The 56,863-nt window shown below is 52.6% G+C and carries 58 protein-coding genes (1 of these 58 cut by a window edge); 32 read left to right on the forward strand and 26 right to left on the reverse strand.

The features are described 5' to 3' along the window. Window positions 1-302: 302 nt before the first annotated feature. Window positions 303-1,184: a quinoprotein dehydrogenase-associated putative ABC transporter substrate-binding protein gene (locus Q0X64_RS12925; RefSeq protein ID WP_297813890.1), complete on the forward strand. Its 882-nt coding sequence runs from the start codon at window positions 303-305 to the stop codon at window positions 1,182-1,184. 18 nt (window positions 1,185-1,202) lie between these two features. Here Q0X64_RS12925 and Q0X64_RS12930 read toward each other — a convergent pair whose 3' ends face one another. After that, window positions 1,203-1,664, reverse strand: a complete 462-nt coding sequence (locus Q0X64_RS12930) for a DUF302 domain-containing protein (RefSeq protein WP_297813893.1) — start codon at window positions 1,662-1,664, stop codon at window positions 1,203-1,205. A 68-nt stretch (window positions 1,665-1,732) separates the two neighbouring features. Between Q0X64_RS12930 and Q0X64_RS12935 the strand changes: the two genes are divergently transcribed. From Q0X64_RS12935 to Q0X64_RS12945, 3 genes are read left to right on the forward strand one after another with little or no spacing between them, the layout of a single operon-like run. After that, complete coding sequence (locus Q0X64_RS12935) at window positions 1,733-2,419, forward strand: hypothetical protein (protein ID WP_297813897.1); 687 nt, start codon at window positions 1,733-1,735, stop codon at window positions 2,417-2,419. A 56-nt stretch (window positions 2,420-2,475) separates the two neighbouring features. After that, entirely contained in the window at window positions 2,476-3,924 is a 1,449-nt protein-coding gene (locus Q0X64_RS12940; RefSeq protein WP_297813899.1) for an ATP-binding protein, read from the forward strand. A 22-nt stretch (window positions 3,925-3,946) separates the two neighbouring features. After that, complete coding sequence (locus Q0X64_RS12945) at window positions 3,947-5,323, forward strand: sigma-54 dependent transcriptional regulator (protein ID WP_297813903.1); 1,377 nt, start codon at window positions 3,947-3,949, stop codon at window positions 5,321-5,323. Window positions 5,324-5,378: 55 nt separating this feature from the next. On the opposite strand, the gene Q0X64_RS12950 is transcribed toward Q0X64_RS12945, so the two are convergent. From Q0X64_RS12950 to Q0X64_RS12975, 6 genes are all read right to left on the reverse strand, one after another. Beyond that, window positions 5,379-5,783, reverse strand: coding sequence for a ClpXP protease specificity-enhancing factor (locus Q0X64_RS12950; RefSeq protein WP_297813906.1), 405 nt, complete (start codon window positions 5,781-5,783; stop codon window positions 5,379-5,381). A gap of 3 nt (window positions 5,784-5,786) precedes the next feature. Then, a complete protein-coding gene (locus Q0X64_RS12955; RefSeq protein ID WP_297813909.1) occupies window positions 5,787-6,401 on the reverse strand; it encodes a glutathione S-transferase N-terminal domain-containing protein in 615 nt (204 codons plus the stop codon). Between the two features lie 29 nt (window positions 6,402-6,430). Continuing rightward, window positions 6,431-7,132 (reverse strand): cytochrome c1, encoded by a 702-nt coding sequence (locus tag Q0X64_RS12960; protein WP_297813911.1) that lies wholly within the window; start codon window positions 7,130-7,132, stop codon window positions 6,431-6,433. Beyond that, the gene (locus Q0X64_RS12965; RefSeq protein ID WP_297814086.1) at window positions 7,129-8,346 is read right to left on the reverse strand and encodes a cytochrome bc complex cytochrome b subunit; all 1,218 of its coding nucleotides are present in this window, start codon (window positions 8,344-8,346) and stop codon (window positions 7,129-7,131) included. The genes Q0X64_RS12960 and Q0X64_RS12965 overlap by 4 nt, the downstream gene beginning before the upstream one ends. Beyond that, window positions 8,343-8,939, reverse strand: coding sequence for a ubiquinol-cytochrome c reductase iron-sulfur subunit (gene petA / locus Q0X64_RS12970; protein WP_297813914.1), 597 nt, complete (start codon window positions 8,937-8,939; stop codon window positions 8,343-8,345). The genes Q0X64_RS12965 and petA overlap by 4 nt, the downstream gene beginning before the upstream one ends. A gap of 195 nt (window positions 8,940-9,134) precedes the next feature. Beyond that, entirely contained in the window at window positions 9,135-9,578 is a 444-nt protein-coding gene (locus Q0X64_RS12975) for a plastocyanin/azurin family copper-binding protein (protein WP_297813917.1), read from the reverse strand. Between the two features lie 386 nt (window positions 9,579-9,964). Here Q0X64_RS12975 and Q0X64_RS12980 point away from each other — a divergent pair, with 386 nt between their 5' ends. The 5 genes from Q0X64_RS12980 to mutT all read left to right on the forward strand — a co-directional run bounded on the left by Q0X64_RS12980 (window position 9,965) and on the right by mutT (window position 14,159). After that, entirely contained in the window at window positions 9,965-10,240 is a 276-nt protein-coding gene (locus Q0X64_RS12980; protein ID WP_297813920.1) for a zinc ribbon domain-containing protein, read from the forward strand. Between the two features lie 403 nt (window positions 10,241-10,643). Next, the gene (aspS, locus tag Q0X64_RS12985) at window positions 10,644-12,431 is read left to right on the forward strand and encodes an aspartate--tRNA ligase (RefSeq protein WP_297813923.1); all 1,788 of its coding nucleotides are present in this window, start codon (window positions 10,644-10,646) and stop codon (window positions 12,429-12,431) included. A gap of 13 nt (window positions 12,432-12,444) precedes the next feature. Further along, window positions 12,445-13,551: a quinolinate synthase NadA gene (gene nadA / locus Q0X64_RS12990; RefSeq protein WP_297813927.1), complete on the forward strand. Its 1,107-nt coding sequence runs from the start codon at window positions 12,445-12,447 to the stop codon at window positions 13,549-13,551. 15 nt (window positions 13,552-13,566) lie between these two features. Beyond that, window positions 13,567-13,761, forward strand: coding sequence for a zinc-finger domain-containing protein (locus Q0X64_RS12995; RefSeq protein ID WP_297813929.1), 195 nt, complete (start codon window positions 13,567-13,569; stop codon window positions 13,759-13,761). Continuing rightward, window positions 13,758-14,159, forward strand: a complete 402-nt coding sequence (mutT, locus tag Q0X64_RS13000) for an 8-oxo-dGTP diphosphatase MutT (protein ID WP_297813932.1) — start codon at window positions 13,758-13,760, stop codon at window positions 14,157-14,159. Before Q0X64_RS12995 ends, mutT begins: the two co-directional genes overlap by 4 nt. On the opposite strand, the gene yacG is transcribed toward mutT, so the two are convergent. The 6 genes from yacG to pilB form a co-directional block, all read right to left on the reverse strand. Further along, window positions 14,156-14,341: a DNA gyrase inhibitor YacG gene (gene yacG, locus Q0X64_RS13005; RefSeq protein WP_297813935.1), complete on the reverse strand. Its 186-nt coding sequence runs from the start codon at window positions 14,339-14,341 to the stop codon at window positions 14,156-14,158. The genes mutT and yacG overlap by 4 nt on opposite strands. Before the next feature lie 2 nt (window positions 14,342-14,343). After that, window positions 14,344-15,114: a cell division protein ZapD gene (gene zapD / locus Q0X64_RS13010; protein ID WP_297813937.1), complete on the reverse strand. Its 771-nt coding sequence runs from the start codon at window positions 15,112-15,114 to the stop codon at window positions 14,344-14,346. A gap of 66 nt (window positions 15,115-15,180) precedes the next feature. Next, entirely contained in the window at window positions 15,181-15,786 is a 606-nt protein-coding gene (gene coaE, locus Q0X64_RS13015) for a dephospho-CoA kinase (RefSeq protein WP_297813939.1), read from the reverse strand. Beyond that, window positions 15,786-16,658 (reverse strand): A24 family peptidase, encoded by an 873-nt coding sequence (locus Q0X64_RS13020; protein ID WP_297813942.1) that lies wholly within the window; start codon window positions 16,656-16,658, stop codon window positions 15,786-15,788. Before Q0X64_RS13020 ends, coaE begins: the two co-directional genes overlap by 1 nt. A 3-nt stretch (window positions 16,659-16,661) precedes the next feature. Beyond that, window positions 16,662-17,912: a type II secretion system F family protein gene (locus tag Q0X64_RS13025; protein ID WP_297813945.1), complete on the reverse strand. Its 1,251-nt coding sequence runs from the start codon at window positions 17,910-17,912 to the stop codon at window positions 16,662-16,664. Between the two features lie 3 nt (window positions 17,913-17,915). Then, window positions 17,916-19,631 carry a type IV-A pilus assembly ATPase PilB gene (pilB, locus tag Q0X64_RS13030; RefSeq protein WP_297813948.1) on the reverse strand — a complete coding sequence of 572 codons (1,716 nt, stop codon included), beginning with the start codon at window positions 19,629-19,631 and terminating at the stop codon, window positions 17,916-17,918. Between the two features lie 137 nt (window positions 19,632-19,768). Between pilB and Q0X64_RS13035 the strand changes: the two genes are divergently transcribed. The 7 genes from Q0X64_RS13035 (at window position 19,769) to Q0X64_RS13065 (ending at window position 27,575) form a co-directional block, all read left to right on the forward strand. Then, window positions 19,769-19,894, forward strand: a complete 126-nt coding sequence (locus Q0X64_RS13035; RefSeq protein WP_297813950.1) for a lipoprotein — start codon at window positions 19,769-19,771, stop codon at window positions 19,892-19,894. An 8-nt stretch (window positions 19,895-19,902) separates the two neighbouring features. Next, the gene (gene lysA / locus Q0X64_RS13040; protein WP_297813953.1) at window positions 19,903-21,153 is read left to right on the forward strand and encodes a diaminopimelate decarboxylase; all 1,251 of its coding nucleotides are present in this window, start codon (window positions 19,903-19,905) and stop codon (window positions 21,151-21,153) included. Next, the gene (gene dapF / locus Q0X64_RS13045) at window positions 21,150-22,004 is read left to right on the forward strand and encodes a diaminopimelate epimerase (protein WP_297813956.1); all 855 of its coding nucleotides are present in this window, start codon (window positions 21,150-21,152) and stop codon (window positions 22,002-22,004) included. Before lysA ends, dapF begins: the two co-directional genes overlap by 4 nt. Continuing rightward, window positions 21,980-22,678, forward strand: coding sequence for a DUF484 family protein (locus Q0X64_RS13050; RefSeq protein WP_297813959.1), 699 nt, complete (start codon window positions 21,980-21,982; stop codon window positions 22,676-22,678). Before dapF ends, Q0X64_RS13050 begins: the two co-directional genes overlap by 25 nt. Continuing rightward, a complete protein-coding gene (gene xerC / locus Q0X64_RS13055) occupies window positions 22,671-23,579 on the forward strand; it encodes a tyrosine recombinase XerC (protein WP_297813961.1) in 909 nt (302 codons plus the stop codon). The genes Q0X64_RS13050 and xerC overlap by 8 nt, the downstream gene beginning before the upstream one ends. A 67-nt stretch (window positions 23,580-23,646) precedes the next feature. Further along, entirely contained in the window at window positions 23,647-26,235 is a 2,589-nt protein-coding gene (locus Q0X64_RS13060; RefSeq protein WP_297813964.1) for a DUF2339 domain-containing protein, read from the forward strand. A 557-nt stretch (window positions 26,236-26,792) separates the two neighbouring features. After that, window positions 26,793-27,575 carry a hypothetical protein gene (locus Q0X64_RS13065; RefSeq protein WP_297813966.1) on the forward strand — a complete coding sequence of 261 codons (783 nt, stop codon included), beginning with the start codon at window positions 26,793-26,795 and terminating at the stop codon, window positions 27,573-27,575. A gap of 9 nt (window positions 27,576-27,584) precedes the next feature. On the opposite strand, the gene polA is transcribed toward Q0X64_RS13065, so the two are convergent. Then, window positions 27,585-30,335 carry a DNA polymerase I gene (gene polA / locus Q0X64_RS13070; RefSeq protein ID WP_297813970.1) on the reverse strand — a complete coding sequence of 917 codons (2,751 nt, stop codon included), beginning with the start codon at window positions 30,333-30,335 and terminating at the stop codon, window positions 27,585-27,587. A gap of 92 nt (window positions 30,336-30,427) precedes the next feature. On the opposite strand from polA, the gene Q0X64_RS13075 reads away from it, so the two are divergent. From Q0X64_RS13075 to hldE, 4 genes are read left to right on the forward strand one after another with little or no spacing between them, the layout of a single operon-like run. Further along, entirely contained in the window at window positions 30,428-30,766 is a 339-nt protein-coding gene (locus Q0X64_RS13075; protein ID WP_297813973.1) for a DUF2782 domain-containing protein, read from the forward strand. A gap of 28 nt (window positions 30,767-30,794) precedes the next feature. Next, complete coding sequence (locus tag Q0X64_RS13080; RefSeq protein WP_297813976.1) at window positions 30,795-31,742, forward strand: homoserine kinase; 948 nt, start codon at window positions 30,795-30,797, stop codon at window positions 31,740-31,742. Between the two features lie 7 nt (window positions 31,743-31,749). Next, a complete protein-coding gene (gene waaC, locus Q0X64_RS13085; protein WP_297813979.1) occupies window positions 31,750-32,808 on the forward strand; it encodes a lipopolysaccharide heptosyltransferase I in 1,059 nt (352 codons plus the stop codon). Between the two features lie 38 nt (window positions 32,809-32,846). Further along, a complete protein-coding gene (hldE, locus tag Q0X64_RS13090) occupies window positions 32,847-34,292 on the forward strand; it encodes a bifunctional D-glycero-beta-D-manno-heptose-7-phosphate kinase/D-glycero-beta-D-manno-heptose 1-phosphate adenylyltransferase HldE (RefSeq protein ID WP_297813982.1) in 1,446 nt (481 codons plus the stop codon). 158 nt (window positions 34,293-34,450) lie between these two features. Here the strand turns inward: hldE and Q0X64_RS13095 are convergent, their stop codons facing one another. From Q0X64_RS13095 to Q0X64_RS13105, 3 genes are read right to left on the reverse strand one after another with little or no spacing between them, the layout of a single operon-like run. After that, on the reverse strand, window positions 34,451-35,263 hold the full coding sequence (locus Q0X64_RS13095) for an aldo/keto reductase (protein ID WP_297813984.1): 813 nt from the start codon (window positions 35,261-35,263) through the stop codon (window positions 34,451-34,453). Continuing rightward, a complete protein-coding gene (locus tag Q0X64_RS13100; RefSeq protein ID WP_297813986.1) occupies window positions 35,260-36,456 on the reverse strand; it encodes an FAD-dependent oxidoreductase in 1,197 nt (398 codons plus the stop codon). The genes Q0X64_RS13095 and Q0X64_RS13100 overlap by 4 nt, the downstream gene beginning before the upstream one ends. Then, window positions 36,453-37,016 (reverse strand): D-sedoheptulose 7-phosphate isomerase, encoded by a 564-nt coding sequence (locus tag Q0X64_RS13105; protein WP_297813989.1) that lies wholly within the window; start codon window positions 37,014-37,016, stop codon window positions 36,453-36,455. Before Q0X64_RS13105 ends, Q0X64_RS13100 begins: the two co-directional genes overlap by 4 nt. Before the next feature lie 119 nt (window positions 37,017-37,135). On the opposite strand from Q0X64_RS13105, the gene rfaP reads away from it, so the two are divergent. The 4 genes from rfaP to galE are packed head-to-tail and all read left to right on the forward strand — an operon-like array spanning window position 37,136 to window position 41,531. After that, window positions 37,136-37,957 (forward strand): lipopolysaccharide core heptose(I) kinase RfaP, encoded by an 822-nt coding sequence (rfaP, locus tag Q0X64_RS13110; protein ID WP_297813992.1) that lies wholly within the window; start codon window positions 37,136-37,138, stop codon window positions 37,955-37,957. Beyond that, window positions 37,954-39,357, forward strand: a complete 1,404-nt coding sequence (locus tag Q0X64_RS13115) for a lipopolysaccharide kinase InaA family protein (protein ID WP_297813996.1) — start codon at window positions 37,954-37,956, stop codon at window positions 39,355-39,357. Before rfaP ends, Q0X64_RS13115 begins: the two co-directional genes overlap by 4 nt. Then, entirely contained in the window at window positions 39,358-40,500 is a 1,143-nt protein-coding gene (locus Q0X64_RS13120) for a glycosyltransferase family 4 protein (protein WP_297813997.1), read from the forward strand. It abuts the gene before it with no gap. After that, window positions 40,497-41,531, forward strand: a complete 1,035-nt coding sequence (gene galE, locus Q0X64_RS13125; protein ID WP_297814000.1) for a UDP-glucose 4-epimerase GalE — start codon at window positions 40,497-40,499, stop codon at window positions 41,529-41,531. Before Q0X64_RS13120 ends, galE begins: the two co-directional genes overlap by 4 nt. Window position 41,532: 1 nt before the next feature. On the opposite strand, the gene Q0X64_RS13130 is transcribed toward galE, so the two are convergent. Both Q0X64_RS13130 and Q0X64_RS13135 read right to left on the reverse strand, forming a co-directional pair. Continuing rightward, the gene (locus tag Q0X64_RS13130) at window positions 41,533-42,156 is read right to left on the reverse strand and encodes a YrbL family protein (protein WP_297814003.1); all 624 of its coding nucleotides are present in this window, start codon (window positions 42,154-42,156) and stop codon (window positions 41,533-41,535) included. Between the two features lie 2 nt (window positions 42,157-42,158). After that, window positions 42,159-43,880, reverse strand: coding sequence for a carbamoyltransferase (locus Q0X64_RS13135; protein WP_297814006.1), 1,722 nt, complete (start codon window positions 43,878-43,880; stop codon window positions 42,159-42,161). A gap of 213 nt (window positions 43,881-44,093) precedes the next feature. On the opposite strand from Q0X64_RS13135, the gene Q0X64_RS13140 reads away from it, so the two are divergent. Beyond that, window positions 44,094-45,314, forward strand: a complete 1,221-nt coding sequence (locus Q0X64_RS13140) for an O-antigen ligase family protein (protein ID WP_297814009.1) — start codon at window positions 44,094-44,096, stop codon at window positions 45,312-45,314. Here the strand turns inward: Q0X64_RS13140 and Q0X64_RS13145 are convergent. The 6 genes from Q0X64_RS13145 to Q0X64_RS13170 are packed head-to-tail and all read right to left on the reverse strand — an operon-like array spanning window position 45,306 to window position 50,721. Then, window positions 45,306-46,427, reverse strand: coding sequence for a glycosyltransferase (locus Q0X64_RS13145; protein ID WP_297814012.1), 1,122 nt, complete (start codon window positions 46,425-46,427; stop codon window positions 45,306-45,308). The genes Q0X64_RS13140 and Q0X64_RS13145 overlap by 9 nt on opposite strands. Window positions 46,428-46,475: 48 nt before the next feature. Continuing rightward, window positions 46,476-47,285, reverse strand: a complete 810-nt coding sequence (locus Q0X64_RS13150; RefSeq protein ID WP_297814015.1) for a glycosyltransferase — start codon at window positions 47,283-47,285, stop codon at window positions 46,476-46,478. Window positions 47,286-47,305: 20 nt separating this feature from the next. Continuing rightward, on the reverse strand, window positions 47,306-48,337 hold the full coding sequence (waaF, locus tag Q0X64_RS13155) for a lipopolysaccharide heptosyltransferase II (protein WP_297814017.1): 1,032 nt from the start codon (window positions 48,335-48,337) through the stop codon (window positions 47,306-47,308). A 1-nt stretch (window position 48,338) separates the two neighbouring features. Beyond that, complete coding sequence (locus tag Q0X64_RS13160; protein WP_297814020.1) at window positions 48,339-49,145, reverse strand: ZIP family metal transporter; 807 nt, start codon at window positions 49,143-49,145, stop codon at window positions 48,339-48,341. Window positions 49,146-49,183: 38 nt separating this feature from the next. Next, window positions 49,184-49,930, reverse strand: coding sequence for a peptidoglycan editing factor PgeF (pgeF, locus tag Q0X64_RS13165; RefSeq protein WP_297814023.1), 747 nt, complete (start codon window positions 49,928-49,930; stop codon window positions 49,184-49,186). Next, a complete protein-coding gene (locus tag Q0X64_RS13170; protein WP_297814026.1) occupies window positions 49,927-50,721 on the reverse strand; it encodes an inositol monophosphatase family protein in 795 nt (264 codons plus the stop codon). The genes pgeF and Q0X64_RS13170 overlap by 4 nt, the downstream gene beginning before the upstream one ends. Window positions 50,722-50,819: 98 nt before the next feature. Here Q0X64_RS13170 and Q0X64_RS13175 point away from each other — a divergent pair, with 98 nt between their 5' ends. Genes Q0X64_RS13175 through pmbA form a run of 7 tightly spaced genes read left to right on the forward strand, consistent with a single transcriptional unit; the run spans window position 50,820 to window position 56,306 of the window. Beyond that, the gene (locus Q0X64_RS13175) at window positions 50,820-51,548 is read left to right on the forward strand and encodes a 16S rRNA (uracil(1498)-N(3))-methyltransferase (protein ID WP_297814029.1); all 729 of its coding nucleotides are present in this window, start codon (window positions 50,820-50,822) and stop codon (window positions 51,546-51,548) included. Next, entirely contained in the window at window positions 51,545-51,856 is a 312-nt protein-coding gene (locus tag Q0X64_RS13180; protein ID WP_297814032.1) for a DUF3301 domain-containing protein, read from the forward strand. Before Q0X64_RS13175 ends, Q0X64_RS13180 begins: the two co-directional genes overlap by 4 nt. A gap of 20 nt (window positions 51,857-51,876) precedes the next feature. Continuing rightward, a complete protein-coding gene (locus Q0X64_RS13185; protein WP_297814034.1) occupies window positions 51,877-52,878 on the forward strand; it encodes a response regulator in 1,002 nt (333 codons plus the stop codon). 7 nt (window positions 52,879-52,885) lie between these two features. Further along, on the forward strand, window positions 52,886-53,722 hold the full coding sequence (prmC, locus tag Q0X64_RS13190; RefSeq protein WP_297814036.1) for a peptide chain release factor N(5)-glutamine methyltransferase: 837 nt from the start codon (window positions 52,886-52,888) through the stop codon (window positions 53,720-53,722). 42 nt (window positions 53,723-53,764) lie between these two features. Further along, window positions 53,765-54,514, forward strand: coding sequence for a molybdopterin-synthase adenylyltransferase MoeB (gene moeB / locus Q0X64_RS13195; RefSeq protein ID WP_297814038.1), 750 nt, complete (start codon window positions 53,765-53,767; stop codon window positions 54,512-54,514). Between the two features lie 53 nt (window positions 54,515-54,567). Then, entirely contained in the window at window positions 54,568-54,975 is a 408-nt protein-coding gene (locus tag Q0X64_RS13200; RefSeq protein ID WP_297814039.1) for a M67 family metallopeptidase, read from the forward strand. Further along, window positions 54,972-56,306: a metalloprotease PmbA gene (gene pmbA, locus Q0X64_RS13205; RefSeq protein ID WP_297814040.1), complete on the forward strand. Its 1,335-nt coding sequence runs from the start codon at window positions 54,972-54,974 to the stop codon at window positions 56,304-56,306. Before Q0X64_RS13200 ends, pmbA begins: the two co-directional genes overlap by 4 nt. A gap of 16 nt (window positions 56,307-56,322) precedes the next feature. On the opposite strand, the gene Q0X64_RS13210 is transcribed toward pmbA, so the two are convergent. After that, a protein-coding gene (locus tag Q0X64_RS13210; RefSeq protein WP_297814041.1) for a PilZ domain-containing protein crosses the window boundary here: on the reverse strand, window positions 56,323-56,863 show its 3' portion. It continues 1,643 nt past the right edge of the window; 541 of the gene's 2,184 nt are visible here — the last part of the coding sequence; the start codon falls outside the window, past its right edge — the gene reads right to left on this strand; the stop codon is at window positions 56,323-56,325.

Here is a 56,863-nt window from a genome sequence, read left to right on the forward strand (position 1 = left end):
AACCTGGGTGGTGTTCTGAGCGTATTTAGCCTGTAAGACCAAGACCCAAACAGATTAAGCGATTAATCTGATAAGTCTGACAAAAGGCCCGGCATCGCAAGATGTCGGGTCTTTTTTTATGAACTACCCGATAATCAAACCCGTAATGCCGGTGAAGCGCTTCATGGCAAGGTGTTGATGAATAAGGGGCAGCTGCTCTTGAAGCCAAGTAAAAACAGGGAGTTTTTCCCACAGGTATTTATGAAACAAATATGGTAGGTTAAGGGTCTGACGTTTTTTAAAAGCAATAAAAGGAAGAGAGAATGACGCATTTCCAGCGCTGGACAATATTACTATCCGGGTTGTTACTGAGTTCAGTCACCGCTCAGGCAGAAGATCTGAAACCCCTGCCCGGTCAGGAAGCCGTCAGAGTCTGTGCCGATGGCTATAACCTGCCTTACTCTAATAATAAAGGCGAAGGTTTCGACAACAGGATTGCCGAAATGCTGGGTGAGGAGCTGGGCTTACCTGTTGAGTACTACTATTTCCCACAGCGTATTGGTTTCTCCCGTAATACGATCAAAAAAACCGATCCACAAACTGGTCGCTTCCTTTGCGATCTGGCCATGAGTATTCCTCAGCATACTGACTTCCTGAAGCCAACCAAGCCCTATTGGAGCTCGATTGAAGCTGTGGTTTACCGCAAAGGCGAAGGCTACGAGCTGAACAATCTGGAAGATATTGCCAGAGTCAGTAAAGAGCAGGGTCCATTGCGTATTGGTATTTTCGATCGTGGTGTTACGACCAAAAAACTGCTTGAACTGGGACTGGCTGATCAAATCCAGTATTACCAGATGATGAGTGGTGACGTGCGTGAAAATGCTGGTCGTATCATTAAAGGTCCACTGGCAGAAGGTGAAATCGACGTAGCGCTGCTGTGGGGGCCGATTGCCGGTTACTATGCCAGTGTTTCAGATGTGCCGATGACCGTGAACCCGCTCAATGAGCTGGGTGAAGCGATGGTATTCAGCTTCAGTATGGGCACACGCTACCAGGATAAGAAATGGAATGAACTGCTGAACAAGTTCATCGACAAGCGCCGTGATGATATTAACGCCATCATTGCTGAATATCACTTCCCGTCGCTGGAAAATGTGAACCCTTATCCGAAGAAACGTCCTCGTAAAGAGGATGATGACGATTAATCATCAGTCAGATCGGGGCTACTCAATGGTGGCCCCGATTATGCCTTTAAGGTTTTGATTGATTTTTTTGGCGAATGCCTGCTGAGCGTTATCAGATACCTGTTCATTCATCAGTTTAGTGCCGATGATGACTTTACCGTCTTCGGTTTGTCTGACACCGATGTTACAGGGCATCTCATTAATCAGCAGCGGGTTGATTTCCATCATTTCCTTGGCATAGGTAATGTTGCAAAAGCTGGTAATGGTGGACAACGGAAAGTCTTTATCACCCCGATCCCGCACAGCCTGACCGATATGACTACGATGTATAATACGGTAGTTATATTCTGAGATAGCAATATCCAGATTTAATATCGTATCTTCGAAGCTGTAACGACTTTGCTTTTCGTAGATACGATTTTCTGTCTGAGGCTGGCAACTGATCAGCACCAGACTAGTCACAATAATAAGAAATGCTCTCAAGCGTTCAACAATAAACATAGATAAGCTTTAGTAAACCGGGAAGTGACCTAAGCATAACATCCCAGAAACGAGAGAATGAGGTAACCATGTTGAAACATTTAGGCATAACCCTTTTGACAAGCTGGATGCTGTTCGCTGTGGCGACAGTGTCGGCAGCGCCCGGCTTTTCCGAAATCAACAATGTACTGTTTGATGCTGCCCACCTGGACAATATTGAGAAACCGGGCGTTATCACCTACCAGTACTCAAAAGACAGCGTGGTCGATGACTCTCGCGAAGATACCATCAAGGTATCGGTCTCCAATATCCGCAATACCGGCCGCCGTGATTTAGCTTACGAATTTTTCACCGGTAAACATAACCGTCCCTATGAAGCGATGGAAAATCAGCGCGGTAATGGCGTGTTTGTGCTGTTCCTGGAGTTTGACGTTCATGAAATGAAACGACTGACTGGAGGTGAATGGCGCTATTTCCAGCGTAAGCTGCGTTGGGCCTTTGCGCAAGGTGCCGACAAAAAACAAGTCGACATTGATTACAACGGTGAAACCGTTAAAGGCACCCAGTATATTGTTCAGCCTTATATCAATGATCCCAAAAACAGCCGCTACAAGCTCTACGCCGGAAAATACTATATTTTCACTGTCTCAGAGGCGATTCCGGGCGAAATCTACCAGGTTCGCACCGTCGTGCCTGATGGTGAAGAATGGGAAGAAGGTGCGCCTACGCTGGTTGATGAATCCATCACCTTTGCGGGTTACAATGAAGGTCTCTGACCCCAAAGATAATTAATGGAAAGGAAAAACGGGCCTCAGAGCCCGTTTTTTTATGGATGAAAATTTTCCGACGCTTTCATAATATTCAGGGTGCGCTGCTATTGCATGAGCTGAGTTTCGTGCTGCTGATCCTGGTCACGGCAACGGCAGCGGTCGGCTGGGCTTATGCCTGGCAGAAGAGTTCAGCCGAATCATTGCGCCTGAGCGCGATGAACAGCCATGGCCAGAATGTCCGCGGCGAGCTCTACCGCCAGCTCAAAGAAGTGTTTGATGCCGCCTTTCTGCGCGACAAGTATGCGGCAGATGAGTATGCGCATTACCTTGAGCGTATTAATGGTTATCTGGCTGATCTCAACCAGCTTGCTGTCAATCAGCAGGAAACACAGGCGATTGAGCGGGTCAGCCAGGCCTATCAGGACTTCTACCAGCAAACACGCCAGTTACTGGGGCTGAAAAGTCTCAATGCCCAGCAAAGGAAGCTGCTGGATAAACAACTCGAACAACAGACTTTTTCCCGGCTTGAGACCGCCTTCAGCCGCTTTGACAGCTTGCTCAAAACTGAACAGCAGGCTTTGACAGAACGGCGTCAGCGTTGGCTGTCACAAATGACCATGCTGATACCGATACCGGTGTTGATAGCGATAGGCTTGCTATTGTTGTCACGGCGTTATGTACAAACAAATCTGTTAAAACCCCTGGCAAGGGTGATGCATGGTGCCAGACGTATCAGTAACGGCGATCTGGCTCACCAGATCCCGCATATGGGGCTTGATGAGCTGGTTCGTCTGGCCGGTGCCATCAACCAGATGGCTGCTGAACTGGCCAGCAACCGCGATAAGCTGGTTGAGGCTGAAAAGCAGGCTGCTATGGCAGAGCTGGTGCCGCTGGTCGCCCACAATATTCGTAACCCGCTGGCGGCAATCCGCGCTGCTGCGCAGGTCACGCTGGATGAGCAGCCGGAACCGGCGGTCAGTGATGCGCTGAAAGATATTATTATTTGTGTAGATCGACTGGAAAACTGGGTGACTTCTCTACTCAGTTACCTGCATCCCAGCCAGCCGCATTTCAGTCATCAGTCTTTGCGTCAACTGACAGATGATGTCATCGCGCTGATGCAGATTCAGTTCGATGATAAACACATCAGGCTGGAGAAGTCGGGCTGGCAGATATCGGCCAGTGAAGTGAGTCTGGATAATCACCTGATGGAGCAGGCCGTGTTCAACCTGCTGCAAAACGCCGTCGAAGCTTCCCCCCCGGGAGCGGTGATTGAATGTGTTTATCAGCAGGATGCGAAGCAGGTTGAACTGATGATTTGCGATGAAGGTGCTGGCATGCGTTTCGACCCGCTCACTGAACAGGTGACGGGTGGCGAAACCAAGCGTCTCAGCTATGGGCTGGGTATCCCGTTTGCACTCAAGGTTATCAAGCAGCATCATGGTCAGTTGCGCTATGATGCCGAACGCGGACGCGGCACCCGGGTTATCATATCGCTGCCACGCCAGTAGTCAGGCCCGGAGTTAAGAAAATATGCTCAATGTTCTGCTGATAGAAGATGAAACCCTGTTCGCCAAGTCTGTGTTGCGCCGGCTACAGCGAGAGGGGCACACAGGCACGGTCAGCGGTAGTCTGGCAGTCGCAAGAAACAGCCTGCAGGAGAGCCTGCCGGATATTATTCTGCTCGATGTGCGCCTGCCTGATGGTAGCGGCCTTGAGCTATTACGTGAAATACGCGCGGATGAACAGCGTCATCATCTGCCAGTGGTGATGATGACCGCCTACGGCGAGCTGGAAGATGCCGTCGCGGCCATGAAGCAGGGCGCCAATGATTACCTGAAAAAGCCGGTCGATCTGGAGGAACTGGTATTGATACTGGGCAAGGTCACGGCGACCAGCCAGCTCAAACGTCAGCTTGATTATTCACAGGTGAGAGAGAGTCACGCAAATGAACCAGTGACCATGATCGGTCAGACTGCATCAATGCTGCATCTGCGCCAGCAACTTGAACGGATAGTCACATTGGTCAATCAGAGCGAGGGCGAACCTCCCGTTATCCTCATCAATGGAGAAACCGGCACCGGAAAGGATGTGTTGGCAAGACTTTACCATGCTTCCGGTAGCTGGCGTCAGCAGCCTTATGTGCATGTTGACTGTGCTTCGTTGCCGGCAGAACTTATCGAAGCCGAATTATTCGGCTATGAACGCGGCGCCTTTACCAATGCGCATCAAAGCAAACCCGGACTGATTGAAGTGGCCGAAGGCGGCACCCTGTTTCTGGATGAAGTGGGGGAGTTGCCGCTGGCGCTGCAGTCCAAGCTGCTCAATGTGCTTGAACGGCGACAAGTTCGACGGCTCGGGTCGACTCGTGAGCACCGGGTCAATGCTCACTTTGTGGCTGCCAGTAACCGTGATTTGCAACAAATGGTCGCTGAGGGGCTGTTCCGTTCCGATCTCTATTTCAGACTCAAGGTCATCAATCTGGACCTGCCGCCGCTAAGGGAAAGAAAACCGGATATCAGCTTGCTGGCGACGCATTTTGCTGATGCTGTCGCCCGACGTTATCGACTGGCAACGCCCTCATTCAGCCCGCAGGCGTTAAGCCAACTGCAGCACTATCACTGGCCGGGTAATGTGCGCGAACTGCAGCATGTGATTGAGCGCTCGGTGATGCTCTCAAGCGGCAGACAAATTGATGAAACAATGCTGATGCTGCATGAATCGCCAGTTGCTGCCCGGCCCCAGACAGATGAGCTCAATGCTCTGGCTAGCATGACCATGGAACAGGTGGAAAAACTGTTGCTGGAAAAAGCGCTGGCAAGCACCGATGGCAATGTTTCCAAGGCAGCGCGGGAACTGGGACTGACGCGCATGGCGATGCGCTATCGGATGGAAAAGTATCAGCTCTAGCTTATTGATCTGTCCCGATCCCGGCGATTAGGCGCCGGAGGTGTTTAATCATCGGCTACTTGACCACTTTAAGGCTGGGGCGGCCCTTGTCCTTCTGACCATTGCCTGGGCCTTCATCATCAGGATCCGGTGTCGGAGGCGGGGTCTCTTCGTCGGGGAAGAACATGCCCTCATTGTTTTCCTTACCGTAAATGGCCTGTACCGAGACAATCGGAATAAACACATCCATGGCTTTACCGGCAAACCGCGCTGAGAAGCTGATCCATTCATTATCGATAAGCAGGTCACGTATCGCATCAGGCGCAATATTGAGCACGATGCGGCCGTCTTTGACGTAGTCCAGCGGCACCTGTACCCCTTCATGGTGGGTGTTGACCAGCACATAGGGCGTGCACTGGTTATCCAGCAGCCATTCATGAATGGCACGGATCAGATACGGTTTTTGCGATGACATGCTCATAAATTAACGCATTGTTTTTTCGGTATCACTGAGGCTGGCCTGGAAACTGTCGCGGGCGAAGATTCGCTCGGCATAGCGTTCTACAGCACGAGCCGACTCAGGCAATTTAATATTGAGTGAAGGTAAGCGCCACAATAAAGGAGCAAGGCTGCAGTCAAGCAATGAGAACTCTTCACTCATAAAATAGGGCGTGCTTTCAAACAAGGGCGCCAGCACGGTCAGATCTTCCTGAATGACTCTACGTGCTTTGCTGGCTTTGCCGCGTTCTTTACCGGACAGCGCATTCCATAAAGAATACCAGTCACGGTCGATACGGTGCAGCATTAAACGCGATTTGGCACGGGCTGCCGGATCAACCGGCATCAACGGCGGGTGGGGGAAGCGCTCATCAAAGTAATCAATAATCACCCGACTGTCGAACAACACCAGATCCCGTTCGAACAGCGTCGGGCCAGTACCATAAGGATTGGCTGCCGCCACCTCTTCAGGCCATTCCCCATTGAGTGTTTCAAGGTTGGCATCTATCGCCTTTTCCTGCATGACGATGCGCGTCTGATGACTGAACGGGCAGGCCGGATCAGAAAACACAGTCATCATTGAACGGCGATTGTTATTCATGTTTGTAACCCGCTGCTGTTTCCCTGCATTTAATGCACATCTTTCCAAAATGCTTTTTTCAGTGGATAAGCGACCAGGAAGAAAATGAACAGATAGAGCAGGACCCATTTGGCCAGGGCCATACGCTGTAGTTTTGACGGTTCACTGATATAAGCCAGGAAGTTGACCAGATCATAGGTCATCTGATCATATTGATGCGGCGTCATATCCCCTTTCTGGGCGACACTTAACTCGCCATGCTCATCCTTGGCCAGATAACCCTGCTGTTCCCACAAAACGTGAGGCATACCAACATCTTTGAAGGCCACGTTATTCGTACCCATAGGCCTTGAATCATCCAGGTAGAAGGTACGCAGATAGGTGTAGAGCCAGTCGGTACCCCGGGCGCGGGCAATGACAGACAGATCGGGCGGAGTCACACCAAACCATTTTTCAGCATCCTCGGCACGCATCGCCACCGTCATAGTGTCACCGATTTTGTCGGAAGCAAACATCAGGTTGTCTTTGACTTGATCATCGCTCAGCCCCAGATCTTTGGCCATGCGGTTGTAACGCATGAACGAGGCTGAGTGACAGCTCAGACAGTAATTGACGAAGGTTTGTGCACCACGCTGCAGGGAAGCCTGATCGGTAATATCAATATCAACATGATCAAGCTCGACACCGCCGGAAGCGGCCATCGCAGGTAGCGTGAAAAAAGCAAAAATAGCGGCAATAATGAATGATCTCATTGGAATGTCACCCTTTCTGGCACCGGTTTATCCTTGTCGAGCTTGGTGTAGATCGGCATAAAGATAAAGAAAGCAAAATAAATCACTGAGAACACCCGCGCTGCCATTGTATAAATGGTGGTCGCAGGCTGTGTGCCCAGATAGCCCAGAGCCAGGAAGCTGATAATAAACAGCACCAGTGCAATCTTGAACAGCGGACCACGGTAACGGATGGATCTCACCGGACTGCGATCCAGCCATGGCAGCAGGAACAGGAAGACAATGGCGCCGCCCATGGCGATAACGCCCATCAGTTTATCCGGTACTGCGCGCAAAATGGCGTAGAACGGTGTGAAGTACCACAGCGGCACGATATGCTCCGGTGTTTTCAGCGGATCGGCAGGGACGAAGTTGTCTTTCTCCAGGAACCAGCCACCGCCTTCCGGTGCGTAGAACAGCACCAGCGCGAAAATAAACAGGAACACGATAACGCCGACGATATCTTTCACTGTGTAGTAAGGGTGGAAAGGAATGCCATCAACCGGTTTGCCATTGGCATCCTTGTTTTTCTTGATTTCCACACCGTCCGGGTTATTGGAGCCGACCTCATGCAGGGCAATGATGTGGGCGACAACCAGACCCAGCAGCACCAGCGGCAGGGCAATAACGTGGAAAGCAAAGAAACGGTTCAGCGTGGCATCGGCAACGACGAAGTCACCCCGGATCCACAGGGCCAGTTGTTCACCGACCACCGGAATGGCGCCGAATAGCGAGATAATGACCTGAGCACCCCAGTAGGACATTTGCCCCCAGGGCAGCAGATAGCCCATGAAGGCTTCGGCCATCAGGGTCAGGTAAATCAGCATGCCGAAGATCCAGACCAGTTCGCGAGGCTGTTTATAAGAACCGTATATCAGGCCACGGAACATATGCAGATAAACCACCACGAAGAATGCCGAGGCGCCGGTTGAATGCAGGTAACGGATCAGCCAGCCCCACTCAACATCACGCATGATGTATTCCACCGAGGCAAAGGCGGTGGCGGCATCCGGTTTGTAGTTCATGGTCAGGAAGATACCGGTAACGATTTGCATTACCAGGATAAGCAGAGCGAGCGAACCGAAGAAATACCAGAAGTTGAAGTTCTTCGGTGCGTAATATTCGGAAAGATGTTCTTTCCACATCTTGGATGCCGGGAAACGGGCATCCAGCCAATTCATAAAGCTAGACATCAGGCGACTCCTTCGGCATCTTCGCCCACCACAACCAGGTTATCGCCCTGGAAGTGATAAGGTGGGACTTGCAGGTTTTTCGGTGCCGGAACACCCTGGAATACCCGGCCTGCCAGGTCAAAACGTGAACCGTGACAAGGGCAGAAAAAGCCGCCTTTCCAGTCTTCGCCCAGATCAGCAGGTGCCAGTTCCGGGCGATAAGTGGGTGAACAGCCCAGGTGAGTACAAATACCCACTAACACCATCAATTCTTCACGAATCGCACGGGTGTCATTCTGACAATATTCCGGTTGCTGGGTCGCCACTTCACTGGCGGGGTCGCGCAACGTGTCGTTGAGGCTTTCCAGGTTGGTGAGCGCTTCCGGGCTGCGGCGGAAGATCCACACCGGTTTGCCCCGCCACTCGACGGTCAGGAGCTGGCCTGACTCCAGTTTGCTGATATCCACTTCTACCGGCGCGCCAGCGGCTTCTGCCTTGGCACTGGGTAACATGGATGAGACGAAAGGTACGGCGACAGCAGCTGCACCGGCACCGCCGACAACGCTGGCGGCAGCCGTGAGGAAGCGCCGTTTGCCGGTATCGATAGACTGACTCATTGAAGGATTTCCCCCAGCATTCTTAAATAGCTTATTCCTTGTGATTTTATCTAAGGTAAATAATGTTTCACAAGGTGAATAATTGATAACCGAGTAAATAAACTCTTAAATTTTAGCATATCGCGGGGGCAATAGGATCAAAAAAGCCCGCCTGAAACCAGGCGGGCTTTCGATTAAACCGATTAAAGCGGTTTCTTATTTGAGTGCTTTATCTGTTTTTCTAACCAGACGGCCCAGCGCGCCTTTAGGATCGGTCGCTTTGATGGCTTCCAGGTTAGTCGGTTCGCCGACGACAATCGCGCCGCCCATACCAGCACCCCAGTGAGGGTCACATTTGTACAGGTAAACACCTTCAACGGTCAGCTCTGGTGTGGTGAAGTTTTCACCCATGGCAGAAGTCCAGCCCGTTGCACCTTCAGGAATGAACTCCACTTCGCCGTCTGCAGTAACAAACTTGGTGTTAGCAATGTGGCCGTTCATGTTTTCCCAGGAAACAGTGTCACCGGGTTGTGCAACTACAACCATTGGTTTGAATGCAGTGATTGAAGCAGAAACAACGTGGTTTTCAGCCATCGCTGCAGTAGACATCAGGGTAGCTGCGCCCATTGCGGCAGCAATAAGTGATTTACCGTATTTCATTATGGTTCCTCTCGTTTTTTAGGTTATTTGCCTCAGTGCGGTGCCAGTGTGGCATAGCCAAACTGAACCGAAACTGAACAGAACTAAATCAATATTTTCTTGTTGTTATTGACTTAGTTGAGTCCGAGACCGCGCGACATACTAACCTGACCCCGAGGGAAAAGTCCAAAAACGATCCGCTCCTGATTGTGGCATATGCCTCATTCCAAGCCAGTAAAAATAGTCATCAACACACTAGCAGCAGGATTTCGACATCCACTCAGGCATTGGCAGGCATGCGGCGGGTTGGAGATTTTTTGGTTATAATTATGCGCTTAAGTCTTGAAAAGCTGCTTGCGGGCCGCATTTAGACAAACTGTTAAATTGATGTATGTGAGGACAACAGCATGCCGCTCTATGAATATCGTTGTGATGCCTGTAACCATGAATTTGAGGCATTGCAGAAAATCAGTGATCAGCCGCTGGTTCACTGCCCTGCCTGTGAAGCGCCAGAATTACGTAAGCTGGTCTCGGCGGCCGGTTTCAGACTTAAAGGTCAGGGCTGGTATGAAACAGATTTTAAAACCGGCAGCAAACGTAATCTCGCTGAAACCGGGAAGGCGGCCGAAAGCGCAAAAAAGACTGAAGCAGCTGCCTGCGCAAGCGGATGTGGCTGCCACTGAACTTATTATATATCGTCTGTGATGCGTTATTACCCGACGGCCGGACATCATGCGGACAAGCCATTGAGGCGTGATGATATGGCCCCGGCATCTCGCTGGCGGTTGTGTTAGTGCTCGCAACCGGTATGATCGTGGGCAATTTGCGGAAGCGCTTTTCGGCAGTCTCGATCAAGCGCTGTTGTCTGAGAGGCGAGTCAGCAGCCTGGAATCAGGTCTCATTCCAATGACTTCCTGTCCTGGGAACGAAATAAAGAAAAACAACCGAGTCCCATCTGATGAAGACATGGCCGAGCTGGGTTTCAGCATCAGAAATACGATATAGAGACAACAAGCTCAATACATATAGGGTTCCGGTCACACCGGGGCAGTTTAGAAACAAGATATAACAAGATTGGAAAACTTTATGCGTAGCCATTATTGCGGCGAAGTTAACGAAACGTTGGAAGGGCAATCAGTCACGGTTGTCGGGTGGATGCATCGCCGTCGAGATCATGGTGGCGTGATCTTTATTGACCTGCGGGATCGTGACGGCCTGGTACAGGTGGTCTGCAATCCGGAAGATGCCGACAGTTTTGCCACTGCCGACCGGGTACGCAGTGAATATGTGTTGCAGATTGAAGGTAAGGTTCGTTTACGTCCCGCCGGTAGTGATAATCCGGAGTTGAAAAGCGGTAAAATCGAGATTATTGCCACCAAGCTGGATATTCTGAACACCTCGGAAACCCCGCCTTTCCCGCTGCATGAACTGCTCGATGTCAATGAAGATATCCGTCTGCGTCATCGTTATATCGATCTGCGCCGTCCGGAAATGCAACAGCGCCTGCGTCTGCGCTCACAAATCACCCGACATCTGCGTAACTTCCTTGATGATCACGGCTTCCTTGATATCGAAACGCCGATCCTGACCAAGGCCACCCCGGAAGGCGCCCGTGATTACCTGGTGCCCAGTCGTACCCATCCGGGCGAGTTCTTTGCCCTGCCGCAGTCACCACAGTTGTTCAAGCAGTTGCTGATGATGTCGGGCATGGATCGCTACTACCAGGTCGTGCGCTGCTTCCGTGATGAGGATCTGCGCGCTGACCGTCAGCCAGAATTTACTCAGCTTGACATCGAAACCTCGTTTGTCGAGGAAGAAGACTTTATGTCGCTGATGGAAGAGCTGATCCGCAGCCTGTTTGCCAATGTGCTTGAAGAAGCACTGCCCAACCCATTCCCGCGCATGACCTATGCCGAGGCCATGGCGCGCTATGGCAGTGACAAGCCCGATCTGCGCATTCCACTGGAACTGGTGGAAGTCAGCGATCTGATGAAAGAAGTCGACTTCAAGGTATTCTCCGGCCCGGCCAATGACGAGCGCGGCCGCGTTGCTGCCTTGCGTGTGCCGGGCGGTAATGAGCTGACCCGCAAGCAAATTGATGACTACACCAAATTTGTCGGCATCTACGGTGCCAAAGGGCTGGCCTATATTAAGGTCAACGATGTCGCTGCCGGCCGTGAAGGCTTGCAATCACCGATCCTGAAATTCCTGCCTGATGACGTTGTAGAAGCGATCATGCAGCGCGTGGGCGCTGAAAATGGCGATCTGGTGTTCTTCGGTGCGGATAAAACCACCGTGGTCAATGAATCGCTGGGCGCTTTGCGCGTCAAGCTGGGCCATGATCTGGATATGGTTGAGAAGGGATGGCGTCCGCTGTGGGTTGTAGCCTTCCCGATGTTTGAGTGGGATGACAAAACGGAACGCTGGTATGCATTGCATCATCCGTTCACCGCGCCGCGCGAGTCTGATATCGAGTTACTCGAATCAGATCCGGAAAAATGCCTGTCACGTGCCTACGATATGGTGTTGAATGGGACGGAACTGGGCGGTGGTTCGATTCGTATCCACAAGTCCGATGTGCAGAAGAAAGTCTTTGAACTTTTGGGCATTGGCGAAGAAGAAGCCAGAGATAAATTCGGCTTCCTGCTGGATGCACTGAAATATGGCTGTCCGCCGCATGGTGGCCTGGCATTTGGTCTGGATCGGCTGGTGATGCTGATGACCGGCTCAGCGTCGATTCGCGATGTAATGGCATTCCCTAAAACCCAGTCTGCCAGTTGTCTGCTGACCGATGCGCCCAGCCAGATTGGTGATGATCAGCTTCGCGAACTGAACATTCGCCTGCGTAAATTGCCTAACGCAGAGACCCAGTAATAGGGAGAAAAACATGATTGTGGCCAACAGAGAAATTCCGTTTGATGACTATTTTTCGCTGAGCGATGAAGTCTGCGAAGCCCGTATCGCTGCGGCCAAAGAAAAGCTTGGCGATGATCTGGTCATTCTCGGCCACCACTATCAGCGTAATGAAGTATTCCGTCACGCTGATTTTTCCGGTGACTCACTGAAACTGTCACGCAATGCCGCCAGCTCTGATGCCAAGTACATCGTGTTCTGTGGCGTGCACTTTATGGCAGAAGTGGCGGATATTCTGTCGCGCCCGGATCAGGTTGCGATCCTGCCGGATATGGCGGCAGGCTGTTCCATGGCCGATATGGCGAATCGCGTTAATGTCGACCGCGCCTGGGAAGAAATGAAGCAAGTGCTCGACCCGGACGAGATGGTCACGCCGATTACCTATATCAATTCAGCGGCCGATCTGAAGTCCTTCTGCGGCAAGCACGGCGGTATTGTCTGCACCTCGACCAATGCGCCGCATGTGCTGGACTGGGCGTTTTCCAATCGTGAAAAAGTGCTGTTCTTCCCGGATCAGCATCTGGGCCGTAATACCGGCTACAAGATGGGCATTCCGCTCGATGAAATGGTGGTCTGGGATTTTGATAAACCGATGGGCGGCCTGACCCCGGAAGAACTGAAAAACGCCAAAATGATCCTGTGGAAAGGCTATTGCTCAGTGCATCAGATGTTCCAGCCGGTGCAGATTGATAACTTCCTGGAAAAACATCCGGAAACCAAGGTGATTTCTCACCCCGAGTGCAGCTTTGAAGTCTGCCAGAAGTCGGATTACGTCGGCTCCACTGAGTATATCGTCAAAACCATTGCTGACAGTGAACCCGGCACCCGCTGGCTGGTGGGCACCGAATTAAACCTGGTGAACCGTTTGAACGAGCAGTTCCAGCCGGAAGGCAAATCGGTGCACTTTATGTCGCCGACTGTGTGCATGTGCTCCACCATGTTCCGCACCGATCCGCAGCATTTGTTGTGGGTGCTGGAGAATCTAGTTGAGGGTAATGTCGTCAACCAGGTGCTGGTTGATGAAACCACAGCAGCACAGGCCAAACTGGCTCTGGACAGGATGCTGGCGTTACCGATTTAATCGCAGGAGGGCAACATGGCTGAGCAAAGACCGGCCTGTACCGAGCAGGTATACCATGTGACACGCAAGGATTTACCTTTGTCCTGCCCTTTGCCTGATATGCCAGCCTGGAATGCCCACCCACGCGTTTATCTGCCACTTGAAGACAAGGGCGAAGTGCGCTGTCCTTATTGTGGTGCGCTGTTTTTGCTGAAAGACGAAGCATCATGAAGCAGGTGGAGGTCGCGGTCGCGATATTGCTCAATGGCGATAACAAAGTGCTGACCAGCTGGCGTCAGCCTCATCAACATCAGGGTGGTTTGTGGGAGTTTCCCGGCGGTAAACGCGAGGCCGATGAAACCATGCTTGATGCCCTGAAACGCGAAATCCATGAAGAACTCGGTGTTCAGGTCGAACACGCGGAACCGTTTGTCCGCATTGACCATGATTACGGTGATAAAAAAGTCAGTCTCAACGTCTGGCTGGTATCACAGTTTACGGGTGAGCCCAGTGGTCGTGAAGGTCAACCCTTACGCTGGCAGGCCGTGGACGAGATGCAGGCGGATGAGTTTCCGGCGGCGAATAGCGCCATTATCGACGCATTGAAACAGGCGTCGCTGCTGGCTTAGTGAAAGTCGTCCGGATCCTGCTCCGTATTAAATGCCGGTTCGCCCGGAATCTTGTGGCCCTCAGCGGCCCATTCTCCCAGATCGATCAGTTTGCAGCGTTCGCTGCAAAACGGTTTCCATTTCTGATCGTCCTGCCAAGGGACATTTTTGCCGCAGGTAGGGCAGTTAACAGTGGTGACCATAATTACATTGCACAGCAACTGAGCCCAAAAGCCACCGGCTCATGAACCTGTTGCGGTCGCTGATTGATATCAAATGCCATAAAACGCACAGTAAAGCGGTGTTTACCGCCACTGACTTCGGGGAAATAACTGACGCCGGAAGGGATCTGCACTCTGATCAACTGGTAAGGCTGATTGGTATCCAAACTGCGCTGAAAAAAGCCGTCATCGGCCGATTCCTGGCGGAACCCGACGCTGCCCCGGATCAGGCGCAGACTCATTTCAATCGCAGTACGCACCGAATCAAACTCGCTTAGCCACTGTAGACACTGGACACTGCGGGTCTCGGCATCAGTGTGCTGTAGCCAGAAGTGGTAGGCCGGCAAATCAAACTCACAGGTGCCACCAGGAATACTGGAACGTTGACGAATGCCATAGAGGAATTCATTTTCACGCAGGCCCTGACCGATGCCGGTTTTTTGCACATGCAGGGCATCAAGGTTCTGATCCAGATCGCCCAGCAGTGCCTCCAGCGCATGGCTATCCACACCCGGCGCGTTCTCCAGCGCACTGAGGTTGGCAGTCAGCCGCTCAATTTCTTTCATCAATTCCTGTTTGAGGTCGCTGCGTTCAAACACGCTGAGCATGTTGAGCATGGCATCCAGGGCATCGCGATGATGCATTTCGCTGTCACCGCTGAGGGCGTTATCGACACGTCTGAACAGGAATTCCAGCCGCAGAAAAGTCCGGATGCGTTCGTTCAGAGGTTGTTCAAAAGTAATCTTGTCTGACACGGAGTCTCATCAATTCTGACGGCTAATAATGGCCTTATTGTCCATGACTGTGCCCGGCCAAGCAACTCAGGCTTGGGTGGCGGCGAGTTTAAGGTATTGCTGGTGAAGCTGACTGACCAGAGGCGTAAGCGCCTCAGCACTGCCGTTATTATCAATCACATCGTCAGCGATAGCTAGCCTCTGTTCTGGCGTTGCCTGACCTGCCAGCATTTGTTGCGCCTGTGCATTGCTGATGCCATCACGGGCGGTTAAGCGCGCAATCTGGCGAGCGGGAGCCGTATCCACGACCAGGACGCGATCAACCAGATCCTGCATCGCGGCCTCAGTCAGCAGCGGGATGGATAAAATACAGTAGGGCTGGCGGCATTGTTCAGCCTGAGCCAGCATTTGTTGGCGTACCCGGGGATGAATAATGGCTTCCAGATCTTGCTTGGCTTTGGTATCAGTAAAAATCCGCTGCCGCAGCCAGGCGCGGTTGATGTTGTCATTATCCAAAAGCACCTGCTGGCCAAATAAAGCGAGTACTGACTGATAACAGTCGCTGCCTTTGTCCAGCAACTGGCGGGCAATAACATCGGCATCAATGATGGGCACACCCAAAGCCGAAAACAGCTCACTGACGGTGGTTTTGCCGCTGGCAACGCCGCCGGTGAGTCCCACCTTGAAAACCATCAGCCCAGTCCTGCGCTGCTCAGATAAGCCCGGTTCAGTGTTTCACCCCAGATCAGCGCAATCCAGCCTGCAGCCGCCAGATAGGGGCCAAAAGGAATAGGAATCTCACGCTGATGTTGTTTCAACAATACCAGCGTAATGCCGACCACGGCGCCTACCAAAGATGACAGCAACACTATCATCGGCAGATATTGCCAGCCCAGCCAGGCGCCCAAAGCAGCCAGCAGCTTGAAGTCGCCATAGCCCATGCCTTCCTTGCCTGTCACCAGCCGGAACAAGTGGTAAATGCTCCATAGCGACAGATAACCGGCAATTGCACCAATCACGCTGCTGCTGAGATCAGTAAAAACACCAAACAGATTGAACAGCAGCCCCAGCCAGACCAACGGCAAGGTAATTTTGTCAGGTAATAACTGCTGATCGACATCAATGAATGTCAGGGCAATCAATGACCAGGTCAAAAGCAGGGCACCGGCGCAGACCCAACTGACACCGAAATGCCAGGCAACCAGCGCCGACATAATGCCAGTCAAAGCCTCTATAAGCGGGTAGCGCAATGAAATGGGGGCGCGGCAGGCGCGGCATTTACCACCCAGAAACAGGTAACTCACAATCGGTATGTTTTCGACAGCAGTGATGGCGTGCTGGCAGTGCGGACAACGAGAGCGCGGTACTGAGAGGTTGAACCTATCGGCCTCAAAGGTAGCTTCTTCGCCATTGAGTGCGGCGCACTCGGCCTGCCATTCACGTTGCATCATCAGCGGTAAACGATAGATCACCACGTTGAGGAAACTGCCGACCATCAGGCCCAGCAACAGGATAACCGTCAGCCACGCCAAAGCTGACGATTGCAGGTATTGAATCAATTCCATGTTTTAAATAGCGGCGCCCAGCTTGAATATAGGCAGGTACATGGCGATAACCAGGGTACCGACGATACCACCCAGGAACACCATAATGATGGGCTCCATCAGCGCTGTCATATTGTCTACCGCGTCATCCACTTCACGCTCGTAGAAATCCGCCACTTTGGCCAGCATCGAGTCGAGTGAGCCCGATTCCTCACCAATCGCCGTCATCTGCACGACCATATTGGGAAAAAGCTCAGTATCGAGCATGGCTTTATTCAGCTGAGTACCGGTCGCGACATCATCACGCATTTCCAGCGTCGCTTCGCCGTAGACGATATTACCGGTGGCACCGGCCACAGAGGTCATCGCCTCTACCATGGGCACACCGGCCTTAAACATGGTGGAAAAAGTGCGTGAGAAGCGGGCAATCGCGGCCTTGGTCATTACGGCACCAATGACCGGCATTTTCAGCAACATGCGGTCAAGAAAATGCTGGACTTTTCTCGAGCGCTTTCTGGCCGCCATAAAGCCCATCACTACGCCGATAATGACGCCGAAAATCAGCCACCATTTTTCCTGGAATACTTCAGAAACTTTGATCACCAGTTTGGTCAACCCAGGCAGGTCGGCGCCAAAGCCCTGGAACAGAGACTGGAACTGCGGGATAACAAAAATCATCAGGATCGCGGTCACAATAAACGCCACTACGATTATTGCCGTCGGGTAGACCAGCGCTTTTTTGATCTTGGCTTTCAGCGCTTCGGTTTTTTCCTGGTAGGTGGCGATCTCATGCAGCAGTGTTTCCAATGTACCGGATTGCTCACCGGCATTGACCAGGTTGACGTATAGGTCATCAAAGTACAGTGGAAACTTGGCCAGTGAATCCGCTAGGCTGGTGCCTGACTCTACATCAGCTTTAATCGCCAGTACCATTTCCTGCATGCTGGCGTTTTCGTGACCCTCGCCGATAATTTGCAGCGCCTGCATCAGCGGCACACCGGATGACATCATGGTCGCCAGCTGGCGGCTGAATATAGCAATGTCGGTGGTTTTGATCTTGGGTTTGCGCGGGGCAAACAAATCTTTGGGTTTTTTCTTGACCTTCAATGGCGCCACACCCTGCTTGCGCAGCTCGGCTCGCACCTGGTTGACACTTTCACCGCTTAACTGGCCCTTTACCCGGCGACCCTGTTTGTTGGTGCCCTGCCAGAGATAAATGTTGGGGACTTTTGCCTTTTTGGGCTTACCTGCCTGCGCTTGAGCTGCTTGTGCCACCCTTTACTCCTTAATCACACGGTTGATTTCATCCAGGCTGGTAAGCCCGGCGGCGACCTTTTTCAAACCCGATTTACGCAAATCGTCAATGCCTTCTTTATCAGCCTGATCTTCAAGCTGGATAGAGTTACCACCTTCCATAATAATGCGTCCCATGGCATCGGACACCGGCATCACCTGGTAAATACCGACCCGACCTTTATAGCCTTCAGTACAACTATCACAACCTACGGCTTTGTAGGTGGTAATGCCGGCCTCAATCTGCTCCTGGCTGAACCCTTCTTCCTGCAATACATCGTTTGGCAGGTTTTCAGAGGCTTTACAGTTGCTGCAAAGACGGCGTGCCAGACGCTGGGCGATAATCAATGACACCGCCGAGGCGATATTGAAGGCCGGCACACCCATATTGGCGAGACGGGTCAGCGTCTGCGGGGCGTCATTGGTATGCAGGGTGGAGAACACCATATGACCGGTCTGCGCCGCCTTGATAGCGATTTCGGCGGTTTCCAGGTCACGAATCTCACCCACCATGATGATATCTGGATCCTGACGCAGGAATGCGCGCAACGCCGCAGAGAAGTCAAAGCCAATAGCGGGATGCACATTGACCTGGTTGACGCCGGGCAGGCTGATTTCAGCCGGGTCTTCGGCAGTGGAAATATTGCGGTCGCCGGTGTTGAGTATGTTCAGCGCGGTATACAGCGATACCGTCTTACCACTACCGGTGGGACCGGTCACCAGAATCATGCCATAAGGTTTGTGCATGGTTTCCAGGAAAGTGGCTTTCTGATCCTCTTCGTAGCCCAGTGCATCAATCCCCAACTGGGCACTGGTGGGATCGAGGATCCGCAGCACAATCTTTTCACCAAACAGGGTCGGACAGGTGTTCACACGAAAGTCGATGGCTTTGGTTTTCGACAATTTAAGTCGCATCCGGCCATCCTGGGGGATTCGGCGTTCGGCAATATTGAGCCGTGACAGCACTTTCAGTCGCGCGGCAATACGGCCGCCCAGCGCGACCGGGGCACCTTTCATTTCATGCAGAATGCCATCAATCCGCATCCTGACCCGGTATTTTTTCTCATAGGGTTCGAAGTGAATATCCGACGCCCCAGACTTGATGGCGGTGGTGAGAATGCCATTGATAAAGCGCACCACCGGCGTGTCATCAATATTGGTTTCGGTGATGTCGTCAGCGCGCTCGGTTTCATCCGGACCCAGATCGATATCATCAAGGTCGGCGTCACCGAAGTCATCCAGTTGTTCTTCGGCTTTGTCGAGGGCTTTTTCAATAACGCCCGACAGTTTCTGCTCATCAACCAGAACCGGGTAGGTATTCATCGCGGTATTGAACTGAAACTCGTCCAAAGCCTGCAGGTTGGTGGGGTCAGACAGGGCCACATAGAGTCGCTTGCCGCGCTTGAAAAGGGGCAGGGCATTATGCTGTCGGATCAGCTTTTCCTGGATTAGATCGGTCGCCGTCATATCCAGGTTCATGGCCTCGATATCAAACAGGGGGACACCAAATTCCTGCGAGGCAATAGCGGCGATGTCCGCGCTGCCGAGGATCTTGTGATTTACCAAGTAGGTAACAAAGGGTTGTTTGGCTTCCTTAGCGGCTGACTGGGCGGACAGCGCCTGCTCCTCGTTCAGCAGACCTTCGTTAACCAGACGTCTGGCCAGACCGCTCAGTCTCATGGGGGTTGCCATATTTGCCATGACTATTTGCGATTCCTTAACATAAGCAGAGCTCTTAAAGGCTAATAGTATGTAACTTATACAAGAAATTCTAGTTAATGTATCAAGACTTTGCCTTTGTGGCTGTATATACTGCCTTAACTTTTGGGGAATCAACTATGCAATTTTTGTCACGCCGGACCATGCTGGCGATGCTGTGTGCAGCCATGATGCTGACTGCCTGTGGTCAGAAAGGGGATCTCTACCTGCCCGAAGGTCAGGCTGAAACAGTGATGGTCGGGTAAGCAGCGTCATGAACCATTTTGATTATCACTCCGGCATTATGCATGCCGAACAGGTCTCACTTGCGGCCATTGCCGAGCAATATGGCACCCCCAGCTATATCTACTCCCGCGCAGCACTGGAAACACACTGGCAGGCCTTTGATCAGGCTTTTGAAGCTGTGCCCCACCTGGTCTGTTATGCCGTCAAAGCCAACTCCAACCTGGCCGTACTCAATGTGCTGGCCCGACTGGGCTCGGGCTTTGATATCGTTTCTGCCGGTGAGCTGGCACGGGTGCTGGCAGCCGGTGGTGAAGCGGCGAAAACCGTGTTTTCCGGTGTCGGTAAAACCGAGGCAGAAATCGATTACGCGCTGGCGCATGGCATTCGTTGTTTCAATGTTGAATCTATTCCCGAACTGAGCCGCATCAACAGCGTTGCCGAAAAAGCCGGCATTAAAGCCCCGGTCTCAATTCGGGTCAACCCGGATGTGGATGCGCAAACCCATCCTTACATTTCAACCGGGCTTAAAGAAAACAAATTCGGCATTTCCATTGATGAGGCACGTGCCGTATATCAGTCAGCGATGCGTCTGTCTCATCTCAATATTGTCGGCGTGGATTGTCATATCGGTTCGCAACTGACCACGGTATCGCCCTTTGTCGATGCGCTGCAGCGCGTATTGGCCATGATCGATGACTTGGCGACTGATGGCATCAACATTGAGCATTTGGATATCGGTGGTGGCTTGGGTATTCATTACCAGGATGAAACCCCGCCGACCCCTGCTGAGTATGCGGCGGCGCTGATGCCTTTGCTGCAGGACAGAAAGCTGGAAGTGCTGCTGGAGCCGGGCCGGGCCATTGCCGGTAACGCCGGTGTATTGCTGACCAGGGTTGAATTTATTAAGCCCACAGAAGCCAAGCAGTTTGCCATTGTCGATGCGGCAATGAACGATTTACTGCGGCCGGCGCTGTATCAATCCTGGCAGGCGATTGAGCCTGTGGTGCAGGAAAGCGGCGCTGCGCCCGCGGTCTATGATATTGTGGGACCTATCTGTGAAACCGGTGATTTTCTGGGTAAAGACCGTGAGTTGGCTATCAGTCAGGGCGATATCCTGGCCATACAATCCGCCGGCGCTTACGGCTTTACTATGAGTTCTAATTACAACTCCCGCCCCCGTGCCGCGGAAGTCATGGTGGACGGTAGTGAAACCCACTTGGTTCGCGAGCGTGAAAGTGTTGAAGCGCTGTTTGCCGGAGAGCATATTCTGCAGTCATGAACACACTTCGATTCAGCAAAATGCATGGTCTGGGCAATGACTTTATCGTCATTAACGCCATTGAACAGGCCGTGACTCTGAGCGAGAGCCAGATTCGCTTTCTGGCTGACCGCCGTTTTGGTGTGGGCTGTGACCAGGTTCTGCTGGTGGAAAAGCCGCAAAGCGCTGAGGCGGATTTTCGTTATCGCATTTTCAATGCCGACGGCGGTGAAGTGGCCCAGTGTGGTAATGGCGCCCGCTGTTTTGCCCGGTTTGTGCGCAATCATGGCCTGAGTGATAAAGATACGATTGCGGTGGAAACTGCGTCGGGTCTCATTTATCCCACTCTGCAAGCTGATGGCAGTGTGACCGTGGATATGGGCAAGCCGGTATTTGTGCCGTCACAGATCCCTTTCACGGCTGAAGAGCAGGCCAACACTTATATGCTGGCCTTGCCCGAGCACGGCAAAGTCGAAATCAGTGCTTTGTCGATGGGCAATCCACATGCGGTGATGCTGGTGGATGATGTCGACAGCGCGCCGGTGGCGGAAATCGGCCCGCTGGTCGAAGCACACGAGCGCTTCCCGGAAAGAGTTAATGCCGGCTTTATGCAACTATTGGATGCCGGGCATATTCGTCTGCGGGTCTTTGAGCGTGGCTCAGGTGAAACCTTTGCCTGTGGTACCGGCGCCTGTGCTGCCGTGGTTAGCGGTATCCACCGTGGTCTGTTATCCACCGAAGTCTCAGTGGCTTTGCCTGGCGGCCAATTGCAGATAAGCTGGCCTGATGAACAAAGCTCGGTGTGGATGACTGGTCCGGCCGAACAGGTATTTGATGGAGAGATTGCGTGGGCGACGCTACAAAACAAATAAGCCTTGCTGAACTGGAGCATTATCTGCAGGCGCACCCTGATGTGTTTATGCAGCACCCCGATTTGCTGGAAACAATAGAACTGCACAGCTCTCCCGAAGGCACGATCTCGCTGGCCCAGAAACAGCAACAACGGCTGCGCGAAAAAAATATGCAGCTCAATGAACAACTCCACGCATTGCTTGATAACGCCCACAGCAATGCGGCGTTGCAACAACGGGTGCATGCGCTGTGTCTGCAACTGCTGGACGCTACCGAGCTCGACAGCCTGTTCAGCATTTTGATGAAAGAGCTTCAGCACGAGTTTTCTGCTGACGAAGTGGCCCTGAGACTGTTTTACAGCGCCGATAAAAAGTTTGATCTGCCTGACACCGCGGCCAATGTCGCTCAGCTTCATGCTGATGACCAGCAACTACGCAGTTTTGACAACCTGCTCAGCAAACAGGAACCGGTGTGTGGCCGACTGACCCAGTCCCAGAAACAATTGCTGTTTAACGAGCGTGCGGAGGCAATCCAATCCGTCGCCTGTCTGCCACTGGGTCATGAGCCCTGCGCAGGCCTGTTGGCTATTGGCAGTGAAGATGCCAACCGTTTTCATGCCGATATGGCTACCGATTACCTGAGCTTCCTGGGCGAGGTATTCATGCGGGTGCTGCGCTACCACACTCATGGCTGACACACTCCAGCCCTGGGTTGATGACTACCTCGACTATCTGGCCCATCAACGGCGGCTTTCAGCGCACACCATCAATAATTACCGCCGTGATCTCAAACAAATCTGCGATTATTGTCAGCGGAATGAGATCGATACCTGGGCATCGCTGAATGCCAAGGGGTTACGTCAGTTCACCGCATTTTTGCATCGTAAAGGCCTGTCCAGCCGCAGTATTCAGCGCATGCTGTCTGCGATCCGTTCCTTTTTTCAGTACCTGATAAAAATGGAGCTGGTTGACAATAATCCAGCAAAAGCGGTGCAGGCGCCCAAGGCGGAAAAAAGACTGCCTTCGACACTGGATGTCGACCAGATGAATGCCTTGCTCGATCACACCACGCCCGACACCTTTGTTGCCACCCGCGACCGCGCCATTATGGAGTTGTTTTATTCATCCGGATTGCGTCTGGCCGAACTGGCTTCACTGGATCTGCGTGATATCGACTTCGGTGATCACCTGGTGCATGTCACCGGTAAAGGCAATAAAGACCGCGTCTGTCCGGTCGGTAGCAAGGCAATCAAGGCGCTGCAGGACTGGCTGGATAAACGCGACCAGACCGGCTTTTTCGATCAACCCGCGGTATTTATCACCCAGCAGGGCAGGCGGCTGGGCGTGCGCTCAATTCAGAAACGCCTTAGTTTCTGGGGTAAAAAGCAGGGTATTTCCGACCACGTGCACCCCCACCGTTTAAGACATGCCTTTGCCTCGCATATGCTGGAGTCCAGTGGCGATTTAAGGGCTGTGCAGGAATTGCTCGGGCATTCTGATATCAGTACCACGCAGATTTATACCCATGTGGATTTTCAGCACTTGGCGAAAGTTTATGATTCGGCGCATCCCCGAGCGAAAAAACGCTCCGACTGAGTATCTGCTCATCTCAGCTACTCGGCATTTATTTCCGTTATAGTGAGCAAAACACAAGGGAGTGAGCATGGACGGGGTGATCAGTTTACTGATGCTGTTTTTACTGGCAATGATTGTCGGTGCGGTATTGGGTTATATGGCCTTTGCACGGGTCAATACACTGCGTGAGCGGGTTGATGCACTGACTGATGAACTGGCTACATTAAAATCTGCCGCGCCCGGTTCTGACACTTCCCAACCAGAGCCGGATAAACCTCAAGCTGAGGATAGCGCCTGGTCACACCCCTTCCCCGAACCGGACATCGCACCAGAGCCTGTTGCGGCTTCAGTTTCAGAGCCTGACTTTATTCAGCGTTTTCGGCAGCACCTCATCGATAACTGGATGATCTGGTTGGGCGGCATCAGTGTCGCCCTTGCTGGGATCTTTATGGTCAAGTACAGCATCAATATGGGGTTGCTCGGCCCCAAAGCACAAATTTCAATGGCGATAGTGACGGGGCTCGCGTTACACGGCGTGGCTGACTGGTTACGGCGGCGACAGGGCAGTAGCGATCCCGTGTTTGCTGCTCTGGCTGGTGGTGCCAGTATCACGCTCTATGCCGCACTCCTGGCAGCGTTGCATATTTATCAACTGATTGAACCGGGCTGGACTTTTGCCTTGCTGGCTGTGGTTTCTTTGATGACCATGTTACTTGCACTTGTGCATGGACCGATGCTGGCAATGATAGGCCTGGTGGGGGCTTATGTGGTGCCCATCTTTGTCAGCACCGGCAGTGGCAATATTTTTGCTGCCATGGTCTACAGCCTGATTATCAGTGGTGCCGGATTATTACTGTTGCGCTATGTCAGAAAAAGTTGGTTATGGTGGAGTGTGCTGGCCGGTGTGCTTGGCTGGTGGCTGATTTCATTAACCTCCACGCAAGCCGAAGACTTCCGCGGTGTTTATCTCGCTATCGCGGGCTGGTTATTGTTGGCGGTGCCGAGTTTAGACTGGCTGTTGCAGCGTAAAGCTAACCATCCCTTGCTACTGGCAGACAATCCATCCATCAGCACCACGATCGGTCTGATTTCAATGAATCAGCTCGGCATGGTGTTACTGACCCTGGCCTGGGGCGCGTCCATCGTCTGGCAGGGCCAGTCCGCGGTGAATATCGTCTTGTGGGCCCCCATGGTGTTGCTGGCCTGTGTGGCCGGGGTAGGCAGAGAGCATTTAAAAGCATTAGCCTGGTTTAGTCTGCTGGTTCAATGGCTTGCCTGGTATCTGTTGGCTTCCGGTTCGGGGCAACAGGCTGCGGCTTTTCAACTGGCGCCGATGGCAGACACAGTACATACCCCATTTCTGATTTATGCGGTACTGATGGCTGTGCTGTATTCTGCCGCATCCGGCTGGCAGTGGTTTACTCAAGGCTTTTCGCACCTGACAGTCTCGCTGACAGTCTTGTCTCCACTGCTCTGGCTGGCACTGTCTTATCTGTTGGTTAACGGTCTGGGGCAGTCGCTCACGTGGAGCATTGTCACACTGATTGCTGGTTTGCTCTATGGTTTGGTCGCTGCCTGGCGTATTGAGCGGGATAATCGCGATCATGTGGGGTTATGGGCGATTCTGGCTGCTCACTTTGCCTATTCCCTGGCTGTGGCTTTGTATTTCCGGGAAGCCTCTCTGACACTAGCGTTAGCGGCACAGCTGCTGTCCTTATGCTGGCTCAAGCGTCGCTATGAATTGCCGTGGCTGGAATGGCTGGTTAAAGCCCTGTTAACCGTGGTGGTGATTCGGCTGACATTAAACCCGTGGCTTGCAGCGTATCCGGTCGATGTGCACTGGTCGTTGTGGGTCTATGGCGGCTCAACAGTCTTTGCCTGGCTGGCCAGTCGATACTGTGAGGCTGGTAGCAGTTTACGTGCCTGGCTGGAAGCTGCGACCTTACACCTGCTGGTCATGACTTTGGGCGCAGAGCTGCGATACTGGCTCTATGACGGCCGCATCTTTGTTGATCGTTATGACCTAGTTGAAGCTGCAATCAATGGCGCGCTGTGGACAGGGCTGGCTTTAACCTATTACCACCGTGCTCGCTTCAGTGCGTCCCTGGCAAGTTTGTACCGGGTCTGCTCACGAGTTCTGTTAACGATGGCCGTGGCGAGTTATGGCGTTGTCGCCCTGATTCATAATCCGTGGTGGAGTGGAGAACTGATAAGCGCCACTCCAGTTTTCAATATTTTGCTGCTGGCCTACGGCGTTCCCGTCCTGCTGGCGGTGCTGGTGGCCTATTATCACCAACCGGAATTACGTTCCTACGCCATGCGTTTTGCAGGTGCAGCAACCTTGCTGTTCGTGTCACTGGAAATTCGTCAGTTATGGCAAGGAGCGGATTTGTCTCTGGATAGGTTCACCCCTGATGGAGAGCTTTACACCTACTCGGTGGTGTGGATGCTGATGGCAATTGCCGGTGTGTTAGCGGGTACGCGCTGGCAGTATAAAGAACTCTATAAAGCCGGTATGGCGCTGTTGGCGGTCGTTATTGCCAAGATATTTCTTGTTGATATGTCAGGGTTGGATGGCCTCTGGCGGGTGGCGGCCTTTATGGGGTTGGGGCTCGCCATGCTGGCGTTGGCTTGGTTTTATAAGCGGATGCAGGCGGGGGTTAAGCCTCACTCTTAAAGCTGGGAGTTAGTTTCGGACTAAAGCCCGAGTTCATTTATTTTGCTTGCCCAAAATAAACGAACCAAACAAAAGGGCACCCGATATTGCCTTGTTTCCAAAAATCAAGTTTGGTTGATGGCGTGGCCGAAAACTCGCTACGCTCAAACACTCGACCACTTCACCCATCAACCAGACTCAATTTTTGGCGGCAATATAACGGGAAGAAGGAGGGGCCCACAGAACTCCCCTGTGTGCTGACGAGTAGCGGAGCTTTGTCTGGATGAAGGACGGGCAGTGTCTGAGCGTAGCAAGTTTTGGCCGGCCGCCAGACAAAGTGAGCAACGCAGTGGAGCCGATAGGCCAGCACAGTGGGGCGGCCTTGGGTTGTTAGGGATTTGGCCGCGCAAATCCCTGACTCGCCATGAAGGCGAAAGTTGTTTGAGCAGCAACAGTTGTGATTTTATCAAGTTAATGGTGATTCAAAGAACTGAGCAGGGAGCGAAATGATGTCTAGGTACCGAAATGAGAGAAGCTTAATCCCACTACTAATAATTTCAAGTGTAGTCGCCGCACCTATGATTTTTGTCGTAGGCATGGCAGTTGGAAGTCAGATCCAGTTGGCCAGCATTCTAACCGCTGACTCTTTATCTTCATGGGTCGCAGCTTTAGCAACACTTGCAATAGCAATACTGACATTCGTTTTAGCCAAGGAAACATGGTACTTGAGGGAAGCTCAAATCGAGCAAGTAAATGAATTGAGACGAGAAAGTATACGTCCAGATGTTTCAATGAGACTTAAAAATAACCCGTCTGTTTTTCAGTTTATGGATGTTGAAATAATCAATCTCGGTAAAGGTATTGCGAGAAATATAAAGTTCAATTTTTTTAACTCAGAAGATAATGAAATACTTAAGTCTGAAAATCCAGCTGTTGACGAATTTCTCAAGCTGCATGTCTTATCACAAGGAATCCATTCGTTAGGTATAGGTCAGCGGATTGAAAGTTTTTTATTTAGTTTTATTGAACTTCCAAAAAAGTTGGAAAGCGAAAACATATTCTCTCCTTATTTCAGGGTCGAAATAACGTATGAGGATGTAGAGGGAACGAGATATAAAAATGAGCTAGTGATGGATTTTGAGGAGTTTAGAGGAATTTCGGAAGTCGGCGGTGGTGACCCTCTGCATAAAATAGCTGACGATATTAGAAAGTTAAGAGAGCAATTTGGAAGACTACACTCTTCATCAAGTCGTCGACTTGGTATCGACACATTTAACTCCGAAGATCGTGAGAATGAACGCAAGGCTATAGAAAAACAAATTAAGCAGATGAAGGAGAGCAAAGAAAAGCCGCAGAGTTAAACGCATTAATTAATGCGCTTGCTCCCAATTCTCCCCAGTCCCCAGACCTACTTCTAGCGGTACCTTCAAATCCGCCGCATTCATCATAAACTGCTCAATGGTAGTCTTGGCCATCTCCATCTGCTCATCGGGCACTTCAAATACCAGTTCGTCATGCACCTGCATAATCATACGAATGCCGGTATCGGCTTCTGAGAGCCAGTCGTGGATATCAATCATGGCGCGCTTGATAATATCGGCGGCGCTGCCCTGCATCGGGGCATTGATCGCGGTGCGCTCGGCATACTGGCGGCGCATGCCGTTGCTGGAGTTGATTTCCGGCAGGTAGAGGCGGCGACCGAAGATGGTTTCAACGTAGCCCTGTTCTTTGGCCTGGGCACGGGTGTTGTCCATGTACTGGCGCACACCGGGGTAGCGCTCGAAATAGGTGTTCATATAATCGGCGGCTTCATGGCGCTCAATACCCAGTTGTCGTGACAGACCGTGGGCGGACATGCCGTAGATCAGACCGAAGTTAATCGCTTTGGCGCTGCGGCGCTGGTCACTGGTGACCTCATCCAATGAAATGCCGAAAATTTCTGAGGCAGTATGGCGGTGAATATCTTCGCCCTTGGCAAACGCCTGCAACAGACTCTCATCACCGGACAGATGCGCCATGATCCGCAGTTCGATTTGCGAGTAGTCGGCCGCCAACAATGTGCAGCCATCACTGGCAACAAAAGCCTCGCGGATACGGCGGCCGTTTTCGCTGCGGATGGGAATATTCTGCAGGTTAGGATCAGACGACGACAAACGGCCTGTTGCTGTGACCGCCTGGTGATACGAAGTGTGTACTCGCCCCGTGGTCTTATTCACCATCTGTGGCAGTTTGTCAGTGTAGGTCGATTTGAGCTTGCTCAGACCCCGGTACTGCATGATCAACTGCGGCAGTTCATAGCCGTCATCGGCCAGTTCCTGCAGCACTTCTTCGGCGGTGGAAGGCGCGCCCTTGGGCGTTTTCTTTCTGACCGGCAGGCCCTGCTTGTCGAACAGGATTTCCTGCAGTTGCTTGGGCGATCCCAGATTGAACTCCTGACCGGCTGATTCGTGTGCCTGTTTTTCCAGATCCTCGATCTGGCGAGCCATATTGTCGCTTTGCTGCTGCAGCATCCAGATATCGATATTAACGCCGTTGCGCTCCAGCGTGTTGAGCACGGGCAGCAGTGGCATTTCCAGTTCGGAGTAAACCTTCACTAACGAGGGGATCTGCTGAATACGGGGCCACAACACATGGTGCAACTGCAGGGTGATGTCGGCATCCTCGGCGGCATAGGACGAAGCTTCCTCGATGCCAATCTGGTTGAACGTCAGCTGTTTCTTGCCCTTGCCGGCAATATCTTCAAAATGAATCGTTTCGCGATCCAGGTATTTCTGCGCCAAAGAATCCATATCATGGCGAGTCGCCGTGCTGTCGAGCACATAAGATTCCAGCATGGTGTCATGGGCAATGCCCTGCAAATCAATATTATGATTGAGCAGGACATGGCGGTCATATTTTAAATTCTGACCGACTTTGAGCACTTGTGGATTTTCGAGCAAAGGTTTGAGTTCTTTCATCACCGCATCAAAGCTCAGTTGCTCGGGCGCACCGGCATAATCATGGTTGAGCGGCAGATAGGCGGCTTCACCGGCTTCCACGGCAAAACACAGACCGACGATACGGGCATCCAGGTAATTGAGGCTGGTGGTCTCGGTATCAAAGGCAATCAGATCGGCGTCTTTGAGTTTTTTCAGCCAGTGCTGCCAATTCTTGTCATTGAGAATGGTCTGGTAGTCTTTTTTATCGCTGGTGCCGGGATTATCGGTGACTGCAGAAGCGGCAGTGACAGTCTGGTCGCTGCCCTGTTCCAGTTCTTTAATCCAGCTTCTGAATTCAAAGCGCTTGAATAAGGTCATCAGCGCCTGCTGATCCTGAGGCTGATGTTTGAGCTGTTCAACTTCAATATCCAGTTCAACATCGCATTTAATGGTGGCCAGCTGGTAGCTGAGCTCGGCCATGTCTTTATTGTCGGCCAGTTTTTCCGGCATCTTTTTGGCGCCGCGAAAGTCGAGATCACGCACGGCTTCAAGGTTGGCGTAGATATCTTTGATACTGCCCAGGTTCTGCAACAAAGCCAGTGCGGTTTTCTCACCAACGCCGGGCACGCCGGGGATGTTGTCGACTTTATCGCCCATCAACGCCAGAAAGTCGATAATGAGTTCCGGCGGCAGGCCGAACTTGTCTTTCACCCCGTCGCTGTCCAGCACAGTTTCAGTCATGGTGTTGACCAGCGTGACATGGTGATTGACCAGTTGCGCCATATCCTTATCGCCTGTGCTGACCACCACATCCAGGCCTTTTTCAGTGGCTTGATGGGTCAAGGTGCCGATGACATCATCAGCTTCCACGCCGTCAATGCACAGCAGAGGCAGGCCCATGGCCCGGATGATGTCGTAAATGGGCTCTACCTGGGGCCGCAGATCATCTGGCATTGGCGGCCGATTGGCCTTGTATTGTTCGTAGATTTCGTCACGAAAGGTTTTACCCTTGGCATCAAACACCACGGCGATATGGCTGGTTGGATAATCAGCCAGCAAACGGCGCAGCATCGCAGTGACGCCGCGGATAGCCCCGGTCGGTTCACCGGCCGAATTGCGCAGGTCAGCCTTGTACATGGCGTGGAAGGCACGATAGAGGTAGGAAGAACCGTCGACGAGTACGAGCGGGGCTGTTTGAGTCATAAGCGTTGTCACACCGTTTTTCTGAGAAGTGTCTGCTTTTCTCCGCGCAGCGGAAATGCTATCTTTACTCCGAAATGACACGGAGCATTCTCATGTTGAACAAAATCGCTATTGTATGCGCACTTGCCCTGTTAATGACAGTGACAGCGCGGGCAGCCGACACTGAATCGGTGATGGAAAAACCCCCGGTGATTCCCGAACCCTTGCAAAGCGGTGACAGCATTGAGCCCGAAGTCAATATTATTCAGAAAGAAGACCGCACCATTGAAGAGTATCGCGTTCAGGGGCAGCTTTACATGATCAAAGTCACGCCAACCAACGGAAAGCCATACTTCCTGACTGATACTGATGGCGATGGTTCGCTGGAAACCCGCCAGTTCGAGCTGGATTCTGGTCTGCTGGTGCCTAACTGGATCCTGTTTGAGTGGTAATCGCTCCTTAAATATCTGAGCAGTTTTAATGTCAGTTTATACTGAAGTCGAACGCGACGATCTGAGCGCGTTTCTGGGAGAGTATGCGGTCGGCGATCTGGTGTCATACCAGGGCATCAGCGACGGCATAGAAAACACCAACTACTTTGTCACCACCAGCGAAGGCGAATTTGTGCTGACCCTGTTCGAGCAGCATGATTTTGATGAGCTGAATTATTTCCTTGAGGTGATGACGTTTTATTACCAGCACGGCATTCCTTCTGCCCACCCGGCGGCTGATAAACAGGGCCATTATCTGAAAAAGCTTTGCGGCAAACCGGCGGCGCTGGTTTTGCGGTTACAGGGCCGCGGCGTCGACACCCTGGCGACACCGGCACAATGTGCGGCGATTGGTGATGTGCTGGGTGAAATGCACCTGGCCGGCCGGGATTTTGATTATCGCCGTCCCAGTGAGCGCGGCCATGAATGGCGGCGGCAAACCGCGCTGCATCTGCTGCCTAAGCTGGATGAGGCGCAGGCAACCATGCTCAAAAACGAACTGGCGGTACAGGCTGGTTATGAAGAGCTGGATCTGCCCTGGGGGGTGACACACTCCGACCTGTTTCGCGACAATGCGCTGTTTGACGGTGATGAGCTCAAAGGCATTATCGACTTTTATTATGCCAGTGATGAATATCTGCTGTATGACCTGGCGGTCGCGGTCAATGACTGGTGCGTGGATGAATCCGGCCTGCCTGAACCAAGTCGTTACCGGGCGCTGATGCAGCATTACATGGCTAAACGGGCCCTGACCGAGTCGGAACAGGCTAACTGGAACCTGGTACTGCGGGCCGCGGCCCTGCGTTTCTGGTTGTCACGTCTTGAGGATAAGCTGTTTCCCCGCGAAGGCGAGCTGACACAGATCAAGGATCCGGATGCGTTTTTGAAGCTACTGCAACATCATCGCGATCATCCCCTGACTCTGGATTTCGACTGAAACGTCAATGCGCGTTCTGATAATCAAACTGACCTCGATGGGTGATCTGATGCATGCATTGCCCGCCCTGACCGATGCCGCCAAGGTCTACCCTGAGATAGAATTTGACTGGGTGGTTGATAAAGCCTTCTCGGCGGTCCCCAAATGGCATCCGCGGGTGAAAAATGTCATTACGACCTCACACCGAAGCTGGCGCCAGAGCTGGCTAGGGAGCCTCAAGCAAGGGGAATTGACGGGCTTTTATAAAAAACTCAATGCCGACAACTACGATGTGGTTGTCGATATGCAGAACAATCTGAAAAGCGCCCTGGTCAGCCTGCTGCGCAAAGGGCCAGTGTTTGGTCTGGATAAATTTAGTTGTCGGGAGAAACCGGCGCATCTGGCCTATAAGCATCCGATTAATGTGAACCCCAATCAGCATGCCGTTGATCGTATGCGCCAGATCCTGGCTGTAGCCTTGGATTACAGCGTGCCCGATACCCCGGCTGATTATGGTGTGGAATTGGAACACTGCCCTTTACCGGGTGACGAGTCCCGTTTTCCCAAGCTGGATTTCAGCTTGCCTGAGCGTTACCTGATGCTGGTACACAACGCCAGTTGGCTGACCAAGCTATGGCCAGTTAAGCACTGGCAGTCACTGGTGTTAAAGGCCGCCGAAGCCGGCTACAGCCTGCTGTTGCCCTGCGGTAATGATGAAGAGTATCAACGTGCCCGACAGATTGCTTCAGTCAGTGAACAAGCCCATGCCCTGCCACGACTACCGCTGGATAATGTCCTGGTATTGATGCAGGGCGCGCAGGCCGTATTATGCAGCGATACTGGGCTGGCGCATATGGCGGCGGTGCTGGGTAAACCGGCTATTACCATTTATGGTTCCACCGACACCCACCTGATCGGCACCTATGGCGACAATCAGCAGCATCTGATTACCGGTATGACTTGTGCGCCCTGTTACAAGCGCCGCTGTCCGTTACCTGAAGCCGTTGACGGTGAACCGGTCTGCATGGCGGGGATGGAAGTCGACCAGGTCTGGCATAGACTGCAAAGCGTTTTACAAGCACAATAAGCCATTATTCCAAGCGGCCAAGGCCGACCATTTTTGTTATGAAACACGAATTTCCTGAATTTCATCTTGCCCGTGTGGCCGTGATCGGCGATCTGATGCTGGATCGTTTTTACCACGGTAAAGCCAGTCGTATATCGCCGGAAGCACCGGTGCCGGTGGTCAATGTTGAGCGGCTGGAGGATGTGCCGGGCGGCGCCGGTAATGTGGCAATGAATATTGCTTCGCTGGGTGCAAACTGTAATATCAGCGGTATAACCGGTCAGGATGAAGCGGCCGAGATGCTCAAGCAGCGCTTGAATGCGGTGGGGGTTAACTGCCTGTTCCATCAGGCAGCGGATGCCGGCACCATTATAAAATCACGCGTTGTCAGCAGTCACCAGCAACTGATCCGGCTGGATTTCGAGGAGCGTTTCAGCGCTGAAGTCGCGTCACAGATGCAAACGCTGGCGAGCCAGATCACCGACAATACCGACGTGATGATCCTGTCGGATTACAATAAGGGCACCTTGCCTGAGCCGCAGTTCTGGATTGAAACTGCCCGCGAGAAAAATATCCGCGTGCTGGTGGATCCCAAGGGTAATGATTTCAATAAATACCGTGGTGCCGATTTAATTACGCCCAATATGGGCGAATTTGAAGCCGTCGCCGGTCCGGTCGAGTCGGAACAGGACTTGATCAGCAAGGCCCAGACCCTGCTCAAGCAACTGGATATCAAGGCGATTCTTATCACCCGCAGCGAACATGGTATGACCTTGATCCGGGCTGATCAGCCCGAGTTTCACCTGCCTGCCATTGCCAAGGAAGTGGCCGATGTGACAGGGGCAGGGGATACCGTCATTTCTACCCTGGCATCAGCGCTCGCAGCCGGTGCTGATCTGGAGCACGCGGTAACGCTTGCTAATGTGGCGGCCAGTATCGTGGTCAGCAAGCTGGGTACCTCAACCGTCAGCGGCCCCGAACTCAAAACCGAATATGAGCGCCATCAGGGCATGCATAATACCGATCACAGCATGGCCGGGGCCGTGACGGTCGAGCAATTAAAAATCGCCGTCGATCAGGCCAAACAGCGCGGTGAAAAGATTGTCTTTACCAATGGCTGCTTTGATATCCTGCACGCTGGTCATGTTACATACCTGCAACAGGCGCGGGCCTTGGGCGATCGACTGATTGTGGCGATTAATACCGATGAATCAGTGACCAAGCTCAAAGGTGAAGGCCGGCCCATCAATGCCGCGGAAAGACGCCTGACCGTGTTGGCAGGCCTTGCCGATGTGGACTGGGTGACCTGCTTCCCCGGCGATACCCCCGAAGAACTGCTGCGCTTTATTCAGCCCGATATTCTGGTCAAGGGCGGTGATTACGATAAAAAAGGCGTGGTCGGCTGGGAAATTGTTGAGGGCTACGGCGGCCAAGTTAAAGTCATGGGCTTGGTAGAAAACTGCTCCACCACGGCGATTGTAAACAAGATCAATACTAAAAGTTAACCACAGAGGCACAGAGGACACAGAGAAACTGAATTGTTGAGCTTTAATCTAATGAGCTTAAACCTCATCAAAATTCAGCAACTTTTTCCATACAAACGTTTGAAACTCACGCACTGAGTGCCTTGAGATGGGCACAGAAAACCTCTGTGCCTCTGTGGTTAGGCTCTGTTAATGGCAGAAACAGCCTTAGCTACATTTTCAGCCAGATGCGCCGGGTTGATGGTGCCGATAATCACGCTGCTGACCGCCGGTTCTTTGAAGATAAAGTCAAAATTGGCCTGTACGATATCCTGACTGCCAGTGTCTTTGGCGATATGGCCACTGCCCAGCGCTTTTTTGATAAAGATGCCTTTGCCACTTTTCTCTGCCTGATCCAGCACCGCCTGCTCATCCTGATATTGCAGATTATGCATCACCATTGCCAGATCGGATTGTTGCAGAGCAAGCAAACCGCCTTCTACGGTTTTGGTGGACATACCGGTCGCGCGAATCAGGCCACGACGTTTCAATTCATTCAGCGTGTCCAGCGCCCCCTCCTGCTCAATGACCTGTTTATCATTGCCATTCGAGTGAATCAGCACAATATCCAATACTTCTCGATTGAGCTGTTTCAGGCTGTTTTCCACGCTGCTGATAATTGATCCAGGACTGAAGTCGTAGCGCGATGCACCACTGACCGGATCATAATATTCGCCGGCCTTGGTGGCGATCACCCAGTCATGCGGCAGTTGCGGCAGCAGTTTGCCCAGTCGCTGCTCACTGTTGCCATAAGCCGGGGCGGTATCAATCAGGTTAATGCCCAGATCCCAGGCCTGCGCCAGTAGGTCCAGCGCCTGTTTATCATCAGGGATTTTGAATCCTTCGGGATATTTGACCGCCTTATCCCGGCCCAGCTTGACCGTGCCCAGACCTAGCGGTGAAACACTGACGCCGCTATCTGCAATGGCATTTCGCTGACTGAGTTTAATCATGAAAAAGCACGGTCCCAGAGTGAGGCGGCAACCTGTGGGTGCGGAAAATCCGGGTTTTGATGCGTGTCAGCTACAAGCCCAGATTTTTCTATCGCTGAGATAGCCTGGTCGGCAAGATCAGGGGCCAAAGCCAGCTTGGTCGGCCAGCACACATGCAGATTGCCCTGACTGCTGACAAACGCGCTGTCAGGACGGCTACGGTTGGATTGCTGCGGCTCGGCCCGGTTGACCGGGTGTGTGGCCCACTCCAACTCTGGCAATTCAACCCAGGGCAGGATCTCAGTCAGTAATACGCGTGCTTCCCCAATCAATGCCTCAGGCGCTTTGCCCACGCCCTGTTCGGCAATATTGCCGCCCAGGTACCAGACTACATTGCCGGTTTTATCTTGGTGACTGGAAATGGTGGCAATCGGTTTGGAGCCACTGCCCAGACTGTGAGCATAAATGGTTGGCAGTGGATTGTTGGCATCACGGCTTTTGCATAAAAGCATTTGCAGGGGCCGGCGCTGCATGGCTGGTTGCTCCTGCTGCATGGATTTGATCACGGACTCATTGCCCTCGCCGGCGGTCAAAATAAACTGCTTGGCCTTAATCTCAAACTGCTGGCCAACCAGCAAAGACTCAATCTGATCACCGTTTTTCAGCCACTGATAATCAGCATCAGCGGGCACCGCCAGCATTCGTTCCTGCCAGGGCTTGATCAGGGATTCCAGCAGACTGGGCACATCCAGCACCGGTTCATCCAGTTGATACAGCGCCCCCTTAAAGGCCGGATCGGAAAACGGTGCCGGGCGCTGTTTTTTCTCCACGAATTGCATGCGGCTTCGTAGCGCCTTGCTGGCAAAAAACGAGACCATTTTGGAAGACAGCCGATCCTGTGACCAGAGCAGTTGATGCTCGGTCAGTTTTTTGACTGAGCTCAAATCAATTTCGCCCTGACCATCCAGGCAGGCTTTCCAGCGGGCCGGCATGGTACTGATCACCTGTGAGGCCTTGGATAAAATGCCGTTCAAAGCGTATTTGCTGCCGCCGTGAATAATGCCCTGTGAGCTCAGCGTCTGGCCCTGACCGATTTCACCATTTTCCAAAAGCAGGACGTGATAACCCAGGTCATTGAGGCGGTGATGTAGCCAAAGTCCGGCAATACCGGCGCCGACTATCACGACATCGGTGGTCAGTAACTGGCGACTCATGAATCAGGCAAACCCTCGTCCAGCGCTTCGCACAGCCAGTGTCCAATCAGAATATGGCCTTCCTGCACCCGGGCGGTTTCGTTGCTGGGCACGCAGATACAGTCATCGGCAATGGTTTTGAGTTTGCCGCCATCGTCACCGGTAAAAGCGTAGGTCCAGATTTGATTGTTTTTTGCTGTTTGAATGCCGCTGATCACATTGGCACTGTTGCCGGAAGTGGAGAGGCCGATCGCAATATCACCGGGCTGGCCCAGGGCTTCAATCTGGCGGTCAAACACCGTTTCAAAGCTGTAGTCATTGCTGTGTGCGGTTAAAATAGAGGTGTCAGTGGTCAGCGCAATCGCCGCATAGGCTTTGCGATCCTTGCGGTAACGAACCACAAATTCGGCCGCCAGATGCTGGGCATCAGAAGCACTGCCGCCATTGCCGAAAAACAGCACCTTGTTACCGTTTAGCAGACATTGCTTGACGCGCTGCAGAAGCTGATTGACCTGCGGTTCCAGACTGAGCAGCCCATCAATCATTTGCTGATGACGGCTGATAGTGGCTTTGAATGACACGGCTTAACCTCAAATGCGACAGTGGTGATAACATCTTGTATCTTTGAGCCGTAGTTTAACAAAGTCAGACCCAACACTGGCATTTTCGCCAGAGCAGTGTGAGGAATTTAAGTCCCGAAATGAAGCCCCGAACCTTTTTTTTACGAGATGATCTGCGCCAGGCCTGGCTGGGCAAAGATGTATTCGCGCTTCTGGCCGATCTTCAGGGTGAGATTTTTCGTGACAAAGAGGGACGACGCACGCTGCGTTTCAACATCGGCGACCAGTCCTACTTTCTCAAATACCACGCCGGTATCGGCTGGGCAGAGATCATCAAAAACCTGCTCCAATTGCGAATGCCGATAATCAGTGCCCGAAATGAATGGCAGGCGATTTTGAAACTGCACCAACTGGGTATTGGCACCATGCAACTGGCCGGGTTTGGTGAACGTGGCTGGAATCCGGCAAAAACCGCTTCATTTGTGATCACCGACGAGCTCACCGATACCATGAGTCTGGAGCATTTGGGGGCACAGTGGCAGCAATCGCCGCCCGACTTCCAGAGTAAACAGGCGCTGCTGCGAAAGCTGGCTGAGGTCAGCCGCGATATGCATCAGGCAGGTATCAATCACCGGGATTATTATCTGTGTCATTTTCTGCTGGATAAATCCTTTGCAGACAGCAACTCTTTTGAGCAGGACACGCCTTTATATCTGATTGACCTGCACCGCACGCAGCAGCGCCGGAGCGTGCCTGAGCGCTGGCTGGTCAAGGATCTGGGCTCTTTGCTTTTCTCGGCACATGAAGTCAAGCTGACAAGCCGCGACTTTTATCGATTCATCCAGATATACAGTGGCCTGAGCCTGCGCGATGCGCTCGATAAACAGGGCGGTTTCTGGCGCAAAGTGGAAAAACGCGCTGACGCATTATTAGCAAAGTGGCACAAACAACAAGCCAGATGAACGAGACCATTCAACAATTTCTGAGTGGCAAACAGGTGGTTGCCCCTTTTGATGTAGAGGTGGACGGCGCGCTGTATCACTGTGCGCAGGTGCTGCGTTTGCTCCCTGGCAGAAGACTGGTGGTGAAGGCGCTGCATCAGGGGCAGCCTTTATTGTTGAAGTTACTGGTGCCCAATAAAAAAGGCTGGCGCGAGCTGTCCCGGGAACAGCATGGTTACAAGCTATGCACCCAGGCTGGTATCAGCGTGCCGAAAGAGCGATTTATCAGTGACAGCTTTGCCGGTTGTTTGGCCGTGGCATACGAATTTATAGAAGATGCCGATGCCTTCAGCCTGGAGAAGGGGAATCATGCACAGCAGATTCCGGCGCTACTGGAAATGATGGTGAGCTGTCATCAGGGCGGGATTTATCAGCAGGATATTCACACCGATAATATTCTGCTCAGCCCGCAAGGACTGTACCTGATTGATGTGGCTTCAGTGCGGGGGCTGAGTGGTCAGCCACTGCCGATGAAGCCAAGCCTGAAAAATCTGGCCCGGTTATTTGCCCAGTTTGTTCCTGACCAACAGCTATATCTTATGGAAAAGTTGAGTTTGTATTACCGGGCGCGTGGCTGGGAATACAACAGAGAGGCACGGGCTGCTTTCAGAGGGTTGCTGGATAAAGCCTGGCACAAGCGCAAAGACGACTATCTGAGCAAATGCTTCAGACCCTGCACGATGACGGTGTATGGTAAAAACAAAGATCGGGAATATGCCTTCAAAAGGCATTTTTTCAAACTGGTCGGCGAGCAGTTAGTGGTTGATATCGACAGGCTGGTTGAACAGGGCGATATTCTCAAGGATGGCAACAGCGCCACGGTTGTTGTCACCAACCTGGCAGGGCGCCGGGTCGTTATCAAACGTTATAATGTGAAATCACTTTGGCATTGGCTGAAACGCTGCTGGCGGCCCAGCCGCGCAGCCAATGCCTGGCGGCAGGGTAATTTGATGACGCTGTTGGGCATTGCCACCCCGCCGGTGCTGGGATTTGTAGAACACCGCTGGGGGCCGCTCAGAAAGCAGGCTTACCTTATCAGTGAGTATGTGGATAACGCGACTGAGTTGTCCCGGGTCTACGCATCTCACTCGCCCTCAGAGCCACAGCTCAGACAGCTTAGGCGTATTTTTGGCCTGATGCATGAGTACCGGCTTAGTCACGGCGATATGAAAGCCAGCAACCTGTTGCTGACAGAGAATGGTCAAGTGGCGCTTATCGATCTGGACGCCATGCGTGAGCACCGTCATGACTGGAGTTTTGAAAGAGCCTTTGCCCGTGATCAGCGCCGTTTTCTGAGAAATTGGCAGAATAAAGCACTTCGTGCTCGCTTTGAATCAATGATGAAGACTGTAAGTCAATAAATGAAACTAGCCGTTTGTCTGTTTAAATATTTCCCCTATGGCGGCCTGGCCCGTGATTTTATGCGGATTATGCAAAGCTGCATCAGGGCTGGCGACCACATTGATGTGTATGTGATTGAGTGGCAGGGTGAATTGCCTTCGGAACTGAACGTCCATATCGTGCCGGTTTCAGGCCTGTCCAATCATGCAAAATTGCAGTCTTTTCTGGATCAGGTTAAACCGCAACTTGAGCGGGAGAAGTACGACCTGGTCGTGGGCTTTAATAAAATGCCGCAGCTGGATTTATATTATGCGGCCGATCCCTGTTACATCGATAGAGCTCGCTCTCACGCCCTGCATAGTCTGTTAAAGTTTACCCCCAGAGTCCGGTTTTATTCCGACTGCGAAAGCGCTGTGTTCGGACCAGACAGTGACACCGTGTCGCTGATGATTTCAGATGTGCAAAAGGCGCTGTTCAAACAGCATTATCATACGCCTGATCATCGGCTGATATCTTTACCCCCCGGCATTGATCGCGATCGCCAGCGACCTGCAGATGCCAGTTCCATTCGTCAGCGCAAACGGGCCGAGTTGAGCGTTCACGATGATGAATGGTTGCTGTTGATGGTGGGCACCGGCTTTAAAACCAAAGGCGTTGATCGCGGTATTGCCGCCCTGGCAGCGATGCCGGACGATGAGCGTGGCAAAGTCAGGCTGGTAGTGATTGGTGATGGCGATGCCCGTGCCCTGCAGAAACAGGCCGATAAATCGGGTGTTGGCGACCAGGTTCAGTTTATGGGAGGCCGCTCGGATATTCCCGAATTTTTGCTGGCCGCTGACCTGCTGTTACATCCTGCCCGCAAGGAAAACACCGGCACGGTGATACTGGAGGCGATGGTGGCTGGTTTACCGGTACTGATATCGGATGTCTGTGGCTATGCTAAACATGTAAAAAGCGCACAGGCCGGAGACATTCTGAAACAGCCTGATAATGCTGCCGCCACTGCGGCGCAGCTGGTTACTATGCTTGACCCGCAGCGGCTGCATCAATGGTCACAGCAGGCACTGAGCTATGCCGCGACAGAGGATCTATACAGCATGCCAGATAAGGCAGCACAAATTATTCGAGATATGGCAGAAGAAAAGGGCGGAATTATATCGTGATTGAGCGTGTACTGGTGACAGGCGGGGCAGGCTATATCGGCTCACACATTGCAGTCACGCTGCTGCGAGCGGGCATGGAGGTCATCATTGTCGATAACCTCAGCAATGCCTCTGAACTCGTGCTTGACCGCATTGAGGCAATCACCGGGCGTAAACCGCTTTTTTACAAGGCCGACTGCCGTGACAAGCAGGCGTTGCAGGGTATTTTCAATACGCATCACGTCAATGCGGTGATTCACCTTGCTGGTTATAAAGCGGTCGGTGAGTCTTGTGAAATGCCATTGATGTATTACCGGAATAACCTTGAGGCCACGCTGGTGCTGCTGGAGGTGATGCGAGATTTTGGCGTTGATAAACTGGTATTCAGCTCCTCAGCGACCGTATACGGCGACAACGTATCAATGCCGGTGAGAGAACAGGCACCGACTTCGGTGACCAACCCTTACGGCCGCACCAAACTGATGATTGAAGATATCCTCAGGGATGTGGTTGAGGCCAGACCCGAGGCCCTTAAAGTGGCGTTGTTGCGTTACTTTAACCCGGCCGGCGCCGATGAAAGTGGGCTTATCGGCGAGGATCCCAAAGCCACGCCCAATAATCTGATGCCCTATGTCAGTCAGGTGGCGATTGGCAAAAGACAGAAACTGTCTGTGTTTGGCGGGGATTACCCCACTGAAGACGGCACTGGCGTGCGCGATTATATTCATGTGGCTGACCTCGCCAGTGGCCATCTGGAAGCATTACGCTGGCTGGATGAGGTCGTTGACCTTCACTGCTGTCAGCCAATCAATCTGGGCACCGGGGTGGGATACAGTGTGCTGGAGGTGGTGAGCGCCTTTGAACAGGTATCAGGCCGTCAGGTTACATATGAAATCGTTGACCGCCGTGCTGGTGATGTCGCGGTCAGCTATGCCGATGTAACACTTGCCAGCGAGCTACTGGGCTGGCAGGCAGAGAAAACCTTGGAAGATATGGTGTCTGATGCTTGGCGCTGGCAACAGCGCAATCCGGATGGCTATGGGAGAAGCTGATTTATCCGGTTGTTAGTGCTGTCTTTAATTGGCAAGTGAACGATTGAATGCTATCGCTCCCCGGGTAGTGCTGCTCCAGCAGCCTGATGAACTTTAGCCATTTCCTGCGAATTTTTCGCTGTCCGAAAAAAACGCTGAAGCTGCAGATGGGAATAAAGTCTGCGTTGCCCAGACTATCAATCAAATATATTTTGCCTCTGGTGTCATGATTCAACTGGTACACGAAGTTCCAGGGTTTCAGTGACATGGTCTGAATATTATTTTTCAATTGATAGTTTCTGAATTTCACCAGCGCACGAATGATGCCTTCCCGGTGTAGTGGAAGAAGTTCAGGGTTTTCCAGGTATTGTGAAACGGTCCGTGATACCGAGTTGTCTTGATCTCGGATTAAGTCAAATACAGCGCCCGATCCCAGGTTGGAGTCAACGTTACCATGAAATCTGGCGATACCGCGCCAGTCGCCAAGTCGCTTTTCCAGCAAGCGGTAATAGGCTTGTTCTCGGCGTGTCTCCTCGGTCCCACCATGAACGACAATTTTTACACAGCGGTCTTTATCTTCCGGGTGCTGATAACATTCGCGATGATAACCACGAGCAATTAACAGATCCGGAGATAAGTTCAGCATAGCTATTTGGTGACCAGAATATCTTCCATTACCAGATATTGCAGATCAGAGCCGAAAAACATGTTGAGCGCATCGGTAGGGCTGCAGACCATCGGCTCACCACGGCGGTTGAGCGAGGTATTCAACAGGACGCCATTGCCGGTCAGTTTTTCCATCTCCTGCAGCAGCGCATAGTATCGTGGGTTGGTATGCTCGGTGACGATCTGTGCCCGTGCGGTGCCATCTTCGTGAACGACTTCGGGAATGCGGTCTTTCCAGCTGTCAGCGACATCAAAGGTAAAGGTCATATAGGGGCTGGGATGGTCGGTCTGCAGAATCTCCGGCGCCACGGTGTCCAGCATGCTGGGGCAGAACGGGCGCCAGCGCTCACGGTATTTAATCTGCGCGTTAATGCGATCAGCGACACCTCTATGACTGGGGCTGCCCAGGATACTGCGGTTACCCAAAGCGCGTGGACCAAACTCCATCCGACCCTGAAACCAGGAAACCGGGTTGCCATCAGTCAGAATTTGCGCCGTTTCGCTTTCAACATTCTGCATCCGCTGCCACTTGACCGGCTGTGAGTAATTTTCACAGGCTTCAATACATTGTTCGGTCGAGTATTGTGGGCCGAGGTAGGCATGTTCCATCTTTTCAACGGGCACCCCCGCCATTTGCGAGGCATAGCTGGCGGCACCGATAGCCGTACCGGCGTCACTGGCAGCCGGCTGTACGAAAAGCTCTTTAACATGCGGCATAGCGATAATCCGCTGGTTGAGCTTGACGTTCAGCGCCACACCGCCGGCATACGCCACCTTACCGGTCTCGCGGATAATATCGCCAAGATAATACTCAATCAGTTCCAGCGCGGTTTTTTCCAGCAAAGCCTGAATGCTGGCGGCGTAGTCGATATAGGGCTCATCTTTTTCATCGCCTTCACGCATCGGCCCCAGCCAGTCCAGCAGTTTGGGGCTGAAGAAATAGCCTTTTCCATCCTTCTTGAAGCGGCGCCAGCCGACCGTGTTGACCAGTTTGTTATTGACGCGAAAGTCACCATTTTTACAGTCGATCAAACGGGAGAAGTCGAAACGCTTGGGATCGCCATAAGGTGCCATGCCCATGACTTTGAACTCACCATCGAGCATTTCAAAGCCCAGGTATTCAGTGAGTGCGCCATACATACCACCCAGCGAGTCAGGATCGTAGAATTCCTTGATCTTGTGAATGCGCCCATTTTCGCCATAGCCGAAGAAAGTGGTGGCATATTCACCTTTGCCGTCAATGCCGATAATCGCGGTTTTTTCCTTAAAACCACTGAGGTGATAGGCACTGCTGGCGTGAGCGAGGTGATGTTCAACGGGCACAAATTTTACCCGCTCAGAACCAATGCCCAGATCATCCAGCAATTTCATCACATTGCGGTGATTACGCCAGTAGCGGCGGTTACCACTGAACAGCGCGGTCAAAGCACGATCCGGCGCATACCAGTGACGCTTGGCATAATGCCAGCGAGCCGGTGACTTCAGGCCGATTTCAGCGTAAGGGAAAGCCACGATGTCAATCTGCTCAGGCTTGATGCCTGCATCTTCAAGACAGAATTTGGTCGCCTCGTAAGGCATCTTGCCTTTGGCATGTTTGTCACGAAGAAAACGTTCTTCTTCAGCAGCGGCAACCAGCTTGCCATCAATATACAGAGCAGCGGAGGCGTCGTGATTGACGGCGCCGGACAGGCCTAAAACGATCATAGTGGATGTATTTTGTCGGTCAAAACGATTAGTATACCAATCCTATAAGCATAAGTTCATTCATCTTGGCTGCCAGTTGGACTTGCGCCTTGATTGAGCGCGGAGGCCATGCCTTTGATGCAAAAATAACAACAAGAATTTCAACAGTCTATGGTTTACTGCTGCAGGTAGAGTGGAACCATCATGGAAGGTGGGAAGATTTAGTGAGAGTTTATGAAAAAAGCTGATTTCGGGGAGCAGAGCCTGCCGGGTCGCCTCCCTGGTTTGACATCAGTCATGCCGCTTTTAGCTATGTTCTGGCTGGCAGGCTACTTTTTCTTCCCCACCAATAAACTGCATTATCAGTTTTTTATTCTGATTTTTGTCGTCGGTGCATTGTTGCTGGGATTTCAGCGGCAGGTGAATTGGCGACAACTGTCCGGTTCAAGATTACTTCAGTTATTGGCTGTTTTCAGTTCATATCACCTACTGAGTCTTTTCTGGTCATTTAATACCCCGCTGGATGACAGAGTCGGCGAGATAAAAAGTGTGGTTTATCTACTCTGCTTCACGGTGATAATGAGATTCAGCCTGTCTCAGTCCAGTGACTACTTGAGCAGGCTTTTTAAAGTCCTTATTGCCGTCAGTACGCTATCGTTGATAGCCAGTCTGTGCTGGTTTTTCCTGATAGAGTCGCAGACGCTGGCATCACGGTTTCATGGCATCGGCCGCCTCTGGAATCCGCTTTGGATGGGAGCGATATATGGTGCACTGACAATTATCCTGATTGGGCTGCTGAGTTTTGCCAGCCTGTCACGAAGGCAAATGACAACCCTGTTGTTGTTAGTGGCATTGATGTTCGCGGGTGTAGTGGCTACCCACTCCAGAATGGCCATCGTAGCTACACTACTTGTGGGTTTTTTGTGTTTTTTGATGTCAGCTAAAACCTGGAAAACTAAAGCGCTGGTGACTTCATCTGTGGTGGTTGTCTTGTCTGTCGCTATCTGGACCGGGATGCCCTATTTTAAGAAAGACATTGAACGGGGCCAGAGTCATCGCCTTAATATCTGGAACGGGGCTGTCGAACTGATTCAGGAAAAACCATTATTTGGTTATGGCGCCGGGTCTGACACACCGATTGAATCAACAGTTAAACGTGTTGATGGCTGGCATTACTATCACAATACTTACCTGGCAACCTTGGTTGACCTGGGCGTGGCCGGATTTCTATTGATGATATCGATTCTGGCTTATGCCGTGATGCTTGCCTGGCGCATGCGGGACATTCTCGCGGTGCGTCTGAGTGCTTATGTGCTGATATACAGCGGCATGATCAGCCTGACTTTTGGTGAAGGCATTATCTCCAGAATGAATGTACAGTGGGTCCTGGTGTGGCTACCAATTATTCTCATCAGTCACTACGAAATGCTCGAAAGACGTCGCCGTTCAGACTGAGTCTGGTGAGGCCTCTCCAAGCTGCTGCCTGACACTGGGGATCGCCCAGAACGTTTTCCTGGCTTGCTCATCGGAGAATAATTGCAAGCGTTCACGCATTCTTCCAGAGCGCAAATGATCTTGCTCAGAACGTGATGCATTAATCATTAATGCAGCAAGGGCTTGAACATCCCCAGTGGGAAAGATCGACCCAATACCTTCAATCACTTCCGGGCCGCCGCCGGAGTCACTGCATATCACGGGCACGCCCGCGACCATCGCTTCCAGCAGTACCATTCCAAAAGGTTCGTGATCAGAACTCAGCACGAATAAATCGAATGCGCGGAATGCTTTTCTGGCATCGGGCACCATGCCGGTAAAAATCACATCAGAGGCAATATCTAACTGTTCACAAAGACGCTCCAGCTTCGGCTGGTCTTTACCCGTGCCAATGATCGCCAGCAATGACTGCGCCGGCAATTCAGCTCTTGCCTTGGCAAAAGCTTGGATCAAAGACGCTTGATCCTTGTCAGGGTGAAGTCTGCCCACATTGGCAATCACATAGCTGTCCACAGGAAGGCCCAGTAAGTCACGGGCTTGTTCACGCTCTAGTAACTGCTGGCTGAGTGTTGATGTATCTATGCGGTTGTAGAGGGTGTGCAGTTTTTCAGGCGCCCAGAATGGTAATTTGCACTGAATATCATCCCTAACGGCATTGGAGACAGCAAAAAAAGTTAAACGCTTTTGGTAGAAACGGCTGAGCAGGCGTCTTCCGATGCGGTCAAAATCGCCGAAAGCATGATGAATACTGAATACCGGCAAGTTGGTGCCCATCAAAGCCAGGTAGGTCGCCTTGTTTCTGTGAGCAATACAAACAGAAAAATCATACTGCTCACAGATTGAGCGAATCTCTCTCAGTATGTGGCGTTTGAGGCCGTCGAGTTCATCACGATGATGCCCGAGGAAAATCACCTCATCAGCAGCGGCTGACTGTCTGACACTCGCCTGCTCGTCACCACAAATAAATACGGTGACGACACGATAGTCCGTGCCTGCAAACAGAGCAGCGTATTGGCGGGTACAGTCCAGAAAAGGCTGGTGATAGTTCTGACAGAGTTGTAAGACCGTTTTCAATATCAGTTACCTGGAAGTTAAGCGACTTATACAGAGAATGTTCTGTTGTCAGCTATCGATACTCTTATCCTGCAAAATCTGCATGGCGTTAATACCTCGCATTTTGCGTTGAATGAGTTTCTGATCTTTTTGACTGTTTTTACTGCCCCGTCTCAGTTCAGGATTGAGAATGGATGTGGCGTGGTTGAGATGATCGACATATTTCCCCAGAAATTCTGAGGGCAGAAACTTCATCTTAAATCCGGCCTGCAGCATCTTGTGATGCATTTGTTTACCGGCAGTATCATCGCCGTCCCCGAAGTGCGTGCCAAGACTGCGGATAACATCGGTGCGATACATGGCACAGTGACTTCTCAGATATTGCGCTTTTTTATCAAGACGGTGCGGATTGTAACGTTTGTAACCGAACAGTTTATGCAGCAGATATTTACAGGATTGTTCAAACTTGATGCCAGCCCGACGCAAAGCATTTTTTGACTCAAGCTTCCACGAACCGACCCCCGCAACCGCTTCATCTTCAAACTGGGCAATCAACACTTCCAGCCAATCATGCCGCTTAACAAAGGTATCAGTATGTATTGAAAGCACATAAGGCGTTTTGACCTTTTCCAGCGCCAAATCCAACGCCCGGGAGTGGGCCTGAACACCGGACTCACCCGGCACACAGTCTCGCTCAATCAGTTGAATCCAGTTTAATTTACGGAGATATTCCACAGAGGCATCGCGCGAGTCGTTATCAATAACAACAACATCTGCCAGATCATGATTGGTAAATTTTCTGAGTAAGCGGAGACAGATCGTCGTGATCTCGGGTGTTTTGTAGTTGGGTACAAGAATAGTGACTTTTTTTTCTGACATGTCCATTTCCCTAGCGCTAGTCAAGGTTGTGCTGATTTAATCACCGATAACACCGAATTGATGCTGAGATCCTGCATACAACGATGATGTCCTTCAGGGCAGTGTCGCTGGAAACAGGGCCCACAATCAACATCAATCTGTAGGATGTGAGCATTGTCAGCCAGTGGCGGGGTGAAAGCCGGCGACGTCGGGCCATAGAGTACCACTAATGGGCGTTGCAGCGCCGCGGCAATATGCATCAGGCCGGAGTCATTGCTAACTACCCAGTCGGCAGTATCCAGCAGATCAATAGCCTGTTCCAGTTTGGTTTCCCCGGCCAGGTTATAAAACTGGGACGGGTTGCTGCGAATGCCAGCGGCAATCTGTCCGGCTGTCGCTTGGTCGGCTTTTGAACCCAGCACCAGCACCTGCCAGCCTTGTTGTAATAATGACTCTGCCAATTGGGCGTAATGTGCTGGTGGCCATTGCTTGGCCGGACCGAATTCGGCGCCAGGGCATAAAATCAGCCGTTTCTGTCCTGTTTCGCGTTGCGGATTAATCGATGTGTCGACTGGCTCAGCCTGCATCAGCGGGGCTTTGTAACTGGGCGCAGCTTGGGACTGCGAGGCAGGGTAAGCCAGCGACACAAAACGCTGCACCATCATCGGTAAAGCCAGCTTATCCAGCTTTCGAATGTCGTTAAGCAGGCCATAACGCATTTCACCAAGCCAGCCAGTGCGAACGGGGATGCCTGCAAACCAGGGAATCAACGCTGATTTCCAGGAGTTGGGCAGCACAATAGCCTGATCATAGCCGTGTTCAACCAGTTCTTTACCCAGTTTTCTGCGCATTGACCAGCCAAACACCCCATGGCTGACCGGCATGGAAATCGCCCGGTTTACTTCGGGCATGCGTTGCAATAGCGGCCGGGTCCAATCCATTGCCAGCACATCAATCTGAACCTCAGGATTGTTATCTTTTAGCGCGATAAACAGCGATTGCGCCATGACCATATCACCGACCCAAGAGGGGCCGACAATCAGGATTTTGTTAACAGCGCGATCAGCGTTCACTTTAATGCAGGGTGCTGTGAGTAATAAAAATAAACACGACCCCCAGCGCAATCAGAACGATTTGTTGCAGGGTCTCGCGTGGCTGAACCCGGGAATGCAGGCCCGGAATCAGATCGGCAACAGCGACATAAATAAAGCTGGAGGCGGCGATGACCAGAATGTAGGGCAAGTATTGCTGCATATCGGACAAGGTGAAATAGGCCAGTAATGCACCAGCCAGCGTGCCCAGGCTCGACAAGATGTTGAAGTACAGCGCCTTTTTACGGCTGAAGCCACTGTGCAGCAAAATAACAAAATCCCCCAACTCCTGAGGAATTTCGTGGGCGGCAATCGCCAGCGCGGTGACAATACCCAGGTGGATATCGGTCATAAAAGCCGCGGTGATCAAAATACCATCAACAAAATTATGGATGGTATCGCCAACCAGGATTAATGGCCCGGCGGCTTCGTGTTTATGCGAGTGGCCGCCGTGATGATCCGGCCGGTCCAACTCAGGGATATGGTCTTCGCCGTGATGGCTGTGGCAGTGCCGCCAGAGCACCATTTTTTCCAATACAAAAAACAGCATCAGCCCCAGCAGCAGGGTCAGCCCGATCTGATGCGAATCAACATGGTGCTGATGTTCTATCGCATGCGGTAACAAGCCCAGAAAAGAAGCGCCCAAAAGGGCACCAATGGCAAAGCTGACCAGATGCGGTACGGCGATACTACGGTGGTTCTCTGATAGCAACAAAAAGGAGGAGGCGATGATCACACTGATCAGCCCGCCCAGCAGACTGAAGCCGATGATCCAGAACAATAAATCCATGTCGGTCCAAATAAAAAGCTTAATCGGGTAATGATACCTTATTTGCCACTGATCCAGATAAGAGAAGCCATTCTGCCGGTATCACCATCCCTGCGATAAGAATAAAACTTATCGGCTTCCGAAACCGTGCAATGCTCGCCGCCAAACACCGCAGTGACACCGGCCTGAGCCAGCCGCTGCCGGGCCAGCAGATAAATATCGGCAAGGAAATGATCCGCATCGCGCTGTTGAAAAGCCCGGCTTGCGGCATTGTCGCGTTCACAAAATGCCTCAAACACTTCGCGGCCAACCTCAAACTGCTGCGGACCGATAGCGGGGCCCAACCAGACCAAAATATCTTCCCGTCTGCCGCTAAAGCAGGCAAGGGGCTTTTCCAGTACGCCTGCCAGCAAACCGCGCCAACCGGCATGAGCAGCGGCGACCTGACGGCCACTGCGGTCGGTGAATAAAACCGGCAAACAATCTGCAGTCAGCACCGTGCAGACCTGATCAGGCTGATTGCTGTAACTGGCATCAGCGGAGATAGCCGTGGTCCAGTGACGGGCATCAATCACATCATTCCCATGTACCTGTTGCAGCCATAACGGTTCGGCTGGCAGATGGGCCTGTGTTAACAGACGCTGACGGTTATCAGCCACAGCCTGAGCGTCATCACCGACATGATCACCCAGGTTGAGGCTGTCATAGGGTGGCAGGCTAATGCCGCCCTGGCGATAAGTGGAGAAAGCATGAATGTTTGAAGGGGCGGGCCAGTCAGGCCGGAGCAAAGGCAGGGCGTCCGTCATTGACCGGCCTGTTGCAGGTATTGTTGCCACTGTTCGAATAGCGATTCATCCACGGCAGCACAGGTCGAGCGTGGCTGTAGAGAATGAACAAAGGGCGCATCACCCTGCAAGGTGGCGGCAAAGCCGCCGGCCTCTGCCAGAATCAGATCGGCAGCGGCATAATCCCAGATATGCTGGCTGCCATGCAGATAAAGGTGGCCGCGGCCGGCCGCCAGCCAGCATAATTCCAGCGCGATAGAACCCAGGTTACGCTGCGACCCGTAGGGTCTTTCCACAATCAATTGCTGCGACAAGGCCGCCGGCAGCCGTTTGAAATCAATAAACGCAATGCAGCGTTTTAGTTTGAGTCCGGTGGGCTCAGCGACCAGCGGCTGGTCATTGAGAAAAGCCCCCTGACCGCGCACTGCCGAAAAGCACTCATCGCGAATCGGGTCCAGCACCACACCGGCTTTGACTTCGCCGGACTCAATTAGCGCCAGTGATACGGTAAAAAAAGGCAGGCCTGCAGCAAAATTACTGGTGCCATCCACCGGGTCCAGACACCATAGCGGTTGCCCCGAGTCGAGCAAGGCCTGTTGCTGTTGTGCTGATTGTTCTTCACCCAGCAAGGCGACATCGGGACAAATCTCCGCCAGTCTGTCAGTCAAAGCCTCCTGCATGCTGCGATCGGCCAGGGTAATAATGCTGCCGTCTTTTTTGTACTCTCTGTGTACATTGTTAAATAGGGGTAACAGCGTGGTTTGCGCCACGTCCCTGACGATCTGTTGCAATGACTGCCGGTCAATATCCATGTTCCGGAGTATAACAGGGCCATCAGAATTTAATTCAATCTGAGGCCGGCTCAGGTTAAACTGCATGGCTGAAAACATTTTTAATTTTGCGATTTTGCATGCGTATCCCCCGATTTTACTGTCCACAACTGGGCCAATCTCAAACTGTGATGGCATTACCTGAGTCAGTTCACCGTCACGCGGTACAGGTGCTGAGACTCAAAGCCGGTGCCCCGGTCCGACTGTTTGACGGTCAGGGGCGCGAGCTTGAAGCCACGCTCAGCCTTGTCGAACGTAAACGCTCCGAGGTGCAACTGGATCGTGAGCTTGATATTCAGTCTGAATCGCCGCTGGATATTACTTTGCTGCAGGGCATCTCGCGCGGCGAGCGCATGGATTTTGCCATCCAGAAAGCGGTGGAACTGGGCGTTAAAACTATTATGCCGGTGGTCACCGAGCGCTGTAATGTGCAACTCAGCAAAGAGCGTGCGGAAAAAAGACTCAAACACTGGCAAGGTGTGTTGACCAGTGCCTGTGAACAGAGTGGCAGAGCTTACATGCCGGAACTGTCCCCTGTTACAACGCTGGATGAGGCGATGACCGTAACAGCAGACGATCTGAAACTGGTACTGGATCCGCAGGCCCAGCAGCGTTTTCATAGCTTGCCACAGCCGCAAACGCTGACCCTCCTGATCGGCCCGGAAGGCGGGCTGTCTGACGACGAAATCAGTCAGGCTCAGCAAGCGGATTTTACTGCCGTGCAATTCGGACCACGCATTTTAAGAACTGAAACCGCAGCTGTCGCCGCACTTGCCGTGGTACAAACCCTATGGGGAGATCTGGGATGAACGACAGCACGGTGGTATTACTTTTTCTGGGCCTGCTGGGCTGGCTTTGGTGGGACAGTCGCGGCGTCGCTGAGCGGGCCACAGTAGCGGCACGCAATTATTGCAACAATGCCGGTGTCAGCTTTTTGAACGATACCGTCGCCTGGCAGAAACTTCGCCTGAAACGTAACCGCAGCGGTCGTATGCAGTTGCAGCGCACCTACTTTTTCGAGTTTGCCAGCGATATGCAAGAGCGCTATCGTGGTGAAATCAAAATGCTGGGCAAAAGAGTGGAATCCATCAGTTTGGATCCGTTCCGGATCAGCTGAAACAACGCAGGGGATTGAGCATGCAGACAAAAACGGCTTTGGTGGTCGATGACTCACGTGTTGCCAGACTGACGCTGGGCAAGCTGCTTAAAAGCCACCAGTTCGAGGTTGTCGAGCAGGGCAGTGCGGAAGAGGCCATGAGCTGGCTGCAACAGACGCCGACTCAGCCTGATATTGTGTTTATGGATGTCATGATGGGGGGCATGGACGGGCTTGCCGCCACTCGTCAGCTCAAGGCCGATCCCAATTTGGCAGCTTTACCCGTTATTATTTGCACCGGCAAGGATACCGACGCTGATCTGGAACAGGCACTGGCCAGCGGCGCCAGCGCGGTATTACCGAAACCGCCGGCCGCCGATGCCTTGCAACAATTATTGGATGATATCGCCCAGACCGCGTCTGAAGCAGCGCCAGATGCGACGGCATCCAGCGCACAGAGTGAGGTGGAATTATTGGCTGCCGTGCGGGCAGCACTGTTACCTGAGATTGAGAACAAACTGGCTGCCTCGCTGTCGGCCCTGCAGCAGCAGATCGATCAACAAAAGTCCGCCCAGCAGTCGTCAGGTGGGCTTGATGCCTTGCAGGAAATAGGAGAGAAGCTCAGTGGTTCTGTGCAATCACAGCTGGAGGAGTTCAAGCATTCCCTGTCATCACAAGCCGATGACTTGGTCAGCGGCCCGGCCGCACAAGCGGTAGATAAAGCGGTCGATCAATTGGGACTGCGCGATAAGCTGGAAACCTTGTTTGAAAATGAAGGCCGGCAGTGGCTCAATCAGCAGCAGGCGGCAGTCCGCGAGGCTTTGCAACAGCAACTGATGCAGGATATGAATGCGGTCATTGAGCAAAAGCTGGGCGACTTTCAGGCAAGGCTGGCAAATCAGCAAGAGACCGAACAACAGCAGTTGCTTGCTGAGCAGCAGCAACAGCATGAAGCTATCAAGTCACAGCTTGTTCTGCAGCGAAACTTGTCTTTCGGCGCTGCCGGATTGGCGGTGCTGGCGCTGATTGTGGCGCTGGTCTGATTTAACCATGCAACCCAGTATCAGCGAGGCCAGTGCCTATGGCCGGGCGCGTTTGTCTGAATCCAGCAGTCCAGATGTCGATGTGCAGGTGCTGCTCTGTTATGTGCTGGAATGCAGTCCGGTGAAGTTGATGACGGCGCCTGAAGCCGAGTTAACGGCGGCGCAGTGGCAGCGCTTTGCCGAGTTGATTGAGCGGCGTGAGCAGGGAGAGCCGGTCGCACACCTGACCGGCAGCCGGGGTTTCTGGAGTTTGGACCTGGCAGTGGATGCGTCTACCTTGATCCCCAGGCCGGATACCGAGCTGCTGGTATCGCTGGCGCTGTCCAAGCTTGAGCCCGGCATGTGGGCGGCAGATTTAGGCACCGGCAGCGGCGCGATAGTACTGTCTTTGGCCGCAGAAAAGCCGGATGTTCATTTTGTTGCCACTGATCTGCAGCAGGCCGCGGTGCGGCTGGCACAGAACAATGCCCGGCAGCATCAGATTGAGAATGTGCAGTTTCTGCAGGGCGCCTGGCTTAGTGGTTTCAGGCCGCAGGCTTTTGATCTGATTGTGTCCAACCCCCCCTATATTGAAGCGCATGACCCGCATTTGACACAGGGCGATGTGCGTTTTGAGCCGCGATCAGCGCTGGTGTCGGGAGCGGATGGGCTGATGGATATCAGGCAGATCGTGACGCAGGCCAGCCGCCATCTTAAACCCGGCGGCTGGTTGCTGGTGGAGCATGGCTATGACCAGTCACAACGGGTGCAGCAGCTGTTTCACGAGGCCGGGTTTGATGCGATTACTGCCCACCAGGATTTCGGCGCTCAGGATCGGGCGGTGATGGGCCAGCTTAGCGTCTAGCCGACAGGCGTTATAATGAATACTTTAGCTGATTAATTAGTGATGAACGACGATCAACTTTTACGCTACAGTCGCCATATTCTGTTGCCCCAGGTCGATATTGCCGGTCAGCAGGCTTTGCTCGACAGTCATGTGATGATAGTGGGCCTGGGCGGACTGGGTGCGCCGGTGTCGATGTATCTGGCGGCTGCCGGCGTGGGCAGTTTGACGCTGGTTGATGATGATCAGGTGGAATTATCCAATCTGCAGCGGCAAATCGTTCACGGTCAGCCGGATATTGGCCGTGATAAAGTGGATTCGGCCGCCGATCGGCTGCGGGAACTGAACCCGGATGTCAGCCTGCAGCGGATCAAGCAGCGCATGGACAAAAGCGACCTGGTGTCTGCATGCGAAAAGGTAGATGTGCTGGTGGATTGCAGTGATAACTTCGCCACCCGCTTTCTGCTTAATGAGGTCAGCAAGGCGCAGCAACTCCCATTGGTGTCAGGCGCTGCCATCCGTTTTGAGGGACAGGTCACGGTGTATGATCCGCGCCAGCCGGGCATGCCCTGCTATCGCTGCCTCTATGAAGACAAGGGTGAACTGGAACAGACCTGCAGTGAGAGCGGTATACTAGCGCCTATCCTGTCGATGATTGGTGGCACCCAGGCGGTCGAGACGATCAAACTGTTGATGAATATCGGCGATAGCCTGGCCGGGCGCTTATTGATCCTCGATGCTTTGACCATGAACTGGCGCGAAATCCGAATGAAGCAGGATCCGGACTGTCCTGTCTGTCACCCCGGCCAATAAAGCTGCTGAGACTCAAAGCAAAAAAACAACGTGGCTCAACCACAGGTAAAACAATGACAAGAGAAACCGTTCAAATTCCACGCACTTTAGTCAATCAGTTGTTGCATCAGGCGCAGTTATCACCGTCGCAGGAAGTCTGCGGACTGGTTGGCCAGCGCGATGAACAGAGTGAGTGTTATCCGATTGAAAATGTGGCCACCGATGCCAGCGTCCTGTTTGCACTCAATGCCAGTGAGCAACTGGCGGCATTTAAAAGCATGAAGCAAAAAGGCCAGACCCTGTTTGCCATTTATCACTCACACCCCAGCAGCCCGCCGGTGCCATCCGAAATCGATATTGAAGAAGCCAATTACAGCGAGGCGCTTTATCTCATCATCTCACTCAACACCAAAGGCGTGCTGGAGATGCGCGGCTTTTACCTGAGCGACGGCAACCCCCAAGAAGTTGAATTGATTATATGAACCAAGCATTGATTGAACCGAATCTGGAACAAGCAGCGGAAACAGCGCTGGAGCAGGCAAAGAAGCTGGGTGCCAGCGCTGCTGAGGCGGGGCTGAGTCACAGCAAAGGCTTGTCGGTGACCGTGCGGCAGCGCGAAGTGGAAACGCTGGAACACAACAACGACACGGGACTGGGCATTACCGTTTATTTTGGGCAGAGCAAAGCCTCGGCCAGCACCTCGGACCTGAGTCCCGATGCGATCAAGGAAGCGGTGCAGGCAGCCTGTAATATTGCTCGCCACACACAGGGCGATGAGGCCGCCGGCCTGGCTGATGCGAGCCTGATGGCGAAAGATTTTCCCGAGCTGTCGCTCTATCACCCCTGGGAACTGAGCGTTGATAAGGCGATTGAACTGGCCAGCGAATGCGAAGCCGCCGGGCTGGATTTTGACAGCCGTATCAGTAATTCCGAAGGCGCCACCGTGTCCAGCCATACTGGCAAACGGGTTTATGCCAACAGTCACGGTTTTATGGGCGTCACTGACAGCAGCCGTCATGGCCTGTCTGCCAGCCTGATAGCCCGTGATGAGCGCGGTATGCAGCGTGATTTTTGGTTTGATATGGCGCGGGATGCGGCTGATCTGAACACTGCCAGCAGTATTGGTATCAGGGCAGCTCAGCGCACTTTGTCACGGCTCGGTGCCGGTGAAGTGAAAACCGGGGCTTACCCGGTCGTGTTTGCTGCCGATGTGGCGCCAACCCTGTTTAGTCAGTTGATTTCGGGGATCCGCGGCAGCGCTTTATACCGTAATGCCAGTTTCCTAGTCGACAAACAGGGCGAGCAGATTTTTCCTTCATTCATGCATATTCATGAACAGCCCCACCTGCTCAAAGCCCTGGGGAGTGCTGCATTTGATGCAGAGGGCGTGGCCACCGCCAACCGCGATATCATCCGCGATGGGGTCTTGCAGGGTTATGTGCTGGACAGTTATTCAGCCAGAAGACTGGGACTCACCACCACCGCCAATGCCGGTGGCGTGCATAACCTGAGTGTCGACAGTACCACGGATGCCGATTTTGATGCCCTGGTCAGACAGATGGAAAAAGGCATCATCGTCACTGAAACCATGGGCATGGGCGTCAATATTGTGAACGGTGATTATTCTCAGGGGGCGGCCGGTTTCTGGGTAGAAAACGGTGAAATTCAGTATCCGGTCGATGAGTTCACCATCGCCAGCAGCTTGCAGGATATGTTCAAGGGGATAGTGGCGGTGGGCAGTGATGTCGATGTGCGTGGCAATATCCGCTGCGGCTCGGTATTGCTGGATCGCATGATGATCGCGGCGGCCTGAAGCATCGCTTTATTATCTAATGAGTGTAAAAGGCCGTGACCACATCGCTGATATCGGTCAGCTCGACCATCGCCAGCAACTGGCTTAACTGCTGGCGGATATCACGCACCCGGTGGGCGCGTTGCTGACGCCATTGCTGTAATTGTTCCAGTAAGTCCGTTTCTGACTCACTGTCAGCGGCTTTCAGCACCGAGATCCGGCAGCGAAATACCCGGAAACAGTCTGCGGCCATGCCGCGCTGGATCCAGATGGCTTTATCACGTGGGTCGGCAAAGTCCTGCTCCAATGCCAGCGTCCAGCCCTTGTTGTCATAAGCATATAAAAAACTGTCATAGCAACCATCGTCATGATTATTGGCCTCTTTCAGCACGGCGGCCAGTTTTGCCTGTGCTGCCGCCAGCGCCTGCCACAGGCCGGGATGCTCAGTGGCAAAGTTATCGCGGGTGGCACCAATAAGCTGAAGCTGACGCTGGCCTTGCGGGTTCAGCCCCACAAATACTGGCACACTGTCCATGGTCGGCAGCAAAGCCTGGCCAAATAGATGGCTTTCCGCCGTG

It is taken from the genome of uncultured Methylophaga sp. (genome assembly GCF_947259025.1).
Taxonomy (GTDB): domain Bacteria; phylum Pseudomonadota; class Gammaproteobacteria; order Nitrosococcales; family Methylophagaceae; genus Methylophaga.

Bases quoted from the DNA above. Each gene is read 5' to 3' on its own strand.
- Q0X64_RS13170 (WP_297814026.1), bottom strand. From the start codon at position 50,721: ATGGATATTGACCGGCAGTCATTGCAACAGATCGTCAGGGACGTGGCG.
- waaC (WP_297813979.1), top strand. From the start codon at position 31,750: ATGCGCGTTCTGATAATCAAACTGACCTCGATGGGTGATCTGATGCAT.
- polA (WP_297813970.1), bottom strand. From the start codon at position 30,335: ATGACTCAAACAGCCCCGCTCGTACTCGTCGACGGTTCTTCCTACCTC.
- Q0X64_RS12955 (WP_297813909.1), bottom strand. From the start codon at position 6,401: ATGAATAACAATCGCCGTTCAATGATGACTGTGTTTTCTGATCCGGCC.
- Q0X64_RS13150 (WP_297814015.1), bottom strand. From the start codon at position 47,285: ATGTCAGAAAAAAAAGTCACTATTCTTGTACCCAACTACAAAACACCC.
- yacG (WP_297813935.1), bottom strand. From the start codon at position 14,341: ATGGTCACCACTGTTAACTGCCCTACCTGCGGCAAAAATGTCCCTTGG.
- Q0X64_RS13180 (WP_297814032.1), top strand. From the start codon at position 51,545: ATGAACGACAGCACGGTGGTATTACTTTTTCTGGGCCTGCTGGGCTGG.
- Q0X64_RS12980 (WP_297813920.1), top strand. From the start codon at position 9,965: ATGCCGCTCTATGAATATCGTTGTGATGCCTGTAACCATGAATTTGAG.
- Q0X64_RS13200 (WP_297814039.1), top strand. From the start codon at position 54,568: ATGACAAGAGAAACCGTTCAAATTCCACGCACTTTAGTCAATCAGTTG.
- lysA (WP_297813953.1), top strand. From the start codon at position 19,903: ATGAACCATTTTGATTATCACTCCGGCATTATGCATGCCGAACAGGTC.
- Q0X64_RS12995 (WP_297813929.1), top strand. From the start codon at position 13,567: ATGGCTGAGCAAAGACCGGCCTGTACCGAGCAGGTATACCATGTGACA.
- prmC (WP_297814036.1), top strand. From the start codon at position 52,886: ATGCAACCCAGTATCAGCGAGGCCAGTGCCTATGGCCGGGCGCGTTTG.
- Q0X64_RS13175 (WP_297814029.1), top strand. From the start codon at position 50,820: ATGCGTATCCCCCGATTTTACTGTCCACAACTGGGCCAATCTCAAACT.
- coaE (WP_297813939.1), bottom strand. From the start codon at position 15,786: ATGGTTTTCAAGGTGGGACTCACCGGCGGCGTTGCCAGCGGCAAAACC.
- Q0X64_RS12925 (WP_297813890.1), top strand. From the start codon at position 303: ATGACGCATTTCCAGCGCTGGACAATATTACTATCCGGGTTGTTACTG.
- pgeF (WP_297814023.1), bottom strand. From the start codon at position 49,930: ATGACGGACGCCCTGCCTTTGCTCCGGCCTGACTGGCCCGCCCCTTCA.
- Q0X64_RS13100 (WP_297813986.1), bottom strand. From the start codon at position 36,456: ATGAGTCGCCAGTTACTGACCACCGATGTCGTGATAGTCGGCGCCGGT.
- xerC (WP_297813961.1), top strand. From the start codon at position 22,671: ATGGCTGACACACTCCAGCCCTGGGTTGATGACTACCTCGACTATCTG.
- Q0X64_RS13185 (WP_297814034.1), top strand. From the start codon at position 51,877: ATGCAGACAAAAACGGCTTTGGTGGTCGATGACTCACGTGTTGCCAGA.
- hldE (WP_297813982.1), top strand. From the start codon at position 32,847: ATGAAACACGAATTTCCTGAATTTCATCTTGCCCGTGTGGCCGTGATC.
- Q0X64_RS13160 (WP_297814020.1), bottom strand. From the start codon at position 49,145: ATGGATTTATTGTTCTGGATCATCGGCTTCAGTCTGCTGGGCGGGCTG.
- Q0X64_RS12950 (WP_297813906.1), bottom strand. From the start codon at position 5,783: ATGAGCATGTCATCGCAAAAACCGTATCTGATCCGTGCCATTCATGAA.
- Q0X64_RS13140 (WP_297814009.1), top strand. From the start codon at position 44,094: ATGAAAAAAGCTGATTTCGGGGAGCAGAGCCTGCCGGGTCGCCTCCCT.
- moeB (WP_297814038.1), top strand. From the start codon at position 53,765: ATGAACGACGATCAACTTTTACGCTACAGTCGCCATATTCTGTTGCCC.
- Q0X64_RS13130 (WP_297814003.1), bottom strand. From the start codon at position 42,156: ATGCTGAACTTATCTCCGGATCTGTTAATTGCTCGTGGTTATCATCGC.
- Q0X64_RS12960 (WP_297813911.1), bottom strand. From the start codon at position 7,132: ATGAGATCATTCATTATTGCCGCTATTTTTGCTTTTTTCACGCTACCT.
- aspS (WP_297813923.1), top strand. From the start codon at position 10,644: ATGCGTAGCCATTATTGCGGCGAAGTTAACGAAACGTTGGAAGGGCAA.
- Q0X64_RS13065 (WP_297813966.1), top strand. From the start codon at position 26,793: ATGATTTTTGTCGTAGGCATGGCAGTTGGAAGTCAGATCCAGTTGGCC.
- Q0X64_RS12975 (WP_297813917.1), bottom strand. From the start codon at position 9,578: ATGAAATACGGTAAATCACTTATTGCTGCCGCAATGGGCGCAGCTACC.
- pilB (WP_297813948.1), bottom strand. From the start codon at position 19,631: ATGGCAAATATGGCAACCCCCATGAGACTGAGCGGTCTGGCCAGACGT.
- Q0X64_RS13075 (WP_297813973.1), top strand. From the start codon at position 30,428: ATGTTGAACAAAATCGCTATTGTATGCGCACTTGCCCTGTTAATGACA.
- Q0X64_RS12945 (WP_297813903.1), top strand. From the start codon at position 3,947: ATGCTCAATGTTCTGCTGATAGAAGATGAAACCCTGTTCGCCAAGTCT.
- Q0X64_RS13080 (WP_297813976.1), top strand. From the start codon at position 30,795: ATGTCAGTTTATACTGAAGTCGAACGCGACGATCTGAGCGCGTTTCTG.
- Q0X64_RS13035 (WP_297813950.1), top strand. From the start codon at position 19,769: ATGCAATTTTTGTCACGCCGGACCATGCTGGCGATGCTGTGTGCAGCC.
- Q0X64_RS13115 (WP_297813996.1), top strand. From the start codon at position 37,954: ATGAACGAGACCATTCAACAATTTCTGAGTGGCAAACAGGTGGTTGCC.
- mutT (WP_297813932.1), top strand. From the start codon at position 13,758: ATGAAGCAGGTGGAGGTCGCGGTCGCGATATTGCTCAATGGCGATAAC.
- rfaP (WP_297813992.1), top strand. From the start codon at position 37,136: ATGAAGCCCCGAACCTTTTTTTTACGAGATGATCTGCGCCAGGCCTGG.
- petA (WP_297813914.1), bottom strand. From the start codon at position 8,939: ATGAGTCAGTCTATCGATACCGGCAAACGGCGCTTCCTCACGGCTGCC.
- Q0X64_RS13120 (WP_297813997.1), top strand. From the start codon at position 39,358: ATGAAACTAGCCGTTTGTCTGTTTAAATATTTCCCCTATGGCGGCCTG.
- Q0X64_RS12930 (WP_297813893.1), bottom strand. From the start codon at position 1,664: ATGTTTATTGTTGAACGCTTGAGAGCATTTCTTATTATTGTGACTAGT.
- Q0X64_RS12935 (WP_297813897.1), top strand. From the start codon at position 1,733: ATGTTGAAACATTTAGGCATAACCCTTTTGACAAGCTGGATGCTGTTC.
- Q0X64_RS13135 (WP_297814006.1), bottom strand. From the start codon at position 43,880: ATGATCGTTTTAGGCCTGTCCGGCGCCGTCAATCACGACGCCTCCGCT.
- Q0X64_RS13020 (WP_297813942.1), bottom strand. From the start codon at position 16,658: ATGGAATTGATTCAATACCTGCAATCGTCAGCTTTGGCGTGGCTGACG.
- pmbA (WP_297814040.1), top strand. From the start codon at position 54,972: ATGAACCAAGCATTGATTGAACCGAATCTGGAACAAGCAGCGGAAACA.
- Q0X64_RS13060 (WP_297813964.1), top strand. From the start codon at position 23,647: ATGGACGGGGTGATCAGTTTACTGATGCTGTTTTTACTGGCAATGATT.
- dapF (WP_297813956.1), top strand. From the start codon at position 21,150: ATGAACACACTTCGATTCAGCAAAATGCATGGTCTGGGCAATGACTTT.
- Q0X64_RS13095 (WP_297813984.1), bottom strand. From the start codon at position 35,263: ATGATTAAACTCAGTCAGCGAAATGCCATTGCAGATAGCGGCGTCAGT.
- nadA (WP_297813927.1), top strand. From the start codon at position 12,445: ATGATTGTGGCCAACAGAGAAATTCCGTTTGATGACTATTTTTCGCTG.
- Q0X64_RS12940 (WP_297813899.1), top strand. From the start codon at position 2,476: ATGAAAATTTTCCGACGCTTTCATAATATTCAGGGTGCGCTGCTATTG.